At 70.5% G+C, this 57,671-nt stretch carries 51 protein-coding genes (2 of these 51 cut by a window edge); 33 read left to right on the top strand and 18 right to left on the bottom strand.

Annotation, left to right across the window (positions count from 1 at the left end; genetic code table 11):
• The 18 genes from thrB to EFK50_RS04575 form a co-directional block, all read left to right on the top strand.
• Window positions 1–753, top strand: partial view of a homoserine kinase gene (thrB, locus tag EFK50_RS04660; protein ID WP_123226359.1) — the 3' portion only. The gene continues 159 nt to the left of window position 1, outside the view; 753 of the gene's 912 nt are visible here — the last part of the coding sequence; its start codon lies beyond the left edge, outside the window; its stop codon occupies window positions 751–753.
• Between the two features lie 217 nt (window positions 754–970).
• Window positions 971–2,836: a transcription termination factor Rho gene (rho, locus tag EFK50_RS04655; RefSeq protein ID WP_123226358.1), complete on the top strand. Its 1,866-nt coding sequence runs from the start codon at window positions 971–973 to the stop codon at window positions 2,834–2,836.
• Between the two features lie 113 nt (window positions 2,837–2,949).
• The gene (locus EFK50_RS04650; RefSeq protein WP_123226357.1) at window positions 2,950–3,321 is read left to right on the top strand and encodes a response regulator transcription factor; all 372 of its coding nucleotides are present in this window, start codon (window positions 2,950–2,952) and stop codon (window positions 3,319–3,321) included.
• Between the two features lie 168 nt (window positions 3,322–3,489).
• The gene (rpmE, locus tag EFK50_RS04645; RefSeq protein WP_123226356.1) at window positions 3,490–3,708 is read left to right on the top strand and encodes a 50S ribosomal protein L31; all 219 of its coding nucleotides are present in this window, start codon (window positions 3,490–3,492) and stop codon (window positions 3,706–3,708) included.
• A gap of 88 nt (window positions 3,709–3,796) precedes the next feature.
• The gene (gene prfA, locus EFK50_RS04640) at window positions 3,797–4,870 is read left to right on the top strand and encodes a peptide chain release factor 1 (RefSeq protein WP_123226355.1); all 1,074 of its coding nucleotides are present in this window, start codon (window positions 3,797–3,799) and stop codon (window positions 4,868–4,870) included.
• Entirely contained in the window at window positions 4,863–5,729 is an 867-nt protein-coding gene (gene prmC / locus EFK50_RS04635; protein WP_183407684.1) for a peptide chain release factor N(5)-glutamine methyltransferase, read from the top strand. Before prfA ends, prmC begins: the two co-directional genes overlap by 8 nt.
• A gap of 76 nt (window positions 5,730–5,805) precedes the next feature.
• The gene (locus EFK50_RS04630; RefSeq protein ID WP_123226354.1) at window positions 5,806–6,537 is read left to right on the top strand and encodes an L-threonylcarbamoyladenylate synthase; all 732 of its coding nucleotides are present in this window, start codon (window positions 5,806–5,808) and stop codon (window positions 6,535–6,537) included.
• Window positions 6,530–7,645, top strand: a complete 1,116-nt coding sequence (locus EFK50_RS04625; protein WP_123226353.1) for a glycosyltransferase family 4 protein — start codon at window positions 6,530–6,532, stop codon at window positions 7,643–7,645. Before EFK50_RS04630 ends, EFK50_RS04625 begins: the two co-directional genes overlap by 8 nt.
• 139 nt (window positions 7,646–7,784) lie before the next feature.
• A complete protein-coding gene (locus EFK50_RS04620; RefSeq protein WP_123226352.1) occupies window positions 7,785–8,249 on the top strand; it encodes a hypothetical protein in 465 nt (154 codons plus the stop codon).
• A 127-nt stretch (window positions 8,250–8,376) separates the two neighbouring features.
• Entirely contained in the window at window positions 8,377–9,171 is a 795-nt protein-coding gene (gene atpB, locus EFK50_RS04615; RefSeq protein ID WP_246004032.1) for a F0F1 ATP synthase subunit A, read from the top strand.
• A 67-nt stretch (window positions 9,172–9,238) separates the two neighbouring features.
• Window positions 9,239–9,448, top strand: coding sequence for an ATP synthase F0 subunit C (locus EFK50_RS04610; RefSeq protein WP_123226351.1), 210 nt, complete (start codon window positions 9,239–9,241; stop codon window positions 9,446–9,448).
• 23 nt (window positions 9,449–9,471) lie between these two features.
• Complete coding sequence (locus EFK50_RS04605; RefSeq protein ID WP_123226350.1) at window positions 9,472–10,023, top strand: F0F1 ATP synthase subunit B; 552 nt, start codon at window positions 9,472–9,474, stop codon at window positions 10,021–10,023.
• Window positions 10,023–10,832: a F0F1 ATP synthase subunit delta gene (locus EFK50_RS04600; protein ID WP_123226349.1), complete on the top strand. Its 810-nt coding sequence runs from the start codon at window positions 10,023–10,025 to the stop codon at window positions 10,830–10,832. The genes EFK50_RS04605 and EFK50_RS04600 overlap by 1 nt, the downstream gene beginning before the upstream one ends.
• A gap of 56 nt (window positions 10,833–10,888) precedes the next feature.
• Complete coding sequence (gene atpA, locus EFK50_RS04595; RefSeq protein ID WP_123226348.1) at window positions 10,889–12,529, top strand: F0F1 ATP synthase subunit alpha; 1,641 nt, start codon at window positions 10,889–10,891, stop codon at window positions 12,527–12,529.
• 3 nt (window positions 12,530–12,532) lie between these two features.
• The gene (locus EFK50_RS04590) at window positions 12,533–13,444 is read left to right on the top strand and encodes a F0F1 ATP synthase subunit gamma (protein ID WP_123226347.1); all 912 of its coding nucleotides are present in this window, start codon (window positions 12,533–12,535) and stop codon (window positions 13,442–13,444) included.
• Between the two features lie 16 nt (window positions 13,445–13,460).
• Window positions 13,461–14,897, top strand: coding sequence for a F0F1 ATP synthase subunit beta (atpD, locus tag EFK50_RS04585; protein WP_123226346.1), 1,437 nt, complete (start codon window positions 13,461–13,463; stop codon window positions 14,895–14,897).
• Window positions 14,897–15,292 (top strand): F0F1 ATP synthase subunit epsilon, encoded by a 396-nt coding sequence (locus EFK50_RS04580; RefSeq protein ID WP_123226345.1) that lies wholly within the window; start codon window positions 14,897–14,899, stop codon window positions 15,290–15,292. Before atpD ends, EFK50_RS04580 begins: the two co-directional genes overlap by 1 nt.
• A 56-nt stretch (window positions 15,293–15,348) precedes the next feature.
• A complete protein-coding gene (locus EFK50_RS04575) occupies window positions 15,349–15,804 on the top strand; it encodes a DUF2550 domain-containing protein (RefSeq protein ID WP_123226344.1) in 456 nt (151 codons plus the stop codon).
• Here the strand turns inward: EFK50_RS04575 and EFK50_RS04570 are convergent.
• Window positions 15,801–16,376 (bottom strand): cob(I)yrinic acid a,c-diamide adenosyltransferase, encoded by a 576-nt coding sequence (locus EFK50_RS04570; protein WP_123226343.1) that lies wholly within the window; start codon window positions 16,374–16,376, stop codon window positions 15,801–15,803. The genes EFK50_RS04575 and EFK50_RS04570 overlap by 4 nt on opposite strands.
• Before the next feature lie 25 nt (window positions 16,377–16,401).
• On the opposite strand from EFK50_RS04570, the gene murA reads away from it, so the two are divergent.
• From murA to EFK50_RS04555, 3 genes are all read left to right on the top strand, one after another.
• On the top strand, window positions 16,402–17,715 hold the full coding sequence (gene murA / locus EFK50_RS04565) for a UDP-N-acetylglucosamine 1-carboxyvinyltransferase (protein ID WP_221177263.1): 1,314 nt from the start codon (window positions 16,402–16,404) through the stop codon (window positions 17,713–17,715).
• Window positions 17,716–17,793: 78 nt separating this feature from the next.
• Entirely contained in the window at window positions 17,794–19,809 is a 2,016-nt protein-coding gene (locus EFK50_RS04560; protein ID WP_123226342.1) for a protein meaA, read from the top strand.
• A 131-nt stretch (window positions 19,810–19,940) separates the two neighbouring features.
• Window positions 19,941–21,458, top strand: a complete 1,518-nt coding sequence (locus EFK50_RS04555; RefSeq protein ID WP_123226341.1) for a PAS domain-containing sensor histidine kinase — start codon at window positions 19,941–19,943, stop codon at window positions 21,456–21,458.
• A 6-nt stretch (window positions 21,459–21,464) separates the two neighbouring features.
• Here EFK50_RS04555 and EFK50_RS04550 read toward each other — a convergent pair whose 3' ends face one another.
• From EFK50_RS04550 to glgX, 3 genes are all read right to left on the bottom strand, one after another.
• Window positions 21,465–21,926: a hypothetical protein gene (locus tag EFK50_RS04550; RefSeq protein ID WP_148046052.1), complete on the bottom strand. Its 462-nt coding sequence runs from the start codon at window positions 21,924–21,926 to the stop codon at window positions 21,465–21,467.
• A 97-nt stretch (window positions 21,927–22,023) separates the two neighbouring features.
• Window positions 22,024–22,707 (bottom strand): endonuclease NucS, encoded by a 684-nt coding sequence (gene nucS, locus EFK50_RS04545; RefSeq protein ID WP_123226339.1) that lies wholly within the window; start codon window positions 22,705–22,707, stop codon window positions 22,024–22,026.
• A gap of 36 nt (window positions 22,708–22,743) precedes the next feature.
• Window positions 22,744–24,951, bottom strand: coding sequence for a glycogen debranching protein GlgX (gene glgX, locus EFK50_RS04540; RefSeq protein ID WP_246004031.1), 2,208 nt, complete (start codon window positions 24,949–24,951; stop codon window positions 22,744–22,746).
• An 88-nt stretch (window positions 24,952–25,039) separates the two neighbouring features.
• Here glgX and EFK50_RS04535 point away from each other — a divergent pair, with 88 nt between their 5' ends.
• The 5 genes from EFK50_RS04535 (at window position 25,040) to EFK50_RS04515 (ending at window position 29,104) form a co-directional block, all read left to right on the top strand.
• Complete coding sequence (locus EFK50_RS04535; protein ID WP_123226337.1) at window positions 25,040–25,819, top strand: enoyl-CoA hydratase/isomerase family protein; 780 nt, start codon at window positions 25,040–25,042, stop codon at window positions 25,817–25,819.
• A 55-nt stretch (window positions 25,820–25,874) separates the two neighbouring features.
• Window positions 25,875–26,249, top strand: a complete 375-nt coding sequence (locus EFK50_RS04530; protein ID WP_123226336.1) for a hypothetical protein — start codon at window positions 25,875–25,877, stop codon at window positions 26,247–26,249.
• A gap of 137 nt (window positions 26,250–26,386) precedes the next feature.
• Window positions 26,387–27,163: an electron transfer flavoprotein subunit beta/FixA family protein gene (locus EFK50_RS04525; protein WP_246004030.1), complete on the top strand. Its 777-nt coding sequence runs from the start codon at window positions 26,387–26,389 to the stop codon at window positions 27,161–27,163.
• A gap of 16 nt (window positions 27,164–27,179) precedes the next feature.
• Complete coding sequence (locus EFK50_RS04520) at window positions 27,180–28,133, top strand: electron transfer flavoprotein subunit alpha/FixB family protein (RefSeq protein ID WP_123226334.1); 954 nt, start codon at window positions 27,180–27,182, stop codon at window positions 28,131–28,133.
• A complete protein-coding gene (locus tag EFK50_RS04515; RefSeq protein ID WP_123226333.1) occupies window positions 28,130–29,104 on the top strand; it encodes an endonuclease/exonuclease/phosphatase family protein in 975 nt (324 codons plus the stop codon). The genes EFK50_RS04520 and EFK50_RS04515 overlap by 4 nt, the downstream gene beginning before the upstream one ends.
• Here EFK50_RS04515 and EFK50_RS04510 read toward each other — a convergent pair.
• On the bottom strand, window positions 29,097–29,810 hold the full coding sequence (locus tag EFK50_RS04510) for a hypothetical protein (protein ID WP_123226332.1): 714 nt from the start codon (window positions 29,808–29,810) through the stop codon (window positions 29,097–29,099). The genes EFK50_RS04515 and EFK50_RS04510 overlap by 8 nt on opposite strands.
• 38 nt (window positions 29,811–29,848) lie before the next feature.
• On the opposite strand from EFK50_RS04510, the gene EFK50_RS04505 reads away from it, so the two are divergent.
• Both EFK50_RS04505 and mnmA read left to right on the top strand, forming a co-directional pair.
• On the top strand, window positions 29,849–31,048 hold the full coding sequence (locus EFK50_RS04505) for a cysteine desulfurase family protein (RefSeq protein WP_123226331.1): 1,200 nt from the start codon (window positions 29,849–29,851) through the stop codon (window positions 31,046–31,048).
• Window positions 31,045–32,133 carry a tRNA 2-thiouridine(34) synthase MnmA gene (gene mnmA / locus EFK50_RS04500; RefSeq protein ID WP_221177262.1) on the top strand — a complete coding sequence of 363 codons (1,089 nt, stop codon included), beginning with the start codon at window positions 31,045–31,047 and terminating at the stop codon, window positions 32,131–32,133. Before EFK50_RS04505 ends, mnmA begins: the two co-directional genes overlap by 4 nt.
• 106 nt (window positions 32,134–32,239) lie before the next feature.
• Here the strand turns inward: mnmA and EFK50_RS04495 are convergent, their stop codons facing one another.
• The 8 genes from EFK50_RS04495 to EFK50_RS04460 all read right to left on the bottom strand — a co-directional run bounded on the left by EFK50_RS04495 (window position 32,240) and on the right by EFK50_RS04460 (window position 41,475).
• Window positions 32,240–33,046 (bottom strand): DUF1295 domain-containing protein, encoded by an 807-nt coding sequence (locus EFK50_RS04495; protein WP_246004029.1) that lies wholly within the window; start codon window positions 33,044–33,046, stop codon window positions 32,240–32,242.
• A 68-nt stretch (window positions 33,047–33,114) separates the two neighbouring features.
• Complete coding sequence (locus tag EFK50_RS04490; RefSeq protein ID WP_123226330.1) at window positions 33,115–34,422, bottom strand: SAM-dependent methyltransferase; 1,308 nt, start codon at window positions 34,420–34,422, stop codon at window positions 33,115–33,117.
• A 5-nt stretch (window positions 34,423–34,427) separates the two neighbouring features.
• On the bottom strand, window positions 34,428–35,804 hold the full coding sequence (locus tag EFK50_RS04485) for a class I SAM-dependent methyltransferase (RefSeq protein WP_123226329.1): 1,377 nt from the start codon (window positions 35,802–35,804) through the stop codon (window positions 34,428–34,430).
• A complete protein-coding gene (locus EFK50_RS04480; protein WP_123226328.1) occupies window positions 35,801–37,828 on the bottom strand; it encodes an FAD-dependent oxidoreductase in 2,028 nt (675 codons plus the stop codon). The genes EFK50_RS04485 and EFK50_RS04480 overlap by 4 nt, the downstream gene beginning before the upstream one ends.
• Window positions 37,825–38,544, bottom strand: coding sequence for an anti-sigma factor (locus EFK50_RS04475; protein WP_123226327.1), 720 nt, complete (start codon window positions 38,542–38,544; stop codon window positions 37,825–37,827). Before EFK50_RS04475 ends, EFK50_RS04480 begins: the two co-directional genes overlap by 4 nt.
• On the bottom strand, window positions 38,541–39,146 hold the full coding sequence (gene sigK / locus EFK50_RS04470; protein ID WP_123226326.1) for an ECF RNA polymerase sigma factor SigK: 606 nt from the start codon (window positions 39,144–39,146) through the stop codon (window positions 38,541–38,543). Before sigK ends, EFK50_RS04475 begins: the two co-directional genes overlap by 4 nt.
• A gap of 45 nt (window positions 39,147–39,191) precedes the next feature.
• Window positions 39,192–39,809, bottom strand: a complete 618-nt coding sequence (locus EFK50_RS04465; protein WP_123226325.1) for a fasciclin domain-containing protein — start codon at window positions 39,807–39,809, stop codon at window positions 39,192–39,194.
• A gap of 133 nt (window positions 39,810–39,942) precedes the next feature.
• Entirely contained in the window at window positions 39,943–41,475 is a 1,533-nt protein-coding gene (locus tag EFK50_RS04460; protein ID WP_246004028.1) for a molybdopterin-dependent oxidoreductase, read from the bottom strand.
• 98 nt (window positions 41,476–41,573) lie between these two features.
• Here EFK50_RS04460 and EFK50_RS04455 point away from each other — a divergent pair, with 98 nt between their 5' ends.
• Window positions 41,574–42,572: a uroporphyrinogen decarboxylase/cobalamine-independent methonine synthase family protein gene (locus tag EFK50_RS04455; protein ID WP_246004027.1), complete on the top strand. Its 999-nt coding sequence runs from the start codon at window positions 41,574–41,576 to the stop codon at window positions 42,570–42,572.
• 10 nt (window positions 42,573–42,582) lie between these two features.
• On the opposite strand, the gene EFK50_RS04450 is transcribed toward EFK50_RS04455, so the two are convergent.
• Together EFK50_RS04450 and EFK50_RS04445 are read right to left on the bottom strand one after the other, a co-directional pair.
• Entirely contained in the window at window positions 42,583–44,250 is a 1,668-nt protein-coding gene (locus tag EFK50_RS04450; protein WP_123226323.1) for an MFS transporter, read from the bottom strand.
• Window positions 44,247–44,912 (bottom strand): TetR/AcrR family transcriptional regulator, encoded by a 666-nt coding sequence (locus tag EFK50_RS04445; RefSeq protein ID WP_123226322.1) that lies wholly within the window; start codon window positions 44,910–44,912, stop codon window positions 44,247–44,249. The genes EFK50_RS04450 and EFK50_RS04445 overlap by 4 nt, the downstream gene beginning before the upstream one ends.
• A gap of 280 nt (window positions 44,913–45,192) precedes the next feature.
• Here EFK50_RS04445 and EFK50_RS04440 point away from each other — a divergent pair, with 280 nt between their 5' ends.
• Together EFK50_RS04440 and EFK50_RS04435 are read left to right on the top strand one after the other, a co-directional pair.
• Window positions 45,193–49,083: a beta strand repeat-containing protein gene (locus EFK50_RS04440; protein ID WP_148046051.1), complete on the top strand. Its 3,891-nt coding sequence runs from the start codon at window positions 45,193–45,195 to the stop codon at window positions 49,081–49,083.
• A 90-nt stretch (window positions 49,084–49,173) separates the two neighbouring features.
• Complete coding sequence (locus EFK50_RS04435) at window positions 49,174–52,590, top strand: Ig-like domain repeat protein (RefSeq protein WP_148046050.1); 3,417 nt, start codon at window positions 49,174–49,176, stop codon at window positions 52,588–52,590.
• A gap of 76 nt (window positions 52,591–52,666) precedes the next feature.
• On the opposite strand, the gene EFK50_RS22070 is transcribed toward EFK50_RS04435, so the two are convergent.
• Window positions 52,667–53,419 carry a hypothetical protein gene (locus tag EFK50_RS22070; RefSeq protein WP_183407682.1) on the bottom strand — a complete coding sequence of 251 codons (753 nt, stop codon included), beginning with the start codon at window positions 53,417–53,419 and terminating at the stop codon, window positions 52,667–52,669.
• 88 nt (window positions 53,420–53,507) lie between these two features.
• Window positions 53,508–54,191, bottom strand: a complete 684-nt coding sequence (locus EFK50_RS04420) for an alpha/beta hydrolase (protein ID WP_123226317.1) — start codon at window positions 54,189–54,191, stop codon at window positions 53,508–53,510.
• A gap of 123 nt (window positions 54,192–54,314) precedes the next feature.
• Here EFK50_RS04420 and ligA point away from each other — a divergent pair, with 123 nt between their 5' ends.
• Window positions 54,315–56,402: an NAD-dependent DNA ligase LigA gene (gene ligA / locus EFK50_RS04415; protein ID WP_123226316.1), complete on the top strand. Its 2,088-nt coding sequence runs from the start codon at window positions 54,315–54,317 to the stop codon at window positions 56,400–56,402.
• Between the two features lie 9 nt (window positions 56,403–56,411).
• On the opposite strand, the gene EFK50_RS04410 is transcribed toward ligA, so the two are convergent.
• Window positions 56,412–56,909, bottom strand: a complete 498-nt coding sequence (locus EFK50_RS04410) for a DinB family protein (protein ID WP_123226315.1) — start codon at window positions 56,907–56,909, stop codon at window positions 56,412–56,414.
• Window positions 56,910–56,974: 65 nt separating this feature from the next.
• Here EFK50_RS04410 and EFK50_RS04405 point away from each other — a divergent pair, with 65 nt between their 5' ends.
• Window positions 56,975–57,671: the 5' portion of an NAD-dependent epimerase/dehydratase family protein gene (locus tag EFK50_RS04405; RefSeq protein ID WP_221177261.1), read on the top strand. It continues 356 nt past the right edge of the window; 697 of the gene's 1,053 nt are visible here — the first part of the coding sequence; it begins with the start codon at window positions 56,975–56,977; its stop codon lies off the right edge, out of view.

The following is a 57,671-nucleotide window of genomic DNA, read 5'->3' as shown; positions in this document are numbered from 1 at the left end:
GAGGTCGTCGGTGAGGGCGCGAGCACGCTGCCCCGCGACGAGCGCCACCTGGTGGTCAAGGCGATGCGCGCGGCGTTCGCCGTCCTCGGGGTGACGCCGCCGGGCCTCCGCCTGAGGTTCGAGAACAGGATCCCGCAGAGCCGGGGGCTGGGGTCCTCCTCGGCCGCGATCGTCGGTGGGATCGCGCTCGCGAACGCCCTGGTCGACGAGCGGCTGCGCTTCGACGAGGGTGTCGCCCTCGGGCTGGCCAACGGCCTCGAGGGACACCCGGACAACGTCGCCCCGGCGCTGCTCGGCGGGTTCGTGGTCTGCGGGCAGGCGCAGGACGAGGTCTGGGCGACCCCGGCACCGATCGACCCGTCGATCTCGGCGATCGCCTTCGTGCCGCCGACCGGGGTCAGCACCGAGGCGGCCCGCGGACTGCTCCCGGCCCAGGTCGACCACCAGGTCGCCGCCGCCAACACCGGCCGGGCGGCGCTGCTGGTGGCCGCGCTCGGGGGCGAGGTCGACCGGCTGCTCCGGGGGACCGAGGACTTCCTGCACCAGGAGTACCGCAGCTCGGCGATGCCGGACTCGTTCGCGCTGGTGCAGCGGCTCCGCGCCGAGGGCTCGGCCGCGTTCATCTCGGGCGCCGGCCCCACGGTCCTGGTGCTGACCGCCGACGGGTCGGACCTGACCGATCGGTGCCCGCCGGGCTGGGTGGCGCGCCGGCTCGCGGTGGACCACCAGGGCGTCCGGGTCGTCGCCCCTTGATGTGATCCCCGGGCCGCTGATGGTGCTAGTGTGAAACCGCGTCCAGTGAGATCGCGCCGCTGGTCCCCGGACCAGCGCGACACCCTGACGCACTTCTTCCGTTCGGATGCTCTGCTCTGAATCCCTGTGCCCGCACCGGGCTTCGAGCGCGTATCCGAGACACCACCACCGTGCCGGCGGACTCGTCCGCGCGGCAGCACCTGGGGAAGGACCCCGCATGACGGAAACCACCGACACCACCCCCGCACCCGAGGCGGGCGCGACCGCGCCCAAGCGCGCCGGGGGGAACGGGCTGAGCGGCATGCTGCTGCCCGAGCTGAAGAAGGTGGCCGGCGGCCTGGGCATCAAGGCCACCGGGATGAAGAAGGCCGAGCTGGTCGCTGCCATCAAGGCCGCCCAGGGCGGCGGGGGCGGCGGGGGCGGCGCTGCGAGCGAGCCACGGGCGAAAACGGCGACCGGCGAGAAGACGCGCGGCAAGGCTTCGAAGCAGGATCGCGCTGCCGATACGCCGGAGGCAGGAGCGCCCGAGCGGGGCCAGGACCAGGCGACCGAGAACGCTTCCGCCAAGGTCGAGACGGCCCAGGGCGACGCGCCGCGCGCTGACGACGGCAAGGCCGACGACCGTGCCGAGGCGGGTCAGCGGAACCGCAACCGCGGCGCCGGCCAGAACAACCAGACTCAGAACAACCAGGGCCAGAACAACCAGGGCCAGCAGGGTCAGGCCCAGGGTCAGCAGGCCCAGGGTCAGGCCCAGGGGCAGGCCCAGGGCGACGAGGAGGGCGGCAGCCGCCGCAACCGCCGCCGCCGGGGCCGCGACCGCGACCGGGCGGCGAACCAGCCGGGTGGCGAGCAGGGCAACCCGCCGCGGCAGCCGAACCAGGGCGGCAACCAGCGCGACCGGGGCAACCGCCACGAGCCCGACCTGCAGATCCTCGAGGACGACGTGCTGGCGCCGTGCGCCGGCATCCTCGACGTCCTGGACAGCTACGCGTTCGTGCGGACCAGCGGCTACCTGCCCGGCGCCGACGACGTCTACGTCTCGCTCTCCACGGTTCGCAAGTACGGCCTGCGTCGCGGCGACGCGCTCACCGGCCAGGTCCGCCAGCCCCGGGAGGGTGACCGCAAGGAGAAGTTCAACCCGCTGGTCAAGCTCGACTCGGTCAACGGCGGCGACCCGGAGGCGGCCAAGAACCGTGTCGAGTTCGCCAAGCTGACCCCGCTGTACCCGTCCGAGCGGCTCCGGCTGGAGACCACCGCGACGAACATGATCGGCCGGGTCATCGACATCGCCGCACCGATCGGCAAGGGCCAGCGCGGCCTGATCGTCTCGCCGGCCAAGGCGGGCAAGACGATGATCCTGCAGTCGATCGCGAACTCGATCACCACCAACAACCCGGAGTGCCACCTGATGGTGGTGCTGGTCGACGAGCGGCCCGAGGAGGTCACCGACTTCGAGCGCTCCGTCAACGGCGAGGTGATCAGCTCCACCTTCGACCGCCCGGCCAGTGACCACACGATGGTCGCCGAGCTGGCGATCGAGCGGGCGAAGCGGCTCGTCGAGCTCGGTCACGACGTGGTCGTGCTGCTCGACGGCATCACCCGGCTCGGGCGGGCCTACAACCTGGCCGCCCCGGCGAGCGGCCGGATCCTGTCCGGCGGCGTCGACTCCGCCGCGCTCTACCCGCCGAAGAAGTTCTTCGGCGCCGCCCGCAACATCGAGGACGGCGGCTCGCTGACGATCCTGGCGACCGCGCTGATCGAGAGCGGCTCGAAGATGGACGAAGTGATCTTCGAGGAGTTCAAGGGCACCGGCAACATGGAGCTCCGGCTGCGCCGCGACCTCGCCGACAAGCGGATCTTCCCGGCGATCGACGCCGTCCAGTCCGGCACCCGGCGCGAGGAGCTGCTGATGAGCGAGGAGGAGCTGGCGATCATCTGGAAGCTCCGCCGGGTGCTCTCCGGGCTCGACGGCCAGCAGGCCCTGGAGCTGCTCCTGGAGCGGCTGAAGAAGTCGTCGACGAACCTCGAGTTCCTGACGCAGGTCCAGAAGACCACCCCGACGCCCGGAGCGCCGGAGGCCTGAGCATTCCGCATTCACGCTGACCCGGCGAGGGTTGTCGTTATGCTGAGCGACGTTGCCGTTGCTGGGGGGCAGTGCGACGGATTTCGACTGGTTCAGATCCGAAGGGGGTCGGTATGGCGCGGATCGTGATCGCCGACGACGACGCGGACATCCGGGAGCTGGTGGTGTTCAAGCTGCGCCACGCCGGGCACGAGGTGCTGCCGGTTGCCGACGGCACCGCCGCGGTCGAGGCCTGCGTCGCATCCGTCCCGGACCTGGTGATCCTGGACGTGATGATGCCTGGGATGAGCGGGCTCGAAGCGGCGCGTGCGCTGCGCGGGGACCCGACCACGTCCGCGGTGCCGATCATCATGCTCACCGCGCGCGCCCAGGAGTCGGACATCGAGCAGGGTCTCGAGGCCGGGGCGGACGACTACGTGGTGAAGCCGTTCAGCCCGCGGGAGCTTGCTCAGCGGGTGGCGGCCGTCCTCGGTGAGGATTCCTAGGCGGCTGGGAGACCAACCCGTACGTGGGCGCGTCCGTCCGGACCGTGCCGGGGGTGGGGAATGCCGATTGGCCCTCAGGTGTTCTGAGGTGGCAGAATCTCTCGCTGGCTCCGGTTCACGTCTGCACCAGCCGACGACCCGGCGGCCGATAACCCGAAAGAGGAACCCATGAAGAAGGACATCCACCCCGCGTACGTGCTCACCGAGGTGACCTGTACCTGCGGTAACCGCTTCGAGACGCGCAGCACCTCGCCTGAAGGCAAGCTTCACGCCGACGTGTGCTCCAACTGCCACCCGTTCTACACCGGCAAGCAGAAGATCCTCGACACCGGTGGTCGCGTCGCCCGCTTCGAGGCGCGCTACGCCAAGAAGACCGACTCCAAGTAGCTTCCTGAAACGCCGGTCACCCAGGTCCTCCTGGGTTGACCGGCGTTTCGCGTTGTTTCGCCCACCCCTCCACCCGCCAGGAGCCGAGATGTTCGAAGCAGTCGACGGACTGATCGCCGAGCACGCCGAGCTCGAGCACGCCCTGGCCGACCCGGGCGTGCACGCGGACCAGTCCCGGGCCCGCAAGCTGAACCAGCGGTACGCCGAGCTCTCCGCGATCGTGCGGACGCACGCCGAGTGGCTCCAGCTCGGCGAGGACGCCGAGGCAGCCCAGGAGCTCGCCGGTGAGGACGAGGCGTTCGCGCTGGAGGCCGTCGAGCTGGCCGAGCGCCGGGTCGTCGTGGCCGAACGCCTCCGACAGCTGCTGATCCCGCGCGACGCCTCCGACAGCAAGGACGCGCTTCTCGAGGTGAAGTCCGGCGAGGGCGGCGAGGAGTCGGCCCTCTTCGCCGGCGACCTGCTCCGGATGTACACCCGGTACGCCGAGGCCCGCGGCTGGTCGACCGAGGTCCTGGACGCCAACGAGTCCGACTTGGGCGGCTACAAGTCGGTCACCGTGGCGGTCAAGGCCAAGGGCGTCCCCGCGCCGGGCGAGGCGCCGTACGCACTGCTCAAGTTCGAGGGCGGGGTGCACCGGGTCCAGCGGGTCCCGGTGACCGAGAGCCAGGGCCGGGTGCACACCTCGGCTGCCGGCGTCCTGGTGATGCCCGAGGCCGAGCAGGTCGACGTGTCGATCAACGACAACGACCTGCGGATCGACGTCTTCCGCTCCTCCGGCCCCGGTGGGCAGAGCGTCAACACGACCGACTCCGCGGTCCGGATCACGCACCTGCCGACCGGCATCGTGGTCAGCTGCCAGAACGAGAAGTCGCAGCTGCAGAACAAGGAGTCCGCGATGCGGATCCTGCGCGCCCGGCTGCTGGCCGCCGCCGAGGAGGCCGCCAACGCCGAGGCCAGCGCCGCCCGGAAGAGCCAGATCCGCACGGTGGACCGCTCGGAGCGGATCCGGACCTACAACTACCCGGAGAACCGGATCTCGGACCACCGCACCGGGTACAAGGCCTACAACCTCGACCAGGTGCTCGACGGCGCCCTGGAGCCGGTGATCGAGTCCAGCGTCCAGGCCGACATGACGGCACGGCTGGAAGCCCTCGGTGACTGAGGGCCGGTCCGGTTCGTCCCGGCGCGGCGACCTGGTCGCCGACGCCGCCGCCACGCTGGAAGCGGCCGGCGTCCCCAGCCCGGCCAACGACGCCGAGATCCTGCTCGCCCACGTCCTGGGCGTGCCCCGCGGCAACCTGCTCCTGGTCGCCGAGGTCGCGGCGGCCGACGCCGCCGCCTTCGCCGCGCTGGTCTCCCGCCGCGCCGAGCGGGTGCCGCTGCAGCACCTGACCGGCACCACCGGCTTCCGGTACGTCGACCTGGCCGTCGGTCCCGGCGTCTTCACCCCGCGCCCGGAGACCGAGCTGCTCGCCGGCTGGGCAATCGAGTCCGCCCTCGGTGTCGAGGGTCGCCCGCCGGTGGTGGTCGATCTCTGCACCGGATCCGGCGCGATCGCACGCAGCATCGCCGACGAGGTCCCGCACGCCCGGGTGCACGCGGTCGAGGTCGACCCGGACGCGCACCGCTGGGCCCAGCAGAACCTCACCGGCACCGGCGTCGACCTGCGCCAGGGCGACATGGCGGACGCGTTCGGCGACCTCGACGGCACCGTCGACGTGGTGGTCTGCAACCCGCCGTACATCCCGCTGGAGGCCTGGGAGAGCGTGGCCCCGGAGGCCCGCGACCACGATCCGCACCTGGCGCTGTTCTCCGGCGACGACGGCCTGACCGCGATGCGGGTGCTGGAGCGGGTGGCCGGTCGGCTGCTCCGCCCGGCCGGCGTCGTCGGGGCCGAGCACGCCGACCTCCAGGGCGAGCTCGCGCCGGCCGTGTTCAGCGCGACCGGGCGTTGGGCCGACGTCCGCGACCATCGCGACTTGGCCGGACGCCCGCGCTACCTGACCGCGCGACTCGGGTGAGCCGAGCCGTGACGAGTCTCCGCGGCACCCGACCCGTTGCGACGCATCCGACCGCGCCAGTGGCACGATGAGTCCCGTGTCCACCCGCTACGACGTCACCGCCGATGCCGACCTCGACCCCGGACTGACCGCGGCGACGACTGCCGTCCGGGCCGGCGAGCTGGTCGTGCTGCCCACCGACACCGTCTACGGGCTGGGTGCGGACGCCTTCGACAGCGCCGCCGTGGCCCGGCTGCTGGCGGCGAAGGGCCGCGGCCGGGAGATGCCGCCGCCGGTGCTGATCGGGTCTCCGGGGACGCTCGACGCGCTCGCCACCGGGCTCCCCGAGTGGGCCCGGGTGCTGGTCGAGCAGTTCTGGCCGGGCCCGCTGACCATCGTGGTCCGCCACCAGCCCTCGCTGCAGTGGGACCTGGGTGAGACCCGCGGGACGGTCGCGGTCCGGATGCCGCACCACCAGGTCGCACTCGAGCTGCTGGCCCGGACCGGGCCGCTGGCGGTCAGCTCGGCCAACATCACCGGCCGGCCGGCCGCGGCCGACGCCGACGAGGCGGCCGAGATGCTGGGCTCCGAGGTGTCGGTGATCCTCGACGGCGGGCCCTCGGCGGGAGACCAGCCCTCGACGATCGTCGACTGCACCGGCGACCAGCCGCGGGTGCTCCGGATCGGCGCGATCGGCCCCGAGGAGCTGCGTACCGTGCTCGCCACCCTCGACATCGCCCTGGCCGACGACACCGACGAAGGCCCCGGCGAGGGCCCCGACGAGGGCCCCGACGAAGGCACCGGCGAAGGCACCGACGCCCGTGCGTGAGTACCTGCTGGTCTTCCTGGTCGCGGCGGTGGTCAGCTACCTGCTCTGCGTGGTGGCCCGGGAGCTGGCGATGCGGCTCGGTGCGGTCGCCCAGGTCCGGGACCGCGACGTGCACGCGGTGCCGATCCCGTACTTCGGGGGAGTGGCGATGCTCGGCGGGCTGGGCGCGGGCCTGCTGATCGCCCACCAGCTGCCCTTCCTCAGCCTCTCCCAGCCGCAGATCTTCCACGACGCCGGCGTGGTGCTCACCGGCGGCGCGATCATCTGTGCGGTCGGCGTGCTGGACGACCTGATCGAGCTGGACGCGCTGACCAAGCTGGGCGGCCAGGTGCTCGCGGCCGGCTACCTGGTGCTCAACGGGGTGCAGCTGTACTCGCTGCGCGTCCCCGGGCGCGACCAGATCGTGCTGGACTCGACCCAGGCGGTGCTGTTCTCGATCGTCCTGATCGTCGGCACCGTCAACGCGATCAACTTCGTCGACGGCCTCGACGGCCTCGCCAGCGGGATGGTCTGCATCGGCGCCTTCGCGTTCTTCCTGTTCTCCTACCGGCTGGCGGACGCCAACAACGAGACCCTGGCGATCACCGCCGCCCTGCTCTGCGCCTGCCTGGCGGGCGCGTGCGTCGGCTTCCTGCCGCACAACTTCTACCCGGCCCGGATCTTCATGGGCGACTCCGGTTCGATGCTGCTCGGGCTGGTGCTCTCCGGGGCGACCCTGAGCCTGACCGGGCAGTTCGCCGGTCTGCAGCTCAACGGCGGTACCGAGACGCTCGGCACCACGCTGGTGATCCTGCTGCCGATCCTGCTGCCGCTGGCGATCCTGGTGGTGCCGTTCGTCGACCTCGTGCTGGCCGTCGTACGGCGCACCCGGCGGGGGCAGATGTTCTACCAGCCCGACAAGGAGCACCTCCACCACCGGCTGCTCGAGTTCGGCCACAGTCAGCGCAAGGCCGTGGTGATCATGTGGCTGTGGGCCGGCCTGATCGGCTTCGGCGCGGTGCTGGTCAGCCTGTACACCGGTCCGGCCACCGTGGTGGTGGTGGCGGTGTGGGCCGCGGCGACCGCGATCCTGACCTTCGTGGTACCGCGGCTGCGCAGTCCCGTCTGAGGCCACCCGGCGGGATCTGACGTAGGCTGACCGGATTCACCGGAGCGGTCGCCGGCTCGGATTTCGGATCCTTCCGAGTTTGTGCTAACTTTCACAAGCACCTTCCGCCGCCACTCTGACGACCACCCACGAGGCCGCCATGACGACGATCCAACCGCAGGTCCCCCCGGGGGACTCTGCTGCCTCCGGCGCCGCCCTGAAGGTGCTCGTCGGAGCCGCGTTGTGGAGTCTGCTGGCAGCGATCGCGGCCGTCGTCGTCTGCCTGCTCGTCGACGGGGGACCGGCCGCTGCCGGTGCCGCCACCGGCGGACTGGCCACGCTGGCGATCCTCGCGATCGGCACCTGGATCGTGCTCAAGGTCGCCGAGGTCTCGCCGGTGGCTTCGCTGCTCACCGCGCTCGGCGTCTTCACCGCGCAGGGCATCCTGCTGCTGGTGACGCTCGCTGTTCTCGCCCGGCTGACCAGCGGTCCGGAGGTGACGGCAGGTGCGATCGCCGTCATCGCCGTCACGGTCGTCTGGACCACGATGTTCGCGGTCCTGGTGCGCCGGGAGCGGATCCCCCTGTTCGATCTGTCCGCAGTCGACGGGCCGGGTTCGGCATGACCTTCTCAGCCTGCTATCGTCCGGCGCGTCTGGGCGCTCCGCGACTTGGATCTTGTCGGCCCTGCCGCAATCGGCGGAGCCAGACCTCACCCCAGCTTCAGAGCCAGCCATACAGACAGGAGACAGCGTGCGTTCGCTGACTGCGGTTCCGGCATCGTCGGACACGTTCCACGCCCCCGGACCAGCTGACTTCGACCTGCCGGGCATCTTCGGCAGCGAGGTCACCAAGCCGATGGTGCTGGTCGTGCTGTCTGCCGTGATCGCCTTCGGGTTGTTCTACGCGATGTCCCGCAAGGCCGCCGTGGTTCCGGGCCGCCTGCAGTTCGCCGGCGAGTACGTCTACGACTTCGTGCGCAACTCGATCGCCCGCGACACCATCGGCTCGCACGACTACATGCGCTTCGTGCCGCTGCTGTTCACGATCTTCCTGTTCGTGCTCGTGAACAACTTCTTCGGCGTGATCCCGCTGATCCAGTTCCCGACGATGTCGCACATCGGGTACACCACCGCCCTCGCGCTGATCACCTGGCTGGTCTACAACACCGTCGGTGTCCTCAAGCACGGCTTCTTCGGCTACCTCAAGCACCAGACCGTGCCCTCCGGCATCACCGGCCCGATCCTGATCGCGCTGGTCCCGCTGGAGTTCTTCTCGAACATCATCGTGCGGCCGTTCACGCTGGCCCTGCGTCTGTTCGCGACCATGTTCGCCGGCCACCTGCTGCTGATCCTGTTCTCGCTGGGCGGGGAGTTCCTGCTGCTGCACTTCGAGCCGCGGATCCTGGGCATCGGTTCCGGCTTGTTCTCCTTCCTGATGGCCATCGGCGTGAGCTTCCTGGACATGCTGGTCATGTTCCTGCAGGCCTACGTCTTCACCCTGCTTACCGCGATGTACATCGGCAGCGCGATCGCCGAAGAGCACTGACCTTCTTCATCCCTCGAGCACCACAACACGACGACGCACAGCGCGTCACCAACGAAAGGAAACCCCCATGGGTGGCACTCTCAACATGATCGGCCTCGGCCTCGCTGCGATCGGTCCCGCCATCGGCGTCGGCCTGATCTTCGCGGCGTACGTCACCGGCGTCGCGCGTCAGCCTGAGGCCCAGGGTCGTCTGCAGAGCATCGCGATCTTCGGCTTCGTGCTTGCGGAGCAGTTCTTCATCATCTCCCTCGCGCTCGCCTTCGTCCTGAAGCCCTGAGTCCGGAAGGGCCTGGAGCACTCATGTTCAAGACACTTGTCCTAGCTGCGGCTGAGGAGAAGGCGAAAGAGGACGAGCTGAACCCGCTCGTTCCGCACCTTGCCGAGATCATCATCGGCGCGGTCGTCGTCCTGCTCCTGCTGTGGCTGATCGCGAAGTTCGTCGTACCGAACTTCGAGAAGGCCTACGCCGAGCGGACCACCGCGATCGAAGGCGGGCTGCAGGCGGCCGAGTCGAAGCAGGCCGAGGCCGACGCCAAGCTCGCCGAGCTCGAGAAGCAGCTCGGCGACGCCCGCCACGAGGCAGCGCGCATCCGCGAGGAAGCGCGTGAGCAGGGGGCGCAGATCGTGGCCGAGCTCCGGGAGCAGGCCCAGGTCGAGGCCGCCCGGATCGTCGAGCACGGCAAGACCCAGATCGAGGCCGAGCGCCAGCAGGCGGTCACCTCGCTCCGGGCCGAGGTTGGCACGCTCGCGACCTCGCTGGCCGGTCGGATCGTCGGGGAGAGCCTGGACGACGACGAGCGCTCCTCGCGCGTCGTCGACCGTTTCCTGGCTGAGCTCGAGGGAGCCAACTGATGGTGCTGCGAGGCGCATCGGCGGAAGCCCGGTCCGGACTGCGTGCTGCGCTCGACGCAGCCGTCGGTTCCGACACCGCGGCGGCCACCCTCGGCGAGGACCTCCTCGGTGCCGCCGCCGTGCTCCGGGCCGAGCCCGGTCTGCGGCGGATGGTCACCGACCAGGCGATCGACGCGGCAGCCAAGAGCGGCCTGGCGCGCCAGGTCTTCGACGGCAAGATCTCGGCCGCGGGCCTCGGCATCGTCGGCGATGCCGTCGCCCGTCGCTGGACGACCACCCGGGACCTGGCCGACGTGCTGGAGTACCTCGGCGTTGTCGCCGTGGTGAAGTCGGCGGGTGCGGATTCCACTCGCCTGGCCGACGAGCTCTTCGCGCTCAGCCAGCTGGTCGGCGAGCACGCCGACCTTCGCGGAGCACTGTCCGACCCGACCCGTACTGCCGCCGACAAGGGGGTGCTGCTCGCCAGCCTCCTGGACGGCAAGGCGCTCGCGGCGACGCAGCGGCTCGCCGTGCTCGCTCTGAACGGCTCGCACCGCACCGTGGTCGTCGCCCTGGCCGAGTTCCAGAAGATCGCGGCCGCGGTCAAGGACGAGGGCGTCGCCAAGGTCCGGGTCGCCCGCGCGCTGACGGCCGCGGACCGCGACCGCCTGCAGAGCGCGCTGAGCCGCCAGTACGGACGTCCGGTGCACCTGAACGTCAGCGTCGAGCCTGGTCTGGTCGGCGGCATGCGCGTGGAGATCGGTGACGACGTCATCGACGGAAGCGTCTCGAGCAGGCTGGACGACGCCCGTCGTCGGCTCGCAGGCTAGATCGAACAACCACCGAGTTCTTTGAAAACGTTGAAGCACAAGAGAGTAGGGACGAAATGACGGAGCTTTCGATCCGTCCGGAGGAGATCCGGGACGCGCTGCAGCGCTTCGTGGCTGACTACAAGCCCGAGGCCGCGAGCAAGGAAGAGGTCGGCACCGTTGCCGAGGCCGCGGACGGCATCGCCCGGGTCTCGGGTCTGCCCTCCTGCATGGCCAACGAGCTCCTCGAGTTCGAGGACGGCACCCTCGGTCTGGCGCTGAACCTCGACACCCGCGAGATCGGCGTCGTCATCCTCGGTGACTTCGACAAGATCGAAGAGGGCCAGACGGTGCGCCGTACCGGCGAGATCCTCTCGGTCCCGATCGGCGACGGCTACCTCGGCCGGGTCGTGGACCCGCTCGGCAACGCGATCGACGGCCTGGGTGACATCACCACCGAGGGTCGCCGCGCGCTCGAGCTGCAGGCTCCCGGCGTGATGGCCCGCAAGTCGGTCCACGAGCCGCTCGCCACCGGAATCAAGGCGATCGACGCGATGACCCCGATCGGCCGCGGCCAGCGCCAGCTGATCATCGGCGACCGCGCCACCGGCAAGACCACGGTCGCGATCGACACGATCATCAACCAGAAGGCGAACTGGGAGTCCGGCGACCCGAGCAAGCAGGTCCGCTGCATCTACGTCGCCATCGGTCAGAAGGGCTCGACCATCGCCTCCGTGCGTGCGGCCCTCGAGGAGGCCGGTGCCCTGGAGTACACCACCATCGTGGCCTCCCCGGCGTCCGACTCGGCCGGCTTCAAGTACCTGGCGCCGTACACCGGCTCGGCCATCGGCCAGCACTGGATGTACGACGGCAAGCACGTCCTGATCGTCTTCGACGACCTGACCAAGCAGGCCGAGGCCTACCGCGCCGTGTCGCTGCTCCTGCGTCGTCCGCCGGGCCGCGAGGCGTACCCGGGTGACGTCTTCTACCTGCACTCCCGTCTGCTGGAGCGCTGCGCGAAGCTCTCCGACGAGCTCGGCTCCGGCTCGATGACCGGTCTGCCGATCATCGAGACCAAGGCCAACGACGTCTCGGCGTTCATCCCGACCAACGTCATCTCGATCACCGACGGTCAGATCTTCCTGCAGTCCGACCTGTTCGCGGCCAACCAGCGCCCGGCCATCGACGTCGGTATCTCCGTCTCCCGTGTCGGTGGTGCCGCGATGACCAAGGCGATGAAGGCCGTCACCGGTTCGCTCAAGGTCGACCTGGCGCAGTTCCGCGCCATGGAGGCGTTCGCGATGTTCGCCTCCGACCTCGACGCCGCGTCGCGCCAGCAGCTCGACCGCGGTGGTCGCCTGATGGCCCTCCTCAAGCAGCCGGCGTACTCGCCGTACCCGCTCGAGGAGATGACCGCCTCGCTGTGGATCGGTACCACCGGTCGCCTGGACCTGGTCCCGGTCGACGACGTGCTCCGGTTCGAGCGCGAGTTCCTCGACTACCTCCGGCTCTCGCACGCTGCCGTCCTGGACACGATCCGGGAGACGCAGAAGTTCGAGGAGGGCACCGAGCAGAACCTGGTGGCCGCGTACGACGCGTTCCTCAACCAGTTCGAGACCTCGGACGGCCAGTCGCTCAAGGCCGGCAAGGAAGTCCACGAGGCGCTGGAGGACGGCGACGTCGAGCAGGAGCAGATCGTCAAGCAGAAGCGGGGCTGAACCATGGCTCTCTCTGTGCGCGAGTACCGCGCGCGGATCAAGTCGACCCAGTCGATGAAGAAGATCACGCGTGCGATGGAGCTCATCGCTGCGTCCCGGATCATCAAGGCGCAGCAGCGGGCACAAGCCGCTGCGCCGTACAGCCGCGAGCTCACCCGGGCGGTCTCGGCGGTGGCGACGTTCTCGAACGTCGACCACGCGCTGGTGACCGAGCCGACCGAGTCCGACCACTGCTCGGTGCTGATCATCACCAGCGACCGCGGACTGGCCGGCGCCTACTCCTCCAGCGTCATCAAGGAGGGGGAGCGGCTCATCGAGAAGCTCAAGGCCGAGGGCAAGGACGTCACGATCTACACCTCGGGCCGGAAGGCGGCGGCGTACTTCAAGTTCCGCAGCCGTCCGGTCAAGCAGAGCTGGGCGGGCTTCTCCGACCAGCCGACGTACGAGGACGCCAAGGCGATGGCCGAGACGCTGATCGCGGCGTTCGTCGCCGAGCAGGAGGCGGACTCGACCGACGAGGTGCACCTGGTCTACACGCGGTTCCGCTCGATGCTCGTCCAGGAGCCGGTCGCCGTGCGGCTGCTCCCGCTCGAGGTCGTCGAGGGCACCGAGGCTCCCGAGGCCGGTGACGTGCTGCCGCTGTACGAGTTCGAGCCGTCGGCGCACGACGTCCTGGACGCGCTACTGCCGAAGTACGTGACCAGCCGGATCTTCACCGCACTGCTGCAGGCCGCCGCCTCCGAGCTGGCTGCCCGTCAGAAGGCGATGAAGTCCGCGACGGACAACGCCGAAGAGCTCATCAAGAAGTACACCCGAATTGCCAACCAGGCCCGTCAGGCCGGGATTACCCAGGAAATCAGCGAGATTGTCGGTGGCGTCAACGCGCTCGCCGATGCGAACGCCGGCCAGGAATAACGGAGTAGTGAGAGACATGACTGCCACTATCAACGAGACCGGCATCGGCCGGGTCGCCCGGGTCATCGGCCCGGTCGTCGACATCGAGTTCGCGACCGACGAGATGCCCGAGATCTACAACAAGCTCGAGGTCGACATCACGCTGGGCGGCGAGACCACCACGCTCGCCCTGGAGGCGGCCCAGCACATTGGTGACGGCATGGTCCGCGCCATCTCGCTGAAGCCGACCGACGGCGTCGTCCGCGGCGCCCAGGTGCGCGACACCGGCAGCCCGATCACGGTCCCCGTCGGTCCCGAGACCCTCGGCAAGGTGTTCAACACCACCGGCGACGTGCTCAACCTGGCCGAGGGCGAGACCTTCGAGCCGGCCGAGCGCTGGGGCATCCACCGCAAGGCGCCGGCCTTCGACCAGCTTGAGTCGAAGACTCAGATGTTCGAGACCGGCATCAAGGTCATCGACCTGCTCGCCCCGTACGTCCAGGGCGGCAAGATCGGTCTGTTCGGTGGTGCCGGTGTCGGCAAGACCGTGCTGATCCAGGAGATGATCGCCCGGGTGGCCAAGGACCACGACGGCGTGTCCGTGTTCGCCGGCGTCGGCGAGCGCACCCGTGAGGGCAACGACCTGATCGAGGAGATGCAGGAAGCCGGGGTGTTCGACAAGGTCGCCCTGGTGTTCGGCCAGATGGACGAGCCGCCGGGCACGCGTCTCCGGGTCGCCCTGTCCGCGCTGACGATGGCGGAGTACTTCCGCGACGTGCAGGGCCAGGACGTGCTGCTCTTCATCGACAACATCTTCCGGTTCACCCAGGCCGGTTCCGAGGTCTCGACCCTGCTCGGCCGGATGCCGTCCGCGGTGGGGTACCAGCCGAACCTGGCTGACGAGATGGGCACCCTGCAGGAGCGGATCACCTCGACGCGCGGACACTCGATCACCTCGCTGCAGGCGATCTACGTGCCCGCCGACGACTACACCGACCCGGCGCCGGCCGCGACGTTCGCGCACCTCGACGCGACCACCGAGCTCTCCCGCGAGATCGCGTCGCTGGGTATCTACCCGGCCGTGGACCCGCTGACCTCGACCTCGCGGATCCTCGACCCGCAGTACATCGGTCAGGCGCACTACGACTGCGCGATCCGCGTCAAGCAGATCCTGCAGCGGAACAAGGAGCTCCAGGACATCATCGCGATCCTCGGTGTCGACGAGCTCTCCGAGGAGGACAAGACCATCGTCCACCGCGCGCGCCGGATCCAGCGGTTCCTGTCCCAGAACACCTACGTCGCCAAGCAGTTCACCGGCATCGAGGGTTCGACGGTGTCCGTGGGCGACACCATCGAGGCGTTCAACAAGATCGCCGACGGTGAGTACGACCACGTCGCCGAGCAGGCGTTCTTCATGTGCGGCGGTCTGGACGACGTCGAGAAGAAGTGGGCCGAGATCCAGGCGAGCCTCTGATGGCTTCCTTGCAGGTTGAGCTCGTCTCGGCGGACCGCCTCGTGTGGTCCGGCGAGGCGAGCATGATCATCGCCCGTACGTCGGAGGGCGACGTCGGCATCCTCCCGGGGCACGCTCCGCTGCTCTCGGTGATGCTCGACGGCGTCATCGACGTGACCACGGTCGACGGGGAGACCTGGGTCGCCGCTGTCGACGCCGGGTTCCTCTCGGTCGCCGACGACCGGGTCTCGGTGCTCTCCGAGCACGCCGAGATGGCGCACGACATCAACCTGGAGAAGGCGAAGGCCGACCTCGAGCGGGCCCACAAGGCCGGCGAGAACGACGGCGACCACGTCGAAGCCCTGGCTGCCGCCTGGGCCGAGGCGCGGATCAACGCCGTCGAGAAGGCACGCTGAACCCACCCGAACCGGACCGCACGGCGTACCGGCCAACTCTTGGAGAGCAGGGATAGATGCCCGCATGGCAGTGGCTGCTTGACTCAGCCGGTGTCGTGCTGCTCCTCGTGCTGGCCTACGGGCTGCTGCTGGTCATCCGGCGCCGGGTGCTCTCCCGCAACGGTGGCACCTTCGAGCTCTCCTACCGCGTCCGGTCGTCCTCGACCGGGCGCGGTTGGGTTCTCGGGATCGGCCGGTACTACGAGGACCACCTGGAGTGGTTCCGGATCTTCTCGCCGGCCCCGCGGCCGCGGCTGCGCTGGGCCCGCGCCGACCTGGTGATCGTCGGCCAGCGCGACCCCGAGGGGGCCGAGACGTTCGCCCTGTACGGCGGCCACCGGATCGTCGAGTGCCGGACGCCCGACGGCCCCGTCGAGCTGGCGATGAGCCTGAGCGCCGTCACCGGCTTCTCGGCATGGCTCGAGGCGGGCCCGCCGGGGACGGACTGGAACCAGCCGCCCTCGAACCGCTAGCCCCGCTCGCCGCCGGGCACCCAGAGCACGTCGCCGTTGGCGCGGTTCGCGTACCGGGCCAGGATGAAGAGCAGGTCGGAGAGCCGGTTCAGGTAGGTGATCGCCAGCGGGTTCATCACGTCGGCGTACTCGCTCCAGGCCGCCCAGGCCTCCCGCTCCGCCCGCCGTACGACGGTGCGGGCGACGTGCAGCTGCGCGGCTCCGGGCGTGCCGCCGTTCAGGATGAAGGAGCGCAGCGCCGGCAGGTGCTCGTTGTAGGCGTCGCACCAGCCCTCGAGCCGGTCGATGTAGTCCTGCTCGATCCGCAGCGGCGGGTACTCGGGGTTCGCGACCACCGGGGTGCACAGGTCGGCGCCGACGTCGAAGAGGTCGTTCTGGACGTGGGTGAGCACGGCGACCACGTCGTCCTCGAACTCGCCGGTCGCCAGGGCCACGCCGAGGTGGGCGTTGCTCTCGTCGACGCCGGCGTACGCCTGCAGCCGGGAATCGGTCTTCGTGGTCACGCTCATGTCGCCCAGGCGGGTCTCGCCGGCATCGCCGGTGCGGGTGTAGATACGGGTGAGGTTGACCATGGGGCCAGCGTAATAGGCTCCTGGTGTGGAGAGCTTCCAGGTGGTCTCGGCGGGCCCGCACGCCCGTCCTCTCGAGGGCACCGTCTACGTGGGCGGGGCGAAGAACTCCGCACTCAAGCTGATGGCGGCCGCGCTGCTGGCCCCGGGAACGAGCACGATCAACAACGTCCCGGACATTCTCGACGTGACCGTGATGGGCGAGCTGCTGCGCCGCCTCGGCTGCGAGGTCGACATCGCCCACCCCGCGGACGCCGACCCGACCCGGGAGCTGACCAGCGGCCGGGTCCGGATCACCGTGCCCGAGGTGCTCGACTGGGAGGCCCCCTACGAGCTCGTCCGCCGGCTGCGCGCCTCGATCGCCGTCCTCGGGCCGCTGGTGGCCCGCTGCCACCGGGCCAGCGTCGCGCTGCCCGGGGGTGACGCGATCGGCTCCCGCGGCCTGGACATGCACATGACCGGCCTGCGCGAGCTCGGTGCCGAGGTGAAGGTCGAGCACGGCCAGGTCGTCGCCGACGCCCCGACCGGCCTGACCGGCGCGAGCCTGTGGCTGGACTTCCCGTCCGTCGGCGCCACCGAGAACCTGTTGATGGCCTCCGTGCTGGCCACCGGGACCAGCGTGATCGACAACGCCGCCCGCGAACCGGAGATCGCCGACCTCTGCCACCTGCTGGTCGCGATGGGTGCCCGGATCGACGGGATCGGCTCGTCGACGCTGACGATCGAGGGCGTCGACCGGCTCAACCCGGTCGAGCACACCACAGTCTCGGACCGGATCGTGGCCGGGACCTGGGCGTTCGCCCCGGCGATCGCCGGCGGGACGGTGACCGTCGCCGGGGGAGTGGCCTCGCACCTGGACCTGGTGCTCGACAAGCTCGTCGACGCCGGGGCCGAGCTCAGCACGCACCCGGACGGCTTCACCGTCAGCGTCGGGAAGCGGCTGCGCTCCTTCGACGTGGTCACGCTGCCCTTCCCCGGGTTCCCGACCGACCTGCAGCCGTTCGCGATGGCACTGGCCTCGGTCAGCGACGGGACCGCGATGATCACCGAGAACGTCTTCGAGTCCCGGTTCATGTTCGCCCAGGAGCTCGCCCGGCTCGGTGCGGACCTGCACACCGACGGCCACCATGCCGTCGTACGGGGGGTGCCGCTGCTCTCCGGAGCCCCGGTGGTGGCGCACGACATCCGGGCCGGGGCCGCCCTGGTGCTGGCCGGGCTGGCCGGGCAGGGCGTCACCACGGTGGCCGAGTCCCAGCACATCGACCGCGGCTACCCGCACTTCGCCGAGGTGCTGGCCAGTATCGGAGCCGATGTCAGCAGGGTGCCCGGCCCGTCGCTGTGACTCCGGAGTGATCTGGCGCACGCGTGAGACAGTCCACATCCATTACCGATCAGTAGCCCGAGGATTTACCCTCCTCCTATGAGCGCTGAAGACCCGCAGGTGAAGGATCGCCCCTGGGTGATGCGGACGTACGCCGGCCACAGCTCGGCCGTCGAGTCGAACAAGCTGTACCGCGGCAACCTGGCGAAGGGGCAGACCGGCCTGTCGGTCGCGTTCGACCTGCCGACCCAGACCGGCTACGACCCGGACTCCCCGCTCTCCCGGGGCGAGGTCGGCAAGGTGGGCGTCCCGATCCAGCACCTGGGCGAGATGCGGAAGCTGTTCGCGGACATCCCGCTGACGGACATGAACACCTCGATGACCATCAACGCCACCGCGATGTGGCTGCTGGCGCTCTACCAGGTCACCGCCGAGGAGCAGAACCCCGACCTGTCGGCCGAGGAGGTCGCGGCCCAGCTGGCCGGCACCACCCAGAACGACATCATCAAGGAGTACCTGAGCCGGGGGACCTACGTGTTCCCGCCGCAGGCCTCGCTCCGGCTGATCAGCGACATGATCGCCTACACGGTCCACCAGATCCCGAAGTGGAACCCGATCAACATCTGCAGCTACCACCTGCAGGAGGCCGGGGCCACGCCGACCCAGGAGCTCGCCTACGCGCTCACCACCGCGATCGCGGTCCTGGACGCGGTCAAGGATGCCGGTCAGGTCGACGAGAAGGACTTCGAGCAGGTCGTCGGGCGCATCTCCTTCTTCGTCAACGCTGGCGTCCGGTTCATCGAGGAGACCTGCAAGATGCGGGCCTTCGTCCAGCTCTGGGACGAGATCACCACGGAGCGGTACGGCGTCAAGGACCCGAAGATGCGCCGGTTCCGGTACGGCGTCCAGGTGAACTCCCTGGGCCTGACCGAGGCGCAGCCGGAGAACAACGTCCAGCGGATCGTGCTGGAGATGCTCGGCGTGACGCTGTCCAAGAACGCCCGGGCGCGCGCCGTACAGCTGCCGGCGTGGAACGAGGCCCTCGGCCTGCCGCGCCCGTGGGACCAGCAGTGGTCGCTCCGCCTGCAGCAGGTGCTCGCCTTCGAGTCCGACCTGCTCGAGTACGAGGACATCTTCGACGGGTCGCACGTGATCGAGGCGAAGGTGGCCCAGCTGGTCACCGACGCCCGTGCCGAGATGGACCGGGTCCAGGCGATGGGCGGCGCCGTCGCGGCGGTCGAGTCCGGCTACATGAAGCAGGAGCTGGTCTCCAGCCACGCCGCCCGGCGGGCCCGGATCGAGAACGGCACCGACGTGGTGGTCGGCGTGAACAAGTTCGAGACGACGGCGGTCTCCCCGTTGACCGCCGATCTCGACGGCGCCATCCAGACCGCCGACCCGGAGGCGGAGCGGACCGCCCTGGACTCGCTGAGCTCCTGGAAGGCGGAGCGCGACCAGGCCGCGGTCGACGCCGCCCTGGAGAAGCTGGCCGCGGACGCGAAGACCGAGACCAACCTGATGACCGCGACCCTGGCCGCCGCCCGCGCGGGCGTCACGACCGGGGAGTGGGCCGGGACGCTGCGCGAGGTCTTCGGCGAATTCCGGGCCCCGACCGGCGTCGCCGGAGCGGTCGGCGTCGCCGAGGCCGGCTCCGAGCTGACCAAGGTGCGGGAGAGCGTGAGGGCCACCGGTGAGGAGCTCGGCGGCCGGTTGCGACTGCTGGTCGGCAAGCCCGGTCTCGACGGGCACTCCAACGGCGCCGAGCAGGTGGCGGTCCGTGCTCGTGACGCCGGCTTCGAGGTCGTCTACCAGGGCATCCGGCTGACTCCGGAGCAGATCGTCGCGGCCGCGGTGGCCGAGGACGTGCACTGCATCGGCCTGTCGATCCTCTCCGGGTCGCACATGGAGCTGGTCCCCGACGTCCTGGACCTGATGAAGGCCCAGGGGATCTCGGACATCCCGGTGATCGTCGGCGGGATCATCCCGGACTCGGACGGCAAGAAGCTGGTCGAGCTCGGGGTCGCGATGGTCTTCACCCCCAAGGATTTCAGCCTGACCCAGGCGATGGCGGGCATCGTGGACGTGATCCGGCGGGCGAACGCGCTCGACGGCTGACGCCGCTGGTCTAGTCGGCTGTGACCTGATCCGGCCGGTGCGACGCAGTCGCGTCAGCATCGTGCGGTTCGGGCGTCTCGTCATAGCATGAACAGACAGGTAGCAGTCCCGCCGGGGCTCGAGGGGGTCTGATGACCACGGACTCGGGGACCACGAACAGCTCGCCGGACCTCGGCGGGTTGCTGGAGGCTGCCCCGGACGCGATGGTGGTGATCGACCAGTCCGGCGCGATCGTGCTCGTCAACGCCCAGACGCTGTCGGTCTTCGGCTACGCGCGGCACGAGCTGCTCGGACAGCCGGTGGAGATGCTGGTGCCGGCCGACCTGCACTCCGTGCACCGGCAGCACCGGCACGACTACGTCGGTGAACCGCACGTCCGGGCGATGGGGTCCGGCCTGGACCTGCGTGCCCGTCGCAAGGACGGTTCGGAGTTCCCGGTCGAGATCTCGCTGGCGCCGCTGGAGACGGAGGACGGACTGCTGATCTCGGCCGCGGTCCGCGACGTCACCAGCAAGCGACGCGAGGAGCGCCTCTTCCGCGGTCTGCTCGAGGCCGCGCCGGACGCGATGGTGATCGTCGACCAGGAGGGCACCATCCTGCTGGTGAACGCTCAGGTCGAGAGGTGCTTCGGGTACGACCGCGAGGAGCTGATCGGCAGGAGCGTCGAGGTCCTGGTGCCGGAACGGTTCGCCGGGATCCACGTCGCCTTCCGGTCCGGGTACGTCGCCGGACCCCGCACCCGGCCGATGGGCCTCGCGGGTGATCTGCACGCGCGCCGCAAGGACGGCTCCGAGTTCCCGGTGGAGATCTCGCTGGCGCCGCTGGAGACCGAGGACGGGCTGCTGATCTCGGCCGCGGTGCGCGACATCAGTGAGCGCCGGGCGATGCAGGAGGAGGCCGAGCGGGTCAAGGACGAGTTCTTTGCGACGGTCTCCCACGAGCTGCGCACGCCGCTGACCTCGCTGCTCGGCTACAGCGAGCTGATGGCGGACCTGGAGCAGCTCAGCCCCCAGGGCCGGCGGTTCCTCTCGGTGATCACCCGCAGCGCCGAGCGCGAGCTCCGGCTGGTCGACGACCTGCTCACGCTGGTCGCGATCGAGGAGAGCGGACTGGCGATCCGGCCGGCCCGGGTCGACCTGGTGCCGATCCTGCGCGATGCCGTGGAGGCCGCGCGTCCGCGTGCCGAGGAGCTGCACATCGAGCTCGAGCTGGACCTTCCGGGGATCGGTCTGATGATCAACGCCGACCGCGACCGGATCGGCCAGGCGATCGACAACCTGCTCTCCAACGCGCTGAAGTTCACCCCGGCGGGTGGAGAGATCGGGGTCCGGCTCCGTGCCGTCGACGGCAACGCCGAGATCGAGGTGGCCGACTCGGGGATGGGGATCGGCGAGGTCGAGCCCAACCGGGTCTTCGAGCGTCTCTACCGCTCCGGAACCGCGGTGGCGCAGCAGGTCCCGGGCGCCGGCCTCGGGCTGACCATCGCGCTGGCGATCGTCGAGGCGCACCAGGGGACGATCGGGGTGGTGAAGACCGATGCGCACGGGACCACGTTCCGGATGAGCTTCCGGGTGGTCGAGGAGACGCCGGGGACACCGGTCGATGGCCCCGCTCCCTGGTCGGTCGACGACTTCAGTCCCGCCGGCTGAGCCGGGTCAGGCGGACGCGGGGAGGCGCTTCAGGAGCTCACCGAGGGTCTCCTCGACGCGGGCGAAGCACGTTCGATTCTCGTCGCGGAGCTCGGCGATGCTGGACCGGGTCTCGGTCCGGAGCTCAGCGAAGTCCTTGCGCACCCCTGCGAAGCCGGCATCCAGGTCGGTGAAGTCGGCACGAAGCTCGGTGAAGTCGGCACGCAGGTCAGTGACGTCGGCACGCAGCGCGGTGAAGTCGGCACGCAGCTCGGTGAAGCCGGCACGCAGGTCGGTGAAGTCGGCACGCAGCGCGGTGAAGTCGGTGCGCAGGTCGGTGAAGTCGGCGCGCATCTCGGCGAAGTCGGCACGAAGCTCGGCGAAGCCGGCACGCGTCTCTGCCCGGTGCTCGGCGATCGCGTCGTAGATCGCGACCGTCTCGGTCTCCAACCGGTACACCCGGCGTTCAAGTTCGGTTTCATTCGTCATGGACTCAAACTAGGTCGGCGGATCCGGCCTCGCCAGACCGCGGCGATCGCCTGTGGAGAACTCCTGGCCCGGGGTCCGGTGTGCGTGCGAGACGCCGCTAGAAGAGCCGTTCGGTCGGGTCGTCCAGGCCGCGCAGGGCGTCGTAGTCGACCAGTGCGCAGGTGATCCCGCGGTCCTCCGCGAGCACCCGCGCCTGGGGCTTGATCTCCTGCGCGGCGAAGATGCCGCGGACCTCGCCCTTGGTCGTGAGCAGCGGGTCGCGGTTGAGCAGCTCCAGGTAGCGGGTGAGCTGCTCCACGCCGTCGATGTCGCCGCGGCGCTTGATCTCCACGGCCACCGACAGACCTTCGCCGTCGCGGCACATCAGGTCGACGGGGCCGATCGCGGTCGGGAACTCCCGGCGTACCAGGGTCAGGCCCTCGGCGAGCGTCGCCGGGTGGTCGGCGAGCAGCTCCTGGAGGTGCTTCTCGACGCCGTCCTTCTGCAGGCCGGGGTCGACCCCGAGGTCGTGGGAGGTGTCCTGGAGGATCTCCTCGATCAGGATCCGCAGGGTGTCGTCCGTCTTCGAGGTCACCACCCACTCGACCTGGCCGTCGTCGTTCTTGCCCTCCTTGACGGTGCACGGCGGGCTCATCCAGTTCAGCGGCTTGTACGAGCCGCCGTCGGAGTGCACCAGCACCGACCCGTCGGATTTGAGCATCAGCACCCGGGTCGCCATCGGCAGGTGGGCCGAGAGGCGGCCGGCGTAGTCGACCTGGCAGCGCGCAACGACGAGTCTCACGCAGGAGAACCTAACCGATGCCACCCGGGCGCGGCGTCACCCCTGCCGCAGCACCACCAGGGACTGCGCCGTCAAGGTGAACGTCTCCCCGGCGCGCAGGGCGGTCCCGGTGGCGACCTCCGGGGCGGTCGACAGCACCACCGACCCGGTCTGGACCCAGGCGTTCTCGGGCAGCACCACCTCGCAGTCCGCCTCCGACCCGTTGAGCCAGAACAGGAACGACGCGTCGCGCTGCTGCTCGCCGCGCGGGCCGGGGGAGCGGAGCGGGTCCCCGGAGACGAACATCCCGATCACCCGGAGGTCGCCGTCGTGCCAGTCGTCCCCGGTCATCTCCCGGCCGGCCGGATGGATCCAGGCCAGGTCCTTCGGGCCGCCGGCGATCGCCGGCCTGCCCTCGAACCAGTGCCGTTGCCGGAGGGCGGGGTGCTCCCGCCGCAGCCGCAGCGCGGTCCGGGTCACGTCCCACATCCCCAGCCAGGCGTCGTCGGGACGCCAGTCGATCCAGGAGGTCGCGTTGTCCTGCGCGTACGGGTTGTTGTTGCCACCTTGGGTCCGGCCGCGCTCGTCGCCGGCAGTGATCATCGGCACCCCGTTGGACAGGCACAGCGTGATCATCAGGTTCGCGGCGACCCGCTGCCGCCGCGCGATCACCGAGGCGTCGTCGGTCTCGCCCTCGACCCCGTGGTTCGACGACCGGTTGTTGTCGGTCCCGTCCCGGTTCCCCTCGCCGTTGGCCTCGTTGTGCTTGGACTCGTAGGAGACCAGGTCGCGCAGCGTGAACCCGTCGTGGGCGGTGATGAAGTTGACCGAGGCGTACGGCGACCGGCCGTCGTCGGCGTACAGGTCCGAGGACCCGGCCAGCCGGGTAGCGACGGTCCGGACCCCGTCGGAGCGGCCGCGCCAGAAGTCCCGCATCGTGTCGCGGAACTGGTCGTTCCACTCCACCCACGGCGGCGGGTACTCGCCGACCTTGTAACCGTCCCCGGAGGCGTCCCACGGCTCGGCGATCAGCTTGGCGTGCCGCAGCGCCGGGTCCTGGCCGATGGTGGTGAGCAGGTTGCTCTGCATGTCCACCGCCATGTCGCTCGCGTACCCCGACCGGGTCAGCGCCGAGAGCAGGTCGAAGCGGAAGCCGTCGACGTGCATCTCGGTGACCCAGTAGCGCAGCGAGTCCAGGATCAGCCGCAGCGCCTGCGGGTTCTGGGCGTTGACGGTGTTGCCGCAACCGGTGACGTCCCAGTAGGTGTCGTCGAAGCGCGCGTGCGCCGGGAGCCCCGCCGCGTCGTCGACCGGCGCGACCCGGTGGTACGTGCCGCGGTCGTCCAGCCCGCGGAAGCTGTACGTCGGCCCGAGGGCACCGGCCTCCGCGGTGTGGTTGTAGACCACGTCGAGGATCACCTCGATCCCGGCGGCGTGGAAGTTCTTCACCATCTGCTGGAACTCGGTGACCTGCTGACCGCGGTCGCCCGAGGACGAATAGGCGCCGTGCGGAGCGAAGAACCCGATCGAGTTGTAGCCCCAGTAGTTGCTCAGCCCCAGGTCCGCCAGGTGCGGCTCGGAGACGAAGGCGTGGATCGGGAGCAGCTCGACGGCGGTGATCCCGAGGTCGGTCAGGTAGCGGATCACCTCCGGGCTACCGAGACCGGCGTAGGTCCCGCGCAGCTCCTCCGGGATCTCGGCGTGCAGGGCCGTGAAGCCCTTGACGTGCAGCTCGTAGATCACCGAGTCGCGCCACCGGCGCCGCAGCGGCGGATCGCCGTCGGGGCCCCAGTCGAAGTCCGGAGCCACCACCACGCTGCGCGGCATCGCCGCGGCGGAGTCCAGCTCGCTCGGGCTCTCCGGGTGCGCCAGGTCGTGCGCGAAGATCGACGGCCCGGGCGTGACCGTCCCGGTGACGGCCCTGCCGTACGGGTCGAGCAGCAGCTTGTACGGGTTGAACCGGAGCCCCTGGGAGGGCTGCCACGGCCCGGCCGCCCGGAACCCGTACGGCGTCCCGGGTGCGACCCCGGGGACGGCTCCGTGCCAGATCCCCAGCGAGTGCTCGGTGAGCTGGTACGTCGTCTCGGTGACCGTGCCGTCGTCCGTCTCGTCGAACAGGCACACCCACATCGCGGTGGCCGCCGGGGCCGAGACCGCGAAGTTGGTCGACTCGGGGGACCAGGTCGCGCCCAGGGGCCAGCTCCGTCCCGGCCAGACCGGGGCGGTCGCATCGGGGCTGGTCCACCGCCAGATGTCGAGTGCCACCTGGCGATCATCGCAGCCGGGTGTCATAGGTTGTGCTGCACGGGTGGGCTCGCGCTCCGAGCGGGCCGACGAGCAAGGAGTGCATCGCATGGGTGAATTCGTACGTCTCGAGGTTGCTGACGGAGTCGGCACGATTCGGCTGGACCGGCCGAAGATGAATGCGTTGAACGCCCAGGTCCAGGAGGAGATCCGCGAGGTGGCCGGCGAGGCGACCGCCCGCGACGACGTGAAGGCCGTGGTCATCTACGGCGGCGAGCGGCTGTTCGCGGCCGGCGCCGACGTCAAGGAGATGGCCGACATGTCCTACACCGACATGATCAAGCGCTCCTCGGGACTCACCACCGCGTTCACCGCGGTGGCCCGGATCCCCAAGCCCGTGGTCGCGGCGATCACCGGCTACGCCCTCGGCGGCGGCTGCGAGCTCGCGCTCTGCGCTGACATCCGGATCGCCGCCGACGACGCGATCCTCGGCCAGCCGGAGATCCTGCTCGGGATCATCCCGGGGGCCGGCGGCACCCAGCGCCTCTCCCGGCTGGTCGGCCCGAGCCGGGCCAAGGACATCATCTTCACCGGCCGGTTCGTGAAGGCCGAGGAGGCGCTGGCGATCGGCCTGGTCGACCGCCTCGTCCCCGCCGCCGACGTCTACACCGAGGCGCTCGCCTGGGCCAGCCAGTTCGCGAACGCCGCCACCTACGCCGTACGGGCCGCCAAGGACGCCATCGACCGGGGGCTCGAGGTGGACCTGGAGACCGGCCTGGAGATCGAGCGGCAGCAGTTCGCCGCGCTGTTCGCGACCGAGGACCGCACCATCGGAATGGGCTCGTTCGTCGAGAACGGTCCGGGCAAGGCGCAGTTCCAGGGCCGCTGAGCTCCGGCGCGCAGGTACCCTGACCAGCAAGTCGACCCGGGAACGAGGAGCCGCAGTGGCGAAGGTTGTGAAGTCGGACGAGCCGTTCCCGGAGCGGGCCGAGGCCAGGCGGATCCAGAAGGACCTGATCCGCGACACGATGGCCAAGATCCTGCGCGTCGTCTTCCTGTTCTTCGCCGTGGTGCTCGCGCTCGGCGCGTTCCTGGTCGCGGCCCACGAGAACGTCAGCCAGGACAACCAGCTGGTGAAGTTCGTGCTCGACGTGGCCGGCGCCATCGACGGGCCGTTCAGCCGCGACAACGGGATCTTCGACTTCCACGGCACCAACGGCGACGTCAAGGACGCCGTCGTCAACTGGGGCATCGCCGCGCTGGTGTACCTGGCGATCGGCCGCTACCTGCAGCGCCTGCTGGCCCCCAAGTCCAGCTGACCGACCGGCTGTGATCGATTCCACCTGAGACGCGGTGTCAGACCCCTGGTACCGACTAGTAGTCTCAGTCGAACTCAACACTCTGATTCAGGAGGGGCCCCCGCGGGCCGTTAACCAGCATGAACATTGTCGTCTGTGTGAAATACGTACCTGACTCGACCGCCGACCAGGCTTTCGAGGCTGACAACACCGTGGACCGCGTTGGCGTCCCCGGGCTGCTCTCCGAGCTCGACGAGTACGCCGTCGAGCAGGCGCTGCAGCTGAAGGAGAAGAACTCCGACCCCGACTCGGTCACCGTCACCGCGCTGAGCGTCGGCCCCGAGGGTGCCGCGGACGCGATCCGCAAGGCCCTGCAGATGGGTGCCGACGCGGGTGCCCACGTCGTCGACGACGCGGTCGCCGGTTCGGACGCGCTGGCCACCTCGAAGGTGCTGGCCGCGGCGATCAACAAGATCGGCTCCGTCGACGTCGTCGTCTGCGGCATGGCCTCGACCGACGGCGGCATGTCGGTCGTTCCGGCGATGCTCGCCGAGCGGCTCGACCTGCCCCAGGTCACCTTCGCCTCGGTCATCGAGTCGCAGGACAACCAGTTCCGGATCAAGCGCGACGGGGACACCGCCACCGAGATCATCGGTGCCGTCACCCCGCTGGTGCTCTCGGTCACCGACCAGACCGGTGAGGCCCGCTACCCCTCGTTCAAGGGGATCATGGCCGCGAAGAAGAAGCCGCTGGAGTCCTACGCGCTGAGCGACCTCGGCGTCGACGCCGGACAGGTCGGCCTCTCGGCCGCCTGGACCGCTGTCGAGAGCACCGAGGCCCGCCCGCCGCGCACGGCCGGCACCATCGTGACCGACGAGGACGGCTCGGGCGCCACTGCGCTGACCGAGTTCCTCGCGTCCAAGAAGTTCATCTGAGGGGTTGGGACAACACATGTCTGAAGTTCTAGTACTCGTCGACCACGTCGACGGTGCCGTGCGCAAGCCGACGTACGAGCTGCTCGCGATCGCCAAGCGCCTGGGCACCCCGTCCGCCGTCTTCATCGGTGGCGCGGCCCAGGCTGCCGGCGCTGCCGAGGCCGTGGCGAAGTTCGGAGCCGAGAAGGTGTACGTCGTCGACGACACCGAGATCAAGGGCTACCTGGTGGCCCCCAAGGCCGAGGTGCTGCAGCAGATCGCCGCTGCCGCCAGCCCGGCCGCGATCCTGATCACCTCGTCCGCCGAGGGCAAGGAGATCGCCGGTCGTCTGGCCGTCAAGCTGGAGTCGGGCCTGATCACCGACGCCGTCGACGTGCAGGCCGGTCCGGTCACCACGCAGTCGGTGTTCGCGGGCAACTTCACCGTCCAGGCGAAGGTCACCCAGGGCACCCCGATCATCACGGTCAAGCCGAACGCGGCCGCCCCCGAGGAGACCGCCGGCGCCGGCGCCGTGGAGAACTTCGCGGCGACCATCTCGGACGCGGCCAAGAAGGCGCAGATCGTGGCGTCCCAGCCGCGTGAGTCCTCCGGGCGCCCCGAGTTGACCGAGGCCGCGATCGTGGTCTCCGGCGGTCGTGGCACCGGTGGCAACTTCGACCCGATCGACAACCTCGCCGACTCGCTCGGCGCGGCCGTCGGCGCCTCGCGTGCCGCTGTCGACTCCGGCTGGAAGCCGCACACCTTCCAGATCGGTCAGACCGGCAAGACCGTCTCGCCGCAGCTCTACATCGCCGCGGGCATCTCCGGTGCCATCCAGCACCGGGCCGGCATGCAGACCTCGAAGACGATCGTCGCGATCAACAAGGACGAGGAAGCGCCGATCTTCGAGCTGGTCGACTTCGGTGTCGTCGGAGACCTGCACTCGGTCCTCCCGGCCGCCACCGAGCAGATCACCGCTCGCAAGGGTTGACTCGCCTGAACGGTTCCACGCACGGGCCGGTCAAGGCCGCCGCCGCGTTCGTCGCGGGCGGTGCCTTGGCCGGTTCCGTCGTTTTCACCCTGCTCCGGATCCTGCAGCCGGAGTCGTTCTGGTTCGTGCTGGCGACCGCGTTCGTCCCGTACGCCGTCGTCGGCTACCCGGTGGCCGCGGTGCTGCTCGGGTACCTGCGACGCACCACGGCACCGCCGCTGCGGGGCTGGGTCACCGGCGGGATCGTGCTCGCCGTGTTCGGCACCGGCTACCACCTCGGGCTGACGCTGCCGTCGTACCTGGGCGAGCACCCGCGCGGCGATCCGGACCTGGTGGTGATGACGCTGAACCTGCATCTCGGGACCGGTGACGCCGAGGACGCGGTCGCCCTGGTACGCCGGCAACGGGTCCAGGTGGCCGTCTTCGAGGAGGTCACCCCGGGGGAGCGGCGCCGGCTGCTCGCCGCCGGCGTCCAGGAGCTACTGCCGCACGAGGGCGGGGCGGCCGGGCGGGGTGCCGCCGGCACGGTGGTGTTCTCGGCCTTCCCGCTGAGCGACTCGGCACGGATCCCGCTGGACCACGGCAGCTACCGGATCAAGGTCGCCGCACCGACGCCGTTCTGGCTGGTCGCCGTCCACGGTGCGCAGCCGCTGGTCGCACCCGGGGACTGGCGGGCCGACTGGGACGTGCTCAACCAGGTGGTGCCCGAGCTCGACGGGCCGGTGATCCTCGCCGGCGACTTCAACACCACCGTCGACCACGCCCCGATGCGGGACCTGCTCGGTGACCGGTTCCAGGACGCGGCGCGGACCTCGAACGCGGGCTGGCAGCCGACCTGGCCGCGCGGGCTCGGGCTGCTCACCATCGACCACGTGATCACCAGCGCGCCGTACGCGGCGATCAGCACGTCGACCTACCTGGTCGACGGCACCGACCACCGCGCCCTGGTGGCGCGGCTGCGCATCAGCTGAGCTTCTTCAGCGACTTCTGGACCTGGTCGGCGCGGGCCGCGGCACTCTTCTCGTCGTACGACGAGATGGTGACCGTCACGAAGTCGTCGCCGGTGTCGATGCCCAGCGCCACCCCGCGGAAGGTCGTGCCCTGGGTCGCGAGCGCGTAGGACGCGCGGGTGATGTCGCCGATCGGGCTGTCGACGTGCTCGACCGAGTCGACCTTGGCGCCGATGGCGCGGAGCTGGCTGGCGATCTGCTCGTCGCTCACGTCCGGGAACGCGACCCCGGTCGAGTTCACGTTCTCGCGGAACCCCGACGTGGGCGGGGCGTTCGTGATCGACATCGTCTCGATGCTGGAGGACATCAGCTCGGCGACGTCGGCCGGGCTCCGGCCCAGCTTCTCCGCGAGCTCCTTGACGGTCGGGTTGTCCGCGGTCAGCACGCCGTCCGCGCCGAGCGAGGTCCAACCCTTCGGGACCTCGAAGGAGAGTCCGTACTTGGTGACCTTGATCACCTGGAACTCGGCGCTGCTCGGCTTCCCCGCGTCGGCGGCACCGGTCGCCGGAGCGGAGCTCGACGGGGTCGAGGGCTTCTCCGAGGAGGCCTTGTCGTTGCTCGGTGCGTTGTCGCCGCCGCAGCCGCCCAGGAGGAGTGCCGCGGCGAGCGCCAGTCCGAGCGCGGCGGTGGTGCGGACAGGACGGAAGCGCCGAGAGTGCCTGGTCATGCTGGGAGTGTAGGGGCACGCCGTAGGCTTGGACCGCCATGACCGTTTATCTCGACCACGCGGCGACCACGCCGATCCAGCCCGTTGCCGCCGCGGCGATGACCGCGCAGCTCGGCAGCGTCGGCAACGCGAACTCGTTGCACGCATCCGGTCGAGCCGCGCGGCGCGTCGTGGAGGAGTCCCGGGAGTCGGTCGCCCGTGCGCTCGGCTGCCGTCCCGGCGAAGTGGTCTTCACGTCCGGGGGGACCGAGTCGGACAACCTGGCGCTCAAGGGTCTGTTCTGGTCGCGCCGCTCGGCCGACCCGCGCCGTACCAGGATCCTGAGCACCTCGGTGGAGCACCACGCCGTCCTGGACCCGTTGCACTGGCTGGCCGAGGAGGAGGACGCGGGGGTCGAGCTGATCGACGTCGACGCCTTCGGGCGGCTCGACCTGGCGGCGTTCGCCGCCCGGCTGGAGGCCGACCCCGACAGCGTCGCGCTGGTCTCGGTGATGTGGGCCAACAACGAGGTCGGCACGATCCAGCCGATCGCCGAGGTGGTCGAGCTCGCCCACCGGTACGGCATCCCGGTGCACACCGACGCGGTCCAGGCCGTCGGCCAGGTTCCGGTCGACTTCGCCGCCTCGGGCGTGGACGCGATGACCGTGACCGGGCACAAGGTCGGCGGTCCGTACGGCGTCGGCGCGCTGCTGGTGCGCCGCGAGGTCCAGCTGACCGCGCTGCTGCACGGCGGCGGCCAGGAGCGCGACGTCCGCTCCGGCACCATCGACGCACCGGCGATCGCGGGGTTCGCCGCCGCGTGCGAGCTGGCCACCAAGCACCAGCCGGAGCTGGCGGCCCGGCTCTCCGCGCTGCGCGACCGGCTGGTGGCGGGCGTGCTGGCCCAGGTGCCGACGGCGGCGTACAACGGGGACCCGGAGAGCGATCTCGGTCACCGGCTGCCGGGCAACGCGCACCTGACCTTCCCGGGCTGCGAGGGCGACTCGCTGCTGATGCTGCTCGACGCCCGCGGCATCGAGTGCTCGACCGGCTCGGCCTGCAACGCCGGCGTCCCGCAGCCCTCGCACGTGCTGCTCGCGATGGGGTGCGACGACGAGCAGGCCCGGGCCTCGTTGCGGTTCTCGCTGGGGCACACCTCGGTCGATGCCGACGTGGACGCGCTGCTGGAGGCGATCGGCCCGGTGGTGGAGCGGGCCCGCGCCGCCGGCCAGATGGCGAGATCCGCGGAGAAGTCGTGAAGGTACTGGCCGCGATGTCCGGCGGCGTGGATTCCGCGGTTGCCGCCGCTCGGGCGGCCGAGGCGGGGCACGACGTCACCGGCATCCACCTGGCGCTCTCGCGCAACCCGCAGTCCTACCGCACCGGGGCGCGCGGCTGCTGCACGATCGAGGACTCCAACGACGCCCGGCGGGCGGCCGACGTGATCGGGATCCCGTTCTACGTCTGGGACCTGTCCGACCGGTTCCACGAGGACGTGGTCGAGGACTTCCTGGCCGAGTACGCCGGCGGCCGGACGCCGAACCCGTGCCTGCGCTGCAACGAGAAGATCAAGTTCGCCGCGGTGCTGGACCGGGGGCTGGCGCTCGGGTACGACGCCGTCGTGACGGGTCACTACGCCCAGCTGCGAACCGGAGCCGACGGCCTGATCGAGATGCACCGCGCGGTCGACGCCGGCAAGGACCAGTCGTACGTGCTCGGAGTGCTGACCCAGGACCAGCTCGCGCACTCGTTGTTCCCCCTGGGCGACACCTCGAAGCCGGAGATCCGGATCGAGGCCGAGCGCCGCGGGCTGCAGGTCGCCGACAAGCCCGACAGCCACGACATCTGCTTCATCAGCGACGGGGACACCGGCGGATGGCTCGGCGAGAAGCTCGGTGACGCGGCCCCGAACAGCTCCGGCTCGATCGTGGACGAGGCAGGCGAGGTCCTCGGCGAGCACGAGGGCTCCTGGAGGTTCACGATCGGGCAGCGCAAGGGCCTGCGGATCGGCACCCCGGCGGCCGACGGCAAGCCGCGGTTCGTGCTGGACATCGAGCCGGTCTCCGGGACCGTGACTGTCGGTCCGCGGGAGGCGCTGGCGGTCACCGGCCTCACCTGCATCCGTCCGCTCTGGTGCGGCACCGCCCCGTCAGGGCCCCAGGAGTGCACCGTCCAGCTCCGGGCCCATGGCGAGGAGCACCGCGCCGTGGTGAGCCCGTCGGACAACGGGTTCGACGTCGTCCTGCACGACCCGGCCTCGGGGATCGCCCCCGGTCAGGCCTGCGTGGTGTACGACGGCAGCCGGGTCGTCGGCTCCGGCACCATCTCCGCCACCCTCCGTTGAGTGGGCCCCATCTTTCGTTGAAGGGGCCCGATCGGTTGGTCGAGTTTGCGACCCATGCGCCGAGGGCCCGCAGAACGGGCCCACTCAACCGGCAAGACGGGCCTACTCAACGTCTTGGGGGGAGGGGGAAGAACATGCTCGTGCGGGCGGCGTACTCGGGGTAGCCGGAGCGCTGCATCATCGTGCGTTCCAGCAGGCGGGCGCCGGTGGCGAAGACCAGGAAGTAGGTCATCGCGACCGGGGAGAGGATCGTGAAGATGCCCGGCCAGGACGAGGCGCAGACCAGGTAGATGCCCCACCAGACGCAGGCGTCGCCGAAATAGTTCGGGTGCCGGGTGTAGCGCCAGAGCCCGCGGTCCATCACCGGTCCGCGCGCCGGGTCCTTCTTGTAGGACGCCAGCTGGGCGTCGCCGATCGTCTCGAAGGCGAGGCCCACCGCGAAGAGGGCGACGCCGATCCAGAGGACCCAGGAGACGTGGTGTCCGGCGACCACGGTGACCTGGATCGGCATCGAGACGAACCAGATCGCCAAGCCCTGGGGGAGGAGGACCTTGCGGATCAGGCCGCCGGAGCCCTTCCCCATCAGCTCGGTGTACCGGGGATCCTCGCCGCCGCCGTGCGATCGGCTCCCGATGTGCCAGGCGAGCCGTCCGCCCCAGATCAGCACCAGCAGGATCAGCAGGATCCCGCGGTCGTCGTTCTGCTGGAGTGCGCGGCCCACAGCGCCGGAGTGGTCGAGCGGGTTGTAGCTGAACCAGCCCTCGCCTTCGTTCGCACGCAGCCGTGCCCGGCCGAAAAGTACGGCTGTCACCGTGACCGCGATGAAGCCGAGTCCCCAGATGGTGTCGACCACCGAGACCCGCCCGGTGATCCTGGTGAGGACAGCGGTCAGGACCATCAGTGCGACGACCACCGCCAAGCAGACCGCGGAGACGACTAGGAAATCCGTGAACGGGTAGCTGTAGTGAAAATCGACACCGCTCAAAGGTCGCGCACCGCCGGCAGGTCGTGCGGGGCGCCGGGACGCACCGCGAGGATCTGGTCGACCCCCATCCTGCCGTCCCGGAACGCCATCCCGCCACCGACCAGGTACAGCCGCCAGACCCGGAGGTACTCCTCGGGGACGAGGGTCCGCAGGTGCGGCACCGCCGCCTCGAACCGCTCGATCCAGGCGTCCACCGTGTGCACGTAGTGCTCGCGCATCGCGTGCACGTCGCGGACCTCCAGCCCGCCGGCCTCGATCAGCGCGACGGTCTCGCCGACCGGGCGCATCGTCATGTCGGGCGCGATGAAGGACTCGATGAACGGGCCGCCGCCCGGGTACCTGCCGCCGCCCGGTCCCGGCCGGGACATGGCCTGGACCAGGACTCGGCCGCCGGGCCGCACCGAGCGCCGCAGCACCTCGACGTACGTCGGGTAGTTGCCCTGGCCGACGTGCTCGCCCATCTCGATCGACGCGACCGCGTCGAAACCGGCGGAACCGTCGGGCACGGTCGCGTCGCGGTAGTCGCTGAGCTCGATCCGGACCAGGTCGCCCAGGCCGCGCTCGGCGATCCGGGCGTCGATGAACTTCTTCTGCTCGGCGGCGATGGTGATGCCGGTGACCCGGGCACCGAAGTGCTCCGCGGCGTACAGGGACAGGGAGCCCCAGCCGCAGCCGACGTCGAGGAACGTCGTGCCCGGCCCGAGCCCTACCTTGCGGCAGACCAGGTCGAGCTTGGCCGCCTGGGCGTCCTCCAGGCTCGTCCCAGGGGAGGCGAAGTAGCCCGAGGAGTAGGCCATGTTCTCGTCGAGGATCGCCTCGTAGAAGTCGTTCGAGAAGTCGTAGTGGTGGCTGATCGCCTGCCGGTCGCGACCCTTGCTGTGCAGCCGGCCGCGGAGCACCGCCTGCGACGCGGGTGCCGCCGGACGCCGGCCGAGCGCGCCCACCTTCAGCGCCGCGCGTGCCGCCCGCCAGACGGTGCCCGGCGACGCGGAGACCCCCGTTACCCTGCGCTCGCCGATCACCGCCCGGACGTGGGTCAGCGCGGCGTCCAGGTCGCCGTCGACGTCGATCTCACCGGTCACGTACGCCTGAGCCGCGCCGAGCTCGCCGGGAGCCCAGAGCAGCCGGGTGAGCGCCTGCGCGGAGTTCAGCCGGACGACCGGGCCGGTGCCCGCCACCGAACCGTCCCAGGCGTGCAGCTCGACCGGGAGGTCGCCACCGACGACCGGGCGGAGTGCGGCCGCGAGCGTCTGCGCGACACCGGCGGGCTTGGTCGCTACCGGGCGGGTGGTGACGTCGGTCATCCTCGTCACCTCGTCTCGACAGGCTCGACGTCCGGGCTCGGCTCGACGTCCGGGCTCGGCTCGGCGTCCGGGCCTCTGGTGAACGTCAGCTGCTGCACGTCGATGTAGCCGGACGCGAAGCCGGCCCGCGAGTACTCCAGGTAGAAGTGCCACAACCTCCGGAAGGTCTCGTCGAAACCGAGGTCGAGCACCTCCTGGTGCGCGGCGACGAACGCGGTGTCCCACTGCCGCAGCGTCTCGGCGTAGTGGCTGCCGAAGGTCGTCCGGCCGGCCAGCCGCAACGAGGTGTGCTTGCGGGTGACCTCGTCGAGCTGTTCGGTCGACGGCAGGAACCCGCCGGGGAAGATGTACTTGTGGATCCAGGTCCAGGTACGACGGGTCGCGAGCATCCGCTCGTGCGGCATCGTGATCGCCTGGATCGCGACCTTGCCGCCCGGAGCCAGCACCTTGTCGATGGTCGCGAAGTAGCTCGGCAGGTAGGCGTAGCCGACCGCCTCGATCATCTCCACCGAGACCACCGCGTCGAAGCCGGGCGAACCCGGCGGAACCTCGACGGCGCGGTAGTCGAGCAGGTCCACCTGCACCAGGTCGGCGCGCAGCCCCTCCGCCTCGACCGCGTCGGCGAACCTCGCCCGGGCCAGGGACTGCTGCTCGCTCGACAGCGTCACCGAGCGCACGGTGGCTCCCCGGCGCGCGGCCCGGATGGCGAGCTCGCCCCAGCCGGTGCCGATCTCCAGCACCCGGCTCCCCGCGGTCACGCCGGCGGCGTCCAGGATGCTCTCGATCTTCCGGCCCTGGGCCTCGGCCAGGTCGGACCCGGGGACCGGCGGCGCGAGCAGGGTCCGATTGCCGTCGCCGCCGGTGATCGAGTCGGCGGGGAACATCGCCGCCGAGTAGCTCATCGTCGGGTCCAGGAACAGCTGGAACAGGTCGTTCGAGAGGTCGTAGTGGTGGGCGATGTTCTTGCGGGTGTTCCGGGAGCTGCCGCGCTGCCGGCGCGGCGGCCGGGAGACGTAGACGGCCCGCAGCCGCTGCATCCACATCGGGACGAGGTCGCCGATCTCGCGGCAGAGCACGGTCAGCACCTCGCCGAGGTCGTCGGCCTCCCAGGCGCCGGTCATGTAGGCCTCGCCGAAGCCGATCAGACCGTCGTTGCCGACGCGGGCGAAGAACTCCTCGGGCAGGATCAGCCGTAGGTCAGCGGGTTCGGCTCCGGGCTCCGGGGTGTCGCCGAGCGAGACGCTGACCCCGAGCCGTTCGGCCACCCGGAAGAAGATCCGGCGCGCGATCGCGGTCGAGATCCGTGCCCGCGGGCCGCGCCGGATCGGTGAGATGTCGGTCCAGTGATCGACGGAGAGGGGAGTGGCGAGGCCGGAGGTCATCGGACACCTTCCTGGTGGTGACGGGGGCGGGGCTGCACCGGCAGTCGGCGGAGCCAGAGGCGGATGCCCTGGGCGCGGATCCGCAGGGCGCCGAGGAGGGCTGCCGGTGCCGCGCGCAGCACCACCCCGCGGGGCGTGCCGGCGACGAGCTCGCCGCGCAGGGTGGCGTCGAAGGGCGAGCCGGTCCCGGTGACCAGCCGGACCGCGATCAGCAGCCGGTCGGCCGGGACCGGGACGGTGAGCTCGTAGTGCCCGTCGGTGCCGTGGAACGGCGAGACGTACATCTCCTTGCCGACCAGCGCGCGTCCGGCGGCATCGGCGTGCACCAGGTAGGCGTGCCGGTCGCCGTACGTGTTGTGCACCTCGACCACGGTGGCGGCCAGGTCGCCGGTGGAGGCGTGGCACCAGAAGACGCTGATCGGGTTGAAGTTGTAGCCGAACGCCCGGGCGTTGGCGGCCATCAGGATCCGGCCGTCGGCCACCACGCCCTCCGCGGCGAGGAACGCCTCGACGTTCTGGCGGATGGTCAGCCCGGGATCGCCGAGGTGGTCCCGGGCGACGAAGCGGCCCAGCGGCCCGTGGTCCGGCAGGGCGTCGAGGTCGACCAGCCAGAGGTGCGCGGTGCTGCTGAACCGGTTCTTGAGCGGCGTCCGCCTGGTGTGCGTGATCGTGCTGCGGTAGATCCGCGGCGCGGCCGGAGTCTCGACCGGCTCGACGTCCGTGGCCCACGCGAACCCGAGTCGCTCGGCAGCCGCGGCACCCGAGCGCGCTCCGTCCTCGTGGAAGCCCCACCCGCGCCAGGCCCCGGCGAAGACCAGGCGGTCGCTGTCGATCCCGGGCAGCCGGCGCTGGGCCGCGACCGAGGACGGGGTGTAGATCGGGTGCGCGTAGTCGCGCCGGGCGATCACCTTCGCCGGGTCGATCACCTCGGTCGCGCCGAGCGTGACGAAGTAGCGGACGCCGTCCGGATCGCCCGCGGGCAGCGACATCAACCGGGTCAGGTCGTAGGTGACCGTCACGGCGCCCTGGTCCGGCCGGTCCCACTGGTTCCAGGACGCCCAGGCCTTGCGGTTCCGCGGCATCACCGCGTCGTCGGTGTGCAGGTGCGCGACGTTGGCCGAGTACGGCATCGCGCCGAGCAGCTCGGTCTGCAGCGCCGTCGGTTCGGCGAGCAGGCCGAGTGCCTGGTCCGGGTGGGTGGCGACGACCACGGCGTCGAAGCAGTGCACCCGGCCGTTGCCGTCGGTGACCTCGACCCCGTCGGCGGTCTCGACCACCGAGGTCGCCTTGGTGTCGAGCAGGATCGTCCCGCCGCGGTGCTCGATCGCGGCCGCGACCTTGGCGACGTACTGGTGCGAACCGCCGGTGACGGTGCGCCACTGCGGCGACCCGTAGACGGTCAGCATCCCGTGGTGCTCGAGGAACGCGAACAAGTAGCGGGCCGGGTACTCCAGCGCGACGGCCGGGTCGCAGGACCAGACGCACGCGACCAGCGGCGTCATGAAGTTCCGCCGGAAGTACGCCGAGAACCGGCCGGCCTCCAGGAACTCCGCCAGCGTCAGGTCGTCGTCGGTCGCCTCCGGTGCGGCCAGCAGCCGCCGGGCCCGGCGGTGGAACCGCGGGATCTCGGTCAGCATCCGCAGGTACGACGGCCGCACCAGGTTGCGCCAGGTCGGGAACAACCCGGCCGGCCCGAGCGCACCGGCCCACTCCAGGCCGCGACCGCCGTGCTCGCCGTCGGCGCGCACCGACATCGACATGTCCGAGGGCTGCGTCTCGACGCCGAGCTCGGCGAACATCCGCAGCAGGGTCGGGTAGGTGCGCTCGTTGTGCACGATGAACCCGGTGTCGACGGCGACCGGCCCGTCGGCGGTCGCGACGGTGTGCGTGTCGGCGTGCCCGCCGAGCCGGTCGTCGGCCTCGAGGAGGGTGACCCGGGCCGACCTGCTGATCACGAAGGCAGCCGTCAGGCCAGCGACGCCACTGCCGACGATGCCGACGCGACGCGTGTTCTCCGGGGTCATGTCGCGTCCGGCTCGAAGTCGACCAGAGCGACGACGGGCAGGGTCGGGACCTTCGATCCGCCGTCGGGCTCGATCGTGATCCCGGCACCGGAGGCGCCCGCGAGCCCGCCCTCGAAGAGCTCGGTCTGCTCACCGGTCCCGGTGATGAAGCCGGCCGGCACCATGCCGGAGGCCTTGCGGAGCCAGAGCTGGTAGACGTGCCCGGACGGGGCGGGTGGGAGGCCCTCGGTGACGACGACGGCCTTGCCCTGCTTCGCCGAGTGGAACACCGTCGCGACGCCGCCCCGGGCGAGGTCGGCGGTGACGTGCTGGACGTCGCTGGCCCGCAGCACCCGGTCGGCCGCGGTCAGCCCGACCTCGGACGAGTCGTCCTGGATCTGCAGCACGACGTACGAGCCGCCGCCGAGTACCCCGAGGGCGACGGCAGCGGCGACCAGGCCGGTCCAGCGTCGCGGGCGGCGCTTCTCGATCCGGGCCACCGCCGGGGGCAGCGGGCGAACCTTCTTGATGTCGGCGAGGATCGCGCCGCGCATCGACGCCGGGGGCGCCACCGCGGTGACCTCGGAGAGCAGCAGGGTGGCGTCGGCGAGGCTGGCGACCTCGGCCCGGCACTCCGCGCACACCGCGAGGTGCTCCTCGAACCGGGCCCGCTCGACGTCGTCGAGAGCGTCCACGGCGTAGGCCCCGGCCAGGGCGTGAATCTCGTGAGCTGTCATTGGCCCACTCCCATCGCGTCGCGCAACCGGATGAGGCCGTCCCGGATGCGGGTCTTCGCAGTGCCGACCGGTAGATCGAGCATAGTTGCCACCTCGGTGTGCGTGTAGCCGCCGAAGTAGGCGAGCTCCAGCGCCTCGCGCTGGACGGTCGTGAGCTCGGAGAGCGCCGAGCGGACCCGGCGGGCCTCCATCGACGCCTCGGCTGCTTCGGCCGTGCTGTCGTGGGGGACTGTCCGCGAGGTTTGGTGGTAGCTGGTGTCCTGGCGGGTGACGGCCTCCGCGGCACGGACCCGGTCCACGGCTCGGCGGTGGGCCAGGGTCATCAGCCAGGCCAGTGCGCTGCCCTTGGTCTCGTCGAACCGAGCGGCCGTGCGCCAGACCTGGAGGAAGACTTCCTGGGTGACCTCCTCGGACTGGGCCGGGTCGCGGACGACGCGCAGGACGAGACCGTGCACGCGTGCGGAGGTGGCGTCGTACAGGGCGGCGAAGGCCTCCTCGTCCCCGCGTGCCGAGCGTCGCAGGTAGTCGGCCAGCGCCGGCGCCGGCGCACCCGTTCCCTCCGGCGTGGTCTCGCCGGAGGGAACGGGCTGGAGGTGTGACACGAGGTCGTCCTCTTCCTGTCGGTGCTGGTTCTCAGTCTGACTGAATCAGTCGGTCAGGACGGTGTCGATGATGTAGACCGTGGCGTTCGCGGTCTGCACGTTGCCGCACACGACCTTCGACTTCACGGTGGCACCGTCGACGGTGAAGTCCTCGCCCGAGCCCACGACGGTGATCTTGTCGCCGGCCAGGGTCTCGTGCTCCCCGGCCAGGTCGGCCGGGGCGATCTTGCCGGCGATCACGTGGTGCTGCAGGACCTTGGTGAGGGCCGGGACGTCGGCGATCAGGCCGTTGAGGGTCTTGCTCGGGATCTTCGCGAAGGCCGAGTCGGCCGGGGCGAAGACGGTGAGCGCCTCGGCGCTGTTCAGGGTGTCGACCAGGTCGGCCGCCTTGACGGCGGCGACCAGGGTGGAGAGGACCGGGTTCGAGCTGGCGGCGGTGGCGACCTGGGCGGTGGCCATGCCGTTGAACGAGCCGGGGCCCTCGGTCGGGACGGCGGCACAACCGGCACCGAAGTTCTCGCCCGCTGCGGCGGGAGCGGACGACCCGTCGGTGCCGGTCGAACCGGAGTCGCTGTCGTCGTCGCCACAGGCAGCGAGACCGAAGGAGAGCGCGAGGGTGATCGACGCGATCGCGCCGGTCCTGCGCAGGATGGAGGAGGACATGGGTCGTGCCTTTCGTCGGGTGGATCTTCTTCTGACGGTTCAGCGGGTGAGCGCTCGGCGCTCTGCTTCTCGAGGAGTCATTCGGTGCGCACCGCGGTGCCGGATTGGAGAACGGCGACCTTTTGTTCGCAGGTCAGGTGACGTTGACCAGCACCTGCTGGATGCCGCTGGATCCGTCGGGGAAGGGGCTCGCCTTGACTGCCGTCTGCTCGGCCCCGTCCTTGCCGATCGCCCGGACCGCGAGTCGGTGGTTGCCCTTGGTCGCGTCCCAGCGCAGGAACCACTGGCGCCAGTAGTCGTTGCCGCCGTCCGGTCCGAGCTCGGCCACCTGCCACCGGCCCCCGTCGATGCTCACCTCGACCCGTTCGATGCCGGTGCCCTGGGCCCAGGCGACGCCGCCGATCGCGGTCGCTCCCGGGTCGATGTTGGTCAGCGGACGCGGGGTGTCGATCCGGGCCGCGATCTTGATCGGTGCGTCGGTCGCCCACTTGCGGTCGGTCCAGTACGACGTGTCCTTCGCGTACGTCGTCGCCGTCAGCCTGGTGACCCACTTGGTCGCGCTGACGAAGCCGTAGAGCCCGGGGACGACCAGGCGGGCCGGGAATCCGTGCTCGCGGGGGAGCACCTTGCCGTTCATGCCGATGGCGACGATCGCGTTGCGCCCGTCCATCAGGGCGGACATCGGCGTACCGATCTTGAAGCCCTCGACGTCCTCGCTCATCAGCTGGTCGGCATCGGGGGAGACGCCGGCCCGGTCGAGGATCCGACGCAGCGGGACGCCGAGCCAGCGGGCGGCGCCGACGTAGCGACCGCCCACTTCGTTGCTCACGCAGGTGAGGGTGATGTCGCTCTCCTCGAACACCATGTCGCGGAGCTCGTCGTACGTGATCGAGAACGGGTTGTCGACCATCCCGTCGATGCTCAGCCGCCAGCTGGAGTGGTCCACGATCGGGACGGCCAGCTTGGTGTCGACCCGGTAGAACCTCGCGTTCGGCGTGACGAACGGAGTGATCCCGGGGATCGTCGTCTCCAGTCCTGCCGGGAGGGGCGGGAGCGTCTTGGCTGCTCCGGGAAGGCGGATGTTGCCGAGCGAGGACCGGACCTTGTAGATCCACTGACCGGCTCCGGCAGCCACCGCACCGCCGAGCAGCAACGCGCCGGAGCCGATCAGGAAGCCTCTGCGCGAACTGCCGGGCTCGGCGTCAGAGGCCGCTGCAGGTCCCTCCGAGGCCAGCAGCGCCCGGACCAGCCACCAAAGGGTGAGCGGTCCAAGAAGTGCGGCCGTCACGGCCGGGACGAGATCGAGGATCTCAGCGGTCGGGCGTCGCAGTGCGGCGGCACCGGCGAGCGCGACCAGGAGGAAGGTGATCGCCAGCCCGACCCGGAGGTGGCGGCGAGCGATGATCCCGGCGACGAGCGCGAGGACGAGGGTCCCGGCGAGCACGCTGCCGATCAGGACGATCTTGTCGTTGGTGCCGAACTGGCGGATCGCCCACGTCTTCATCGGGGTGGGCGTCGCGTCGATGACCGCGCTGCCGACGGCAAGGATCGGGGAGGACTGCGGGTGGAGCAGGCTGGCGACGAGATGGGCGATCGCGACGGCGAAGGCCGCGGCGAAGACCCCGGCCAGGGCGAACGGTCCGTTCTCGCGCGCACGCCGGACCACGGACCAGGATGTCGTACGTGACGTTCGCTCCATGGAAGGTCTTCGGTCCTGCTCGCACGACGGATGGGTCCGGGATCGGAGCACAGTAGGGTCGTCCGGTGGTCAACCAGCGCACGATCGCCAGCGGGGTCGGGTCGATGCCCGGCGAGGACTACGCCGAGGCGGTGAGGATCTCGTTCGGGGAGGTTCCCGACCTGCCGTTCCTCCCGGAGCTCCCGGACCGCGGGGTCACCGCCGGGATGACGGGACGGACCCTCGCGATGGTGACCGACCTCGGCTTCGACTTGCAGCCGGCCGGCTGGCGGCTCACCGATGCGTCCGGTGTCGACCACCGCCGGGCGCGATCGCTGCTGGCCCACGACCTCGACGTCCTCGAGGAGCACGCCCAGGACTACGCCGGCGAGCTGAAGGTCCAGGTCTGCGGGCCGTGGACGCTGGCCGCGACGGTCGAGCGACCGCGGGGCGACCGGCTGCTCGCGGACGCCGGCGCGCGCCGCGAGCTCGGCGAGGCGCTGGCCGAGGGGCTGGAGGCGCACCTGGCGGACCTGCGGCGCCGGGTCGCCGGAGCGCGGCTCGTCGTCCAGGTCGACGAGCCGGCGCTCTCGGCCGTGCTGGCCGCCCAGGTGCCGACGTCGTCCGGGTTCGGGCGGCACCGCTCCGTCGACCCGGCCGGTGCCTCGGCCGGGCTGGAGCCGGTCTTCGCCGCGATCGAACGCGCGGGGGCGCAGAGCATCGCGCACTGCTGCGCATCGAACGCTCCGGTCGCTCTGCTCCGCGGTGCCGGTGCCGGCGGCGTCTCGATCGATCTCGACGTCCTCGCGGCCGAGGGGTACGACGAGCTCGGGTCCGCCTTCGACGAGGGCGCCCGGGTCTTCCTGGGCGTGGTCCCGAGCGTGCAGCCGCCGGTGATCCCGACCGAGCGCCAGGTCGCCGAACGGGTGCTGCGACTGCTCGACATGCTCGGCTTCGATCCCGAGGAGGTCGGCGCCCAGCTCGTCGTCTCCCCGTCCTGCGGTCTTGCCGGGGCGAGCCCCGAGTACGCACGAACGGCGCTGACCCTGGTGCGGGACAGCGCCGTCCGGTTGCGCGGCGACTAGCGAGCGGTCGTCAGTGAGCGGCGACCGGTGGGCCGTCGGTCGCCATCTCCTCGTGGCTGACGCTGAGGAAGATCCACAGGATCGCCGAGGCCGCCCAGATCATGAACGCCCCCACCAGGAAGGCGTTCGTGCCGCCCACGGTGAACGACGCCTGGCCCAGGATCAGCTCCTTGGCGGCGGCCGGTGCGTCCGAGCCGCTCACCAGCGGAGCCAGCTTGTCGTGGGTCTGGGTGAAGTAGTGCGTCGCGATCGTGGCGAGGGTCGCCAGACCGAGGGCACCGCCGACCTGCTGCATGGTGTTCAGCACGCCGGACGCGATGCCCGAGTCCGCCTCGTCGACGTGGTGCACGGCGGCGAGGGTCAGCGGGATGAACGTCAGGCTCATGCCGAAGGCCATCAGGGCGATCCACGGGAAGATGCTCAACCAGTAGCTGATGTCGCTGCCGAGGTGCGCGATCGCCGGGTTGTCCGGGTTGGCCGCGAAGTTGGCGAGCTGCTCGTTGATCTTCGCCGTCAGGTGCCCGGCCGAGTCGTCCACCGAGAGCCGGTGGAAGTTCAGCAAGGCGACGCCGGCGAGCAGGGTGCCGGTGCCGGCCAGGAACCGCGGGTCGACCTTGCTCATCAGCTTGGAGCTGATCATCGCGCCGATCACCATCGCGAACGGGAACGGCAGGAACGCGAGACCGGCCTGCAGCGGGCTGTAGCCCATCACGTTCTGGACGAACTGCGAGAGGAAGAAGAACATCGCGAACATCGCGGCCGGCACGATCATCATCGCGATGAAGGCGGTGGCCCGGGTGCGGTTGGCGAGGATCCGCAGCGGGAGCAGCGGGTTCGTGACGTTGCGCTCGATCGTGATGAACGCGGCGAGCAGCGCGACGCCCAGGGCGATGAAGCCGAGGGTGCCGCCGTCGCCCCAGCCGTAGCGCTCCTCGCCGGCACGGGTGATGCCGTAGACGAGCGAGACCAGGCCGAGGGTTCCGGTGACCGCGCCCGGCAGGTCGAGGGCGACGCCGCGGTTGCTGTCGGACTCCTTGAGCAGCCTCGGCGCGGCGAACGCGGCGATCAGGCCGATCGGTACGTTGATCAGGAAGGTGAGCCGCCAGCCCTCGATGTCGTAGCCGAAGACCGACGGGGTCAGGCCGGTGAGCCAGCCGCCGAGCAGCAGACCGATCGCGGCACCGACGCCGGACATCGCGGCGTACACCGAGAAGGCCTGGTTGCGCTTGGGGCCTGCCGGGAACGTGGTCGTGATCAGGGCGAGCGCCGCGGGTGCGGCGAGGGCGGCGCCGAGACCCTGGAGGCCTCGCGAGGCGAGCAGCATGGCCTCGTTCTCGGCGAAGCCGCCGAGGCCGCTGGCGATCGCGAAGATCGTCAGGCCGATCATGAAGACGCGGCGACGGCCGTAGAGGTCGCCGAGCCGGCCGCCGAGCAGCAGCAGGCCGCCGAAGGCGAGGGCGTAGCCGGTGACGATCCACTGCAGGTTGCCGGCGGAGACGTCGAGGTCCTTCCCGATGAAGGGGAGGGCGATGTTGGCGATGGTGCTGTCGAGCACGACCATCAGCTGGGCCATGCAGATCAGAACGAGGGCCCAGCCGAGGTGCGCGTGGCCGCCGTTCGTCTCAGCGGCGTCCGCGTCCCCGGTGGGGGACACCTCCGCCTCGATGATGTCTGTCATGAAGTTTTCCTTGCCTTGATCTTCGATGTGAGGTTGGACTTCAACTTGTGGTTGAACTTCTGCGTGCCGCACGACGGGTGCTGTACGGCGGGAAGGATGACGTGGTCGACGACGCGCTCGATGGTCGCGTCGTCGGGAGGGACGCCGAGGATGAACGTCCGGTGCAGCAGGATCCCGGCCAGCGCCGGACCGACCATCTCGAGGTCGATGTCCGGCCCGACCTCGCCGCGCTCCTGGGCGCGCTCGTAGATCGCGTGCGTGATCGCGACCTTGGGCGCGATGAACTTCTCGCGGAACTGCTCGGCGAACTCGGGGTCGGTGGACAGCGCCGTGATCACCGAGCCGAGGATCTTGGTCGCCGACTCGTTGATGCCCTCGTGACCGCAGAAGGTGGAGAGCAGGTCGCCCCGGAGGGTGCCGGTGTCGTGGTCGTCGATGTGCGGTGACTGCTTGGCCCGGATCAGCGCCTCGACCACCATGCTGGCCTTGGACTCCCACCGACGGTAGAGCGTCGCCTTGCTGGCCCGGGCCAGCTTGGCGACGGCATCCATGGTGAGCCGGTCGTAGCCGAGCTCGACGAGGAGCTCGGCGCAGGCGTCGAGGATCTCGTCCTCGCGCTCGCCCTCGACCCGGGGGCGGCTCGCTGCTGGGCTGGCCGACATGGTGCTACCTCCTGCGGGTCCTGAGCGATGGATGAAACGGAACGGTTTCGTTTCATCAACAGGGTAGGTCGGGGGCGCATTCCCGCAAAATCGATTTATTTTCAAGAGATTCGGACAGGTGTCCGTTCGAGGGTCCAGCCGGTCCAGTAACTGGTCTATTTCGAAACCGGACATATCAGGTACTTGTCGGTAACTTGTAGCGGGCGTCACACCAAGGCTGCTAGAACCTGTTCTGCGCTGACCTCCCACAGCGCACTCATCGTGGACAAGGGGACTTGTAATGCGCCCACGCGTATCTTCCGACGGCACGGTCCGTCGCCGTACCACTCGCGCGACGACAGCCATCTCGGCCGTCATCGCCCTCTGTGCGGCCGCTCTGGTCAGTGTCGGCGTCGCGCCGGCGCAGGCCGTGCAGGCGCCCGGCGACGACGTACCGGCCTGGAACATCGGCTGGAACTGGAACTGGGACACCTCGTTCCGCTACCAGGCCACCGGCACCGACGTCACCATCAACGAGAGCGTGACCTACACGGTCGCGAGCCGTGAGACGTTCCAGGGCCAGGACGCCTACAAGCTCAACATCAACGGCTCGATCACCTCCGGTAGCGGCCAGGTGGCCGTCGACGGCGTCGGCAACGCGACCCTCAGCGGTTTCTCCGGCACCGTGTCCGGCACCCGCTACGTGCGCGTCTCCGACCTCGCGCTGCTGCAGGAGAACCAGTTCCAGCACATGAACGCGACCGCGAAGGTCTCGATCATCTCCACGGGCATCACCGCGGACATCAACCTGCAGCTGACCCCGCGCGACTCGACCTGGAAGGTCCACAACTTCCCGCTCAACGCCGGCGACTCGTGGAACACCAACACGAACGTCGACTACAACGGCGGCTTCAGCTACGACGCCGGCTCCTTGGGAGGCACCGGCAACTCGGCCTTCGGCCCCGACACGATGGTGTTCAACGCCCCGTCGAACGTCACCAGCGAGACCCTGACCACGGCGCCGATCTCCGGCAACGTCAACACCAAGAAGGTCACCTCGGTCAACGCCGACAACACGATGTCCGACCAGAGCTGGTGGTCGCCGACGTACAAGAACCAGGTCAAGGAGATCCTGGTCCTGCCGCTCGACGGCGGCTCGATCACGCTGACCCGGAACATGCGGAACGCCTCGATCCCGTCCGGTCCGCAGTTCTCGGCGACCACGACCCCCTCGCTCACCTGCGCCGGGGGAGACGTCACCGTCGCCGGCAACCTGAGCACCGGCGCCGCCGGAGTCCCGGTGACGGTCCGGCTCGACCAGAGCCAGGTCACCGCCGGCCAGTACGTCACCGCGAACACCACCACCGGCGCGAACGGTGCGTACAGCGTCAACCTGACCACCCCGGGCATCAGTGACGGGCTGGGCAAGAACGGCTCGCGCGCCAACTGGGGCATCACGGTGGCGGGCGCTGGCGCGACCGGCGCCTCGACCGTCGTGGTCACCCCGACCAACTGCTCCACGATCGCCTACACCGGTGCCACCAGCGCCCCGGTCTCCGGCGCCGCCACGGTCAGCGCCCAGCTGACCGACCTGGCCAACCCGGCCGGCGCCGCCGGCAAGACCGTGACGTTCGCCCTCGGTGGCGGCGGCTCGGTCAACGCGGTCACCAACGGCTCCGGTGTCGCGACCGCGACCCTGCCGATGAACGGTCCCGTCCGGAACACGAACGTCAGCGTCTCGTACGCCGGCTCGGCCGGCCTGGCGGCGGCTAGCGCCTCGACCGGGTTCGCGGTCCAGGTGAACCCGACGTCGACGACGGTGCTGCCGTCGCTCACCACGGTGACGATCGGTGACGACGTCACGTTCTCCTCGACGGTGACGCCGAGCGTGGGCAGCAACCCGGGTGGCGCGGTCCAGTTCCTGGTCGACGGGGCCGCCTTCGGCGCCCCGCGCCCGGTGACCGGCGGCACCGCCACCAGCGCGGCCCTGAACACCGGCCCGCTGAGCCTGGGTGACCACACGGTCCAGGCGGTCTACAACGGCGACGCGAACTTCGGCACCAGCAGCTCGGCCACCGCGACCTTCCGGGTCCGGGTGCCGCTGCTGCCGTCGTCGACGTCGCTGTCGATCGCGCCGAACAGCACCGTGTACGGCGAGCAGGTCACGCTCTCCTCGCACGTGACCACCACCTCCGGCTCGGGCAACCCGACCGGCTCGGTCACCTTCAGCGAGGGCGGCACCGTGTTCGGCTCCGCCCCGGTGGACGGGTCCGGCAACGCCTCGATCGACACCTCGACGATCCCGGTCGGCACGCACGCGATCGTGGCGACCTACTCCGGTGACGACGAGTACAACGGCGGGGCTTCCTCCCCGGGCACGCTGACCGTCGCGAAGGCGGACGTGGACGTCCAGCTGACATCCTCGGACACCACCACGGTCTCCGGTGAGTCGGTCAACTTCGGCGTCAGCGTCGGTGCCCAGGCACCGGGCTCCGGCCTGCCGGACGGCACCGTCCAGCTGGTCATCGACGGCGGCAACGTCGGATCCCCGGTCGCGCTGACCGGTGGCGTCGCCAACTTCGACCCGGTGAGCTCGCTGCTGGTCGGCAACCACACGGTGGCCGTCAACTACAGCGGGAGCGGCAACTTCAAGAGCGGTTCGGACTCGCTGAGCCAGGTCGTCTCGCAGGCCGACACCACCACCGTGGTGACCGTCTCCCCGTCGCCCTCCTCGGAGGACCAGCTGGTCACGATCACCGCGAACGTCGGCGCTGTCGCGCCGGGTGGCGGCGCCGCGACCGGCCTGGTCACCTTCACGGCCGACGGCGACCCGATCGGTGCCGGCTCGCTCAGCCCGTCCTCGGGCGGCGCGAAGGCGACGCTGCAGACGTCGACCCTGGCGGCCGGCTCGCACACGATCGTCGCGACCTACGAAGGCGACACCGACTACGCAGCCAGCGAGTCGGACCCGAAGAGCCACACCGTGATCGCGGGAGCGGCCGTGGTCGGCACCAGCACGGTGGTGACCTCGTCGCAGAACCCGTCGACGTACGGCGAGTTCATCTCCTTCACGGCCACCGTCACGGCCGAGGACTCGAGCGCCGCCTCCGGTGCCGTGCAGTTCTCGATCGACGGCACCGACATCGGCATCCCGGTCGAGGTCGGTCCTGACGGAACCGCGCAGAGCCCGCTGGTGTCCTCCCCGGAGCCCGGCGACCACACCGTGATCGCCGCCTTCGTCGGCAACCCGGGCTACTCGGGCAGCGGAGACTTCCTGGCCCAGACCGTCGCCGACGCCGGCGTCGACCTGACCGTGACGTCCTCCAACGCCTCCAGCGCGTACGGCGACGCGGTGACCTTCACCGCCACCGCCACCACGCCGCAGGAGAACATCGGCGACCCGAACGGCCACGTGCAGTTCCGGGTGGACGGTGTCGCGGTGGGCGGCGCGGTCGCGCTGAACGACGGCGTGGCGACCAGCCCCGCGGTCTCGAACCTGACGCCCGGCTCGCACGTGGTGACCGCGGACTACTCCGGTAGTGCGCACTTCGCCCCGGCGCTGGCCTCGACCACGCAGGACGTGGGCAAGGTGTCGACGACGACCACCCTGGTGGCCGCTCCGAGCTCGGTCAGCTTCGGCCAGGGGGTCAGCCTCACCGCGACCGTCACGCCGGGCACCGCCGCGCTGGGTGCGCCGTCGGGCACGGTCACCTTCACCGAGGGCAGCACCACGCTCGGCACCGCGGTCGTCGGGGCCAGTGGCACCAACGGCAAGGCGACGCTCGCGGTGAGCAACCTGTCCGGTGGGACCCACCTGATCAAGGCGACCTACTCCGGGTCGGCCGTCTTCAGCGGGAGCGCCTCGGCGGCCAGCACGGTCACGGTCGCCAAGATCGCCACCTCGATCACCGCTCAGCCCGCCCTGGTCAAGCTGCTGCCGCCGCTGGCGCTGCCGCTGGGTCAGCTGAAGATCACCCTCAACTCGGCCAACGGCCCGGTTGCCGGTGTTCCGGTGAACTTCACGATCGGTACGGCCACGGTCTGCGCCGGTGCGACCACGGATGCCTACGGGGTTGCGACCTGCAACGCCCTGCCGCAACTGCTCACGCTGACGCTGTTCGGCTACAAGGTGTCGTTCGCTGGCAACGGGGACTACCTGCCCTCGAACGCCACCGGCTTCATCATCAAGTAACCCTCCAACCCCTCACTCCCAGATCTCCCGGGGGCTACGGCCCCCGGGAGACGGAATGCCAGGGTTGCCCTGGAGAAGGAAAGGCCCATCGTGCGTAGATTGACGGCGGCAGTAGCCGCACTAGGAACGGCAGCAGGCCTCACGCTGGTCGGGGTCTCCTCGGCCCAGGCGGCTGTCACCTCGCCGGCTGCCGGGATCATCCAAGGGACGGTCACGCTGACCGAGTCCGGCGGCGTGGACAACTCCTCGATCCTCGGGATCAAGCACTGCGGCGGCAGCGTGAACTCGAAGATCGAGCTGCTGAACTCGGCGAACACCGTCGTCGCCACCCAGTCCCGCTCCGGCGACGGGGCGAACTCGATGACCGTCGTCACCCAGAATTTCCCGAACGGGAACTACACCGTCCGCGGCACCGCGGGCAACGGTGAGAACAGCGGCTTCGGCGGACTCGGGTGCAAGACCACCAACGTGGTGACCACCCGCGCGGTGACGATCAGTAACCAGGTCACCGTGGTGCTGTCGAACTCGATCCCGACCAGCGCCGCCCAGAACACGTCGATCACGGTCTCCGCGACGCTGACCGACGCGAACCGGACCCCGCAGGAGCTGTCCGGCCACACGCTGACGTTCTCGCTCAGCGGCGGCGGCTCGGTCGCCGCCACCACGAACGGGAGCGGGGTCGCGACGGCCCTCCTGCCGATCGCCGGACCGCCGCGCACCAACGCCACGATCACGGCGTCCTTCGCGGCCACCGCGTTCTACGGCGCGAAGTCGGCCGTCCGGTCGATCGACGTGACCAAGAACAGCACGGCCACCACTCTCGCCCAGCCGGCCGCGGTCGTGCACGGTCAGGCGACCAGCTTCTCGGCCTCGATCGCGGCGACCAACGGCACCGGGACCCCGACCGGCGACGTCCAGTTCAAGGTCGACGGCGTGAACCTCGGCGGCCCGGTCGCGCTCAGCGGCGGCGGTGCGAACAGCATCTCCACCTCGAGCCTGAGCACCGGCAACCACACGGTCACGGCGGAGTACCTCGGCGACGCCAACTTCTTCGGCAGCACCTCCGCGGCCAAGACCCAGGACGTCAACAAGGCCGACACCACCACCTCGCTGAGCGCGGCCCCGTCGCCGACGGTCAGCGGGCAGGCAGTCACCTTCACCGCGCACGTGGACGTCGTGTCCCCGGGCGTCGGCACCCTGGGCGGCGCCGTCCAGTTCAACGTCGACGGCAACCCGTTCGGCACCGCCGTTCCGCTGGGCGCCGGTGACAACGCCACCCTGACGATCTCGAACCTGTCGACGGGCAACCACGACGTGGTGGCCGTCTACAACGGCAACGCCGACTTCGCCTCCAGCTCCTCGGCGGAGATCACCCACGGCGTCAACCGTGCGGACACCACCCTGGACCTGAGCACCTCGGCCAACCCGGCGTTCTCGGGCCAGCCGCTGAGCTTCACCGCGGTCATCGCCCCGGTCTCCCCGGGCGCGGGCAACCCGACCGGCACGGTCCAGTTCAGCGTCGACGGCAACGACATCGGCGGACCGGTCGCGGTCTCCGGCGGTCAGGCGGTCTCGCCGACCACGAACCTCCAGGTCGGCTCGCACAACGTCGTCGCCAACTACACCGGTGACGCCAACTTCGCCGGTCAGTCGGACTCGCTGACCCAGACCGTCGTCGCGGCCCAGACCACGACCACGGTCACCAGCAGCCCGAACCCGTCGGTCTTCGGCCAGTCGGTCACCCTGCACGCCGAGGTCGTCCCGAACGCCCCGGCCACCGGCAACCCGACCGGCTTCGTCCGGTTCATCGTGGACGGTGCGAACTACGACTTCGTCGAGCTGAGCGGTCAGGTGGCCGAGACCACCCTGACCGGTCTGGGCGTCGGACCGCACTCGATCAAGGCCGTCTACCTGAGTGACGACCTGAACTTCTTCACCAGCTCGTCGACGACGATCAGCCAGCAGGTGAACAAGGCGTCGACCAGCACCTCGCTGGTCAGCTCCGCACCGACGGCCGTCTTCGGCCAGCCGGTGACGTTCACGGCCACCGTCGCTCCGACGGCTCCGGGAGCGGGCGCGCCGTCCGGCACCATCGTCTTCAAGGACGGCGCTACCACGATCGGCACCGAGCCGGTCAACTCCGGGACCGGTGAGCAGGCCTCGATCACGGTCAGCAACCTGTCCGTGGGCCAGCACGCGATCTCCGCGACCTACAGCGGCGACGCGAGCTTCAACGGCAGTGCCGGCAACACCGCGCAGGCGGTGACCCGGGCCCAGACGACGACGGTGGTGGCCTCCTCGGCCAACCCGGCGGCGTCGGGTGAGGGTGTCCAGTACACCGCCACGGTCAGCCCGGTCGCCCCGGGCGCGGGAGACCCGTCCGGCACCGTCCGGTTCTTCGTGAACGGCGCCAACCTCGGTGGCCCGGTCGCGATCTCCAACGGCGTCGCGACCAGCCCCAACTTCGCGTCGCTCACCCCGGGTGTCTACAAGATCACGGCCACGTACTCCGGCGACGGGAACTTCGTCGCCAGCACCGGGTACCTGGACCAGGGCACCGGTCAGAACGTGACCAAGGGCAACACGTCGATGGTGGTGACCTCCGGTCCCAGCCCGTCGTCGTACGGCGCTCCGGTCTCGATCAAGACCACGGTCAGCGCGGTCGCCCCGGCGCAGCGCAAGCCCACCGGTGTCGTCCAGATCTGGGAGGGTGACGAGCTCGTCGGCGCCACCAGCCTGGCTCCGGCCGCGGCGACGAACTCCTCGGAGACGACGCTCGTGACCACCGGACTCACCGCCGGTGCGCACTCGCTGACCGCGGTCTACGTGGGTAACTTCAACTTCAACAGCAACTCGAAGTCGGTCACCCAGGAGGTCGGGCAGGCGCCCACCGTCACCGGGATCGAGTCCTCGGCCAACCCGGCCGTCTTCGGCGACGTGGTGACCTTCACCGCGACCGTCGGATCCGGCACCGGGTCGCCGACCGGCACGGTCACCTTCAAGGAGGGCAGCACCGTGCTCGGCACCGCTCCGGTCACCACCGGCCAGGCGTCGCTCGCGGTCCCGGGTCTGAGCTCGGGGACGCACGCCGTCAAGGCGGTGTACTCCGGTGACGTGTCCTTCGCGGCCAGCACCTCGGCTGCGTACGACCAGGTGATCACGAAGGCCCCGACGACCATCGTCGCGGCGGACGTGAACAACCCGGGCCCGCTGGCTCCGCGGAGCGGCTGGATCCGGGCGAAGCTGACGGACCGCTACGGCAACCCGATGGCTGGTCGCACGATCAAGTTCACGGCGCCCCCGGGCCCGGCACGTCCGATGCGCAACCTGTGCACCGCCGTGACCAACGCCCAGGGCATCGCGGAGTGCAACGACCAGGTGATCAGCATCGACATCGGGCTCGACCTCGGCAACGAGGCCCTGCTGGACATCCACGGCACCTACGACGTGACCTACGTCGGGGACGCGGACACCATCGGGTCCACGGCTCGGGGTCACGAGTACTGAGCTCCACCGCCAGCACCCCGCTGGTCTAGCAACGAGCCCCCCGGTCACCGACCGAGGGGCTCGTTGCGTCTGTCGATCAGGGAGTGGCCGGGGTCGGCTCCGCGGTCGGGTCCGGCGTCGGGGGATCGGTCGGCTCGGGGGTCGGGGTGGGCGTCGGGGTGACGGTCGGCTCCGGCGTGGGCGTCGGCGTGACGGTCGGGTCGGGAGTCGGGGTGGGCGTCGGCGTGGGTGCCGGCGTCACGACCGGCTGCTTCGGCCGCGACGGCGTCCGGTCCGTTGCTCCGGTCCTGCCGGTGACCGCCGACCCGAGCGAGGTGCCGTCGGCGTCCGAGCCGCCGAGCACGGAGGAGAGCGGCTTGCCCAGGATCCCTTCGAGGCCGGTGAGCGCCCCGAGGGTGATCGCCAGGGCGGCGGCCGCGCCGATCCCGATCTGCACCGGCGAGACCCGGGCACGACCGCTGCGACCGGCCGGGCGCGGCGGCTCGGGCGCGATCAGGAGCACCTGGGTCGCGTCGGCGTCGGTCGGCTCCAGCACCGTGGTGGTCGGCGCCTGGTCGGCCAGAGGGGATGCCTGAGGAGGCGCCGGGGGCTCCGCGACGGTGCGGGGCGAGCGCGCCAGCTGGTTCGCCGTACGGCGGACGGCCTCGCTGCTGCGCTGCAGGGACGCGCCGTACATGGCGCCCGCGACGGTGGCGATCACGCTCGCCAGGGCGGCGCCGATGATCGTGCCGGCCACCCCCAGGTACGAGGCGGCGAACGCGGCGGAGGAGGCCGCCAGGGCGCTGGCGGCGATGTGGCTGAGGCTGAGCGGGGACTTCGGGGAGGACATGGCGGCTTTTCTCGGGCAGCTTTCTCGGGCGGCGTTCGTCAGGGCGGTACGGACCCGATTCGGGTCTCCCTGATGGAACGCACCGGCCTCAGCCCTGGTTGCACTCCTGGGACGTGATACCGCGCACGTCCGGCTCCCGGACGCCCGACGCGTCGAAGATGCCGAGGGTTTCGCGGACCGCCGTCCTGTTCCAGGCGGCGATCCCGGCGAGCATGTAGTGGCCGCGTCCGCGCAGCTCGACGTACCGGGCCTCGTCCGCGACCGCGGCGGCGCGCTCGACGAAGATCCTGGTCGCCTTCGGGCTGGTGATCCGGTCGCGGCTGCCGTGCACGGCCACCAGGCGTTTGCCGGTGAGCGGCTCGACCGGGTCGTCGGAGGGGAACCACGGCGCCAGCCCGACCACGCCGAGCACGCCGTCCTCGTCGGCCACCCAGGCCGCGGTCCGGGCGCCCATCGAGTGGCCCAGCAGCACGATCGGGACGTCCGGGCGCTCCTGGCGCAGGTCCCGGACCGCAAGCCGGGCGTCCCGGACCGGGCTGGGCGTCCCGCCGTCGGCGGCCTGCCAGCCCTTCACGCTGAACCGGAGCAGACCGACGGCGAACCCGGCCGCGGCGAACGCGGGGGAGACCGCCTCGAACATCGACCGGGTACGACGCAGCGCCAGGCTCCGGTGGTCGACCGGCCGGTCGCCGTGCTCGGCGCCGCCGTGCAGCATCAGCACGGTGCCGCGGTGCCGGTCCGGCAGCGGGCTCATCGTCAGGCGGTCAGGCATGCGGCCATCCTCTCGTGGCGGTGGTGGCACCCGCCATTCGGTGCCGGCCGATCTCCGGATTGGCGGGCGCCGGAGGAGTGCCGGAGGAGCGCCGGTGTCCGTGCTTCTCGGTAACCTCGACCCGTGAGCCCCACTGAACCCAGCGACCCGGCGTCGGCCCGGGCCGAGCACGCCGAGCTGGCCGACCAGATCAACGACGCCCGGTTCCGGTACTACGTGCTGGACGACCCGACGCTGTCGGACGCCGACTTCGACGTACGGCTGCGCCGGCTGGAGGCGCTCGAGGAGGCGCACCCGGAGCTGCGGACGCCGGACTCGCCGACCCAGCAGGTGGGCGGCGGCCTCTCCACCGAGTTCACCTCGGTCGACCACCTGGAGCGGATGGAGAGCCTCGACAACGCCTTCTCGCTCGAGGAGCTCGGCGCCTGGCAGGGCCGGCTGGCCCGCGACGGCATCACCGACCCGGCGTACCTGTGCGAGCTGAAGGTCGACGGCCTGGCGATCAACCTGCTCTACGAGAACGGCAAGCTGGTCCGTGCCCTGACCCGCGGCGACGGCCGCACCGGGGAGGACGTCACGCCGAACGTGAAGACGATCGCGCCGATCCCGCACGCGCTGACCGGCACCAAGAAGTTCCCGGTGCCGGCGCTGCTGGAGGTACGCGGCGAGGTGTTCCTCTCCGCCGAGGCCTTCGAGCGGCTGAACGCGAGCCTTGCCGACGCCGGCAAGCCGTTGTTCGCGAACCCGCGCAACTCGGCCGCCGGGTCGTTGCGGCAGAAGGACCCGCGGGTCACCGCGAGCCGGGAGCTCGGCATGGTCTGCCACGGCATCGGTGCCCGCGAGGGCTTCGAGCCGAAGGCTCAGTCGCACGCCTACGAGGCGCTGGCGGCGTGGGGCCTGCCCGTCTCCGACCAGGTCCGGGTGGTCTCGTCGCTCGCCGAGGTGGAGGCGTTCATCGCGCACGCCGGCGAGCACCGGCACACGATCGTCCCCTACGAGATCGACGGCGTGGTGGTGAAGGTCGACGACGTCGCGCTGCAGCGCCGGCTCGGGTCGACCTCGCGCGCGCCGCGCTGGGCGATCGCCTTCAAGTACCCGCCGGAGGAGGTCAACACCAAGCTGCTGGAGATCCGGGTCAACACCGGGCGGACGGGCCGGGTGACGCCGTACGGCGTGATGGAACCGGTCAAGGTCGCCGGATCCACCGTCGAGAACGCGACCCTGCACAACGGCTACGAGGTCAAGCGGAAGGACGTCCGCCCGGGCGACACGGTGATCCTGCGCAAGGCCGGCGACGTGATCCCGGAGATCCTCGGTCCGGTGCTGGCGCTGCGGCCGAAGGGCCTGCCGGAGTGGGTGATGCCGACCGAGTGCCCCTCCTGCGGGACGCCCCTGGTCGAGCAGAAGATCGGCGACAAGGACCGCCGCTGCCCCAACCACGAGAAGTGCCGGGCCCAGGTCACCGAGCGGATCTTCCACGTGTCCAGCCGGAACGCCTTCGACATCGAGGGACTCGGCTACGAGGCGGCGGTCGCGCTCCTGGACGCCGGGGTGATCGAGAACGAGGGCGACGTCTTCGACCTGACGTCCGAGCAGCTGGTCGGAGCCCCGCTCTTCACCCGCGCGCCGAAGAAGGGGGAGGAGGGCCCGCAGCTCTCCGCCAACGGCGCCAAGCTCCTGGCCAACCTCGACAGGTCGAAGAACCAACCCCTCTGGCGGGTCCTGGTCGCGCTCTCCGTCCGGCACCTCGGCCCGGCGGCCGCCCGAGCGCTGGCGACCGAGTTCGGGTCGATGGCAGCGATCCGCGAGGCGGACGAAGGCGCCCTGGCCGCTGCCGAGGGCGTCGGCCCGACGATCGCGGCCGCCGTCCGTCAGTGGTTCGACGCCGAGGACGCCGGCTGGCACCGCGAGATCGTGGACAAGTGGGCTGCGGCAGGCGTCCGGATGGAGGACGAGAAGGCGGAGGTGGGGGAGCAGACCCTCGCCGGCCTCACCCTCGTCGTGACCGGGTCCCTGGTCGACTTCAGCCGGGACAGCGCCAAGGAGGCGATCCTCTCCCGGGGCGGCAAGGCGTCGTCCGGGGTGTCGAAGAAGACCGACTACGTGGTCGTCGGCGAGAACGCGGGCTCCAAGGCGGACAAGGCCGAGGAGCTGGGCGTCCCGATCCTCGACGAGGACGGGTTCAAGCGGCTCCTCGCCGAAGGCCCCTGACCGACCAGCTCACGGCGTCTCGACAGGCTCGCCGTCCGACGCGAGCAGCTGCTCGCGGAGGATGTCGGCGTGCCCGGCGTGCCGGTTGATCTCGCGGAGCAGGTGCAGGTAGATCCAGCGCAGGTTCAACGTGCCGAACCGGCGGTGCACGGCCTCGTGGTCGAGGTCGAAGTCCGCAGCGATCAGGCGGGACTCGGTGCAGACCTGCTCGTAGTCGGCGATCACCGACGCGACGGTGTCGCCCGGGTCCGGGACGAAGGTCGGATCCACCTCCTCCGGGAGCCCGAGCTCGGCCCGGGTCCGGCCGAGGAGCACGACCTGGAACCAGATCCTCTCCACGAACGTCAGGTGCTTCACCAGGCCCAGGGGCGTGGTCAGCGACGGGACCAGGCGGCGCCGGGCCTGCTCCTCGCTGAGTCCGGCCAGGGTCTTCACGACCTCGAGCCGGCCGTCGTCGAGGAAGCGGTCGAGCTGGGCACGTTCTGCCGCGGTCAGGTGGGACGCCATGGGGTGAGCCTATTCACGGTTCGAAACGCTGTCGCGCCGCGGTTTCGCGGCCCTACGCTCTCGTCATGACGAACATCGACCCCCAGTCCCCGGTCCTGGTCACCGGCGGCAGCGGGTACGTCGCGAGCTGGCTGGTCCGCTACCTGCTCGAGGACGGCCGCACCGTCCGGGCGACCGTGCGCGACCCCCGGAAGAAGAAGGGGCTGGAGCACCTGCACGCGCTCGCCGAGGCGCACCCGGGCCGGCTGACCCTGCACCGGGCCGAGCTGCTCGAGCCGGGCAGCTACGCCGAGGCGATGGCGGGTTGCGAGCTCGTCATGCACACGGCGTCGCCGTTCCTGCTCGGCAAGGTCCGCGATCCGCAGAAGCAGCTGGTCGCGCCGGCACTCGAGGGGACCCGGAACGTGCTGGGGAGCGTTGAGGAGTCCGCGACGGTCAAGCGGGTGGTGCTGACCAGCAGCGTGGTCGCGATCTGCGGCGACAACATCGACATGCGCGGCAAGGACTGCTTCACCGAGGACGACTGGAACACCACCAGCACCCTGGAGCACCAGCCGTACCCGTACTCCAAGACCGTCGCCGAGCGGGAGGCCTGGGACATCGCCGGGGCGCAGGACCGCTGGGACCTGGTCACCATCCACCCCGGTCTGGTGGTCGGCCCCTCGCTCACCACGGCGAGCAAGTCCGGGACGTTCCGGACGATGGGCAGCTTCACCGACTTCTCGCTCGCCACCGGCGCCCCGGCGCTGGAGATGGGCGTGG

This window comes from Nocardioides marmoriginsengisoli (genome assembly GCF_003725695.1).
Taxonomy (GTDB): Bacteria; Actinomycetota; Actinomycetes; order Propionibacteriales; family Nocardioidaceae; genus Marmoricola; species Marmoricola marmoriginsengisoli.
Note: the sequence above shows the minus strand (reverse complement) of the source record. Positions and strands in the feature narration are given on the sequence as shown.

Coding starts and splice junctions, on each gene's coding strand:
- EFK50_RS04580 (WP_123226345.1), top strand. CDS start 14,897: ATGGCTTCCTTGCAGGTTGAGCTCGTCTCGGCGGACCGCCTCGTGTGG.
- EFK50_RS04550 (WP_148046052.1), bottom strand. CDS start 21,926: ATGACGAATGAAACCGAACTTGAACGCCGGGTGTACCGGTTGGAGACC.
- EFK50_RS04510 (WP_123226332.1), bottom strand. CDS start 29,810: ATGACCAGGCACTCTCGGCGCTTCCGTCCTGTCCGCACCACCGCCGCG.
- EFK50_RS04445 (WP_123226322.1), bottom strand. CDS start 44,912: ATGTCGGCCAGCCCAGCAGCGAGCCGCCCCCGGGTCGAGGGCGAGCGC.
- EFK50_RS04555 (WP_123226341.1), top strand. CDS start 19,941: ATGACCACGGACTCGGGGACCACGAACAGCTCGCCGGACCTCGGCGGG.
- EFK50_RS04440 (WP_148046051.1), top strand. CDS start 45,193: ATGCGCCCACGCGTATCTTCCGACGGCACGGTCCGTCGCCGTACCACT.
- EFK50_RS04485 (WP_123226329.1), bottom strand. CDS start 35,804: ATGACCTCCGGCCTCGCCACTCCCCTCTCCGTCGATCACTGGACCGAC.
- EFK50_RS04570 (WP_123226343.1), bottom strand. CDS start 16,376: ATGGTCAACCTCACCCGTATCTACACCCGCACCGGCGATGCCGGCGAG.
- EFK50_RS04535 (WP_123226337.1), top strand. CDS start 25,040: ATGGGTGAATTCGTACGTCTCGAGGTTGCTGACGGAGTCGGCACGATT.
- EFK50_RS04410 (WP_123226315.1), bottom strand. CDS start 56,909: ATGGCGTCCCACCTGACCGCGGCAGAACGTGCCCAGCTCGACCGCTTC.
- EFK50_RS04465 (WP_123226325.1), bottom strand. CDS start 39,809: ATGTCCTCCTCCATCCTGCGCAGGACCGGCGCGATCGCGTCGATCACC.
- EFK50_RS04605 (WP_123226350.1), top strand. CDS start 9,472: ATGTTCAAGACACTTGTCCTAGCTGCGGCTGAGGAGAAGGCGAAAGAG.
- EFK50_RS04610 (WP_123226351.1), top strand. CDS start 9,239: ATGGGTGGCACTCTCAACATGATCGGCCTCGGCCTCGCTGCGATCGGT.
- atpA (WP_123226348.1), top strand. CDS start 10,889: ATGACGGAGCTTTCGATCCGTCCGGAGGAGATCCGGGACGCGCTGCAG.
- EFK50_RS04450 (WP_123226323.1), bottom strand. CDS start 44,250: ATGACAGACATCATCGAGGCGGAGGTGTCCCCCACCGGGGACGCGGAC.
- EFK50_RS04600 (WP_123226349.1), top strand. CDS start 10,023: ATGGTGCTGCGAGGCGCATCGGCGGAAGCCCGGTCCGGACTGCGTGCT.
- EFK50_RS04650 (WP_123226357.1), top strand. CDS start 2,950: ATGGCGCGGATCGTGATCGCCGACGACGACGCGGACATCCGGGAGCTG.
- EFK50_RS04420 (WP_123226317.1), bottom strand. CDS start 54,191: ATGCCTGACCGCCTGACGATGAGCCCGCTGCCGGACCGGCACCGCGGC.
- EFK50_RS22070 (WP_183407682.1), bottom strand. CDS start 53,419: ATGTCCTCCCCGAAGTCCCCGCTCAGCCTCAGCCACATCGCCGCCAGC.
- prfA (WP_123226355.1), top strand. CDS start 3,797: ATGTTCGAAGCAGTCGACGGACTGATCGCCGAGCACGCCGAGCTCGAG.
- EFK50_RS04575 (WP_123226344.1), top strand. CDS start 15,349: ATGCCCGCATGGCAGTGGCTGCTTGACTCAGCCGGTGTCGTGCTGCTC.
- rho (WP_123226358.1), top strand. CDS start 971: ATGACGGAAACCACCGACACCACCCCCGCACCCGAGGCGGGCGCGACC.
- EFK50_RS04520 (WP_123226334.1), top strand. CDS start 27,180: ATGTCTGAAGTTCTAGTACTCGTCGACCACGTCGACGGTGCCGTGCGC.
- EFK50_RS04560 (WP_123226342.1), top strand. CDS start 17,794: ATGAGCGCTGAAGACCCGCAGGTGAAGGATCGCCCCTGGGTGATGCGG.
- EFK50_RS04480 (WP_123226328.1), bottom strand. CDS start 37,828: ATGACCCCGGAGAACACGCGTCGCGTCGGCATCGTCGGCAGTGGCGTC.
- EFK50_RS04490 (WP_123226330.1), bottom strand. CDS start 34,422: ATGACCGACGTCACCACCCGCCCGGTAGCGACCAAGCCCGCCGGTGTC.
- EFK50_RS04505 (WP_123226331.1), top strand. CDS start 29,849: ATGACCGTTTATCTCGACCACGCGGCGACCACGCCGATCCAGCCCGTT.
- EFK50_RS04620 (WP_123226352.1), top strand. CDS start 7,785: ATGACGACGATCCAACCGCAGGTCCCCCCGGGGGACTCTGCTGCCTCC.
- EFK50_RS04475 (WP_123226327.1), bottom strand. CDS start 38,544: ATGACAGCTCACGAGATTCACGCCCTGGCCGGGGCCTACGCCGTGGAC.
- atpD (WP_123226346.1), top strand. CDS start 13,461: ATGACTGCCACTATCAACGAGACCGGCATCGGCCGGGTCGCCCGGGTC.
- EFK50_RS04590 (WP_123226347.1), top strand. CDS start 12,533: ATGGCTCTCTCTGTGCGCGAGTACCGCGCGCGGATCAAGTCGACCCAG.
- rpmE (WP_123226356.1), top strand. CDS start 3,490: ATGAAGAAGGACATCCACCCCGCGTACGTGCTCACCGAGGTGACCTGT.